Here is a 56,837-nt window from a genome sequence, read left to right as displayed (position 1 = left end):
ATGCGGTGCGATTTGAATTTCCATGCCCTGGTCGACAAGAAGTGTATCTCGTTCTAACGAGTAAACACGTACTTCTTCGTCGATGAGAAGTTGCACTTTCAACTCGTGCGTCGAATCAAACTTATCGACGGTTCCGACGACTTGGACATCAGTAGCCGTATCCGGTTGGAAATAGACGCGGTCCACTGTTCCTGTTTCGGTTAGACGGAGTCCGACATGCTGACCCGCACGGACTTCAATCGGTTCGAAATCTTCCCCGGCCATTTTGACATATCCGCCAATCGGCAAAAGTCGAATGGTATAGAGCGTTTCATTTTTACGGAATGAAACAATTTTTGGTCCAAAGCCAATCGCAAACTCGTGACAGAGAATGCCTGCCCGTTTCGCCATGACGAGGTGTCCCCACTCATGTACTGAAATGAGAACGCCAAACATCAAAACGATGGCGATAAAAGTCGTCATGATTTATTCCCCACCTTCAATTCCTTGCTGAATCTGTTGACGTACTACTCGGTCCACTTCTAAAATTTGTTCGAGCGTCGGATGCGCAATCACTTCATGTCGAGTCATTGCCTCTTCAACGATTCGTTCAATTTCTAAAAACGTAATATGACCGTTTAAGAATAGGTCCACTGCCACTTCATTGGCTGCGTTCAGGACAGTCGGCATCGTACCACCGGCCCTACCTGCTTCGAACGCTAATCGAAGTGCTGGATAGCGCTCAAAATCAGCTTCTTCAAAATGTAGCTTTCCGATTTCCTTCAAGTTTAACCGCTTATTCCCCTCAATTTCAAGCCGCTTAGGTCCTGATAATGCATATAGGATGGGGCCGCGCATATCCGGGTTTCCAAGCTGGGCCATCACGGCGGCATCTTTGAATTCTACCATGCTATGAATGATCGATTCACGATGCAAGATGACTTCAATATCATTATAATCGATATCGAATAGCCAGTGTGCCTCGATGACCTCAAGTCCTTTATTAAACATCGTTGCCGAATCAATGGTGATTTTCGCCCCCATCGACCAGTTTGGATGGTTCAATGCATCTTCGACTGTTACATCAGACAACTCTTCCCTAGAGCGATCGCGGAAACTACCACCCGAAGCCGTTAATATGATTTTTGAAACGTCTTCTCTCCGCTCGCCGTTCAAGCATTGGAAAATAGCAGAATGTTCGCTGTCGACTGGCAACAATTTGACTCCATGTTCTTTCACCGCCGCCTTGACGAGATGCCCGGCGGTGACGAGTGTTTCTTTATTAGCGAGCGCAATATCTTTACCTGCTTGAATCGCTGCGAGCGTTGGTTCGAGCCCAACTGCTCCAACGACTGCAGTGACGACGATATCAGCCCGTTCAGCCGTCGCACATTCTTTCAAGCCCTCCGAACCAATGAAATACAACGGTTCGTATGTAAGGCGAGGCTTTAATTGTTCAAGTACCTCGATGCTTGTCGCTGATACATATTTTGGTCTAAGTCGATTGATCCATTCTGTAGCGACATCGACGTTCGTTCCAAACGCATACGCCTCAAGTTCAAACAGGTCGGGATGCTGTTCGATGACGTCACATGTTTGTACGCCAATCGAACCAGTTCCCCCAATTAAGCTAATTCGCTTCATCTCGACACTCCTTTTTATAGCAGATTAAACACCCAAATGACGGTAAAGACCGCAATCATACTATCAAATCGATCTAAAATTCCTCCATGCCCTGGTAAGAGATGACCTGAGTCCTTCACACCAAATTGACGTTTATATGCAGATTGTACTAAATCGCCGAGTTGACCGACGACAGCCACAACAATTGCCAAGATGAGCACTTCTACAACGGGCAAGATCGGATCGACCAAAACGAAGATGACACCGAGTACAATCGCAGAAACAATGCCTCCAATTGCCCCTTCAATCGTTTTGTTCGGACTGATAGACGGCCACAATTTAGCTTTTCCGAACGCCTTGCCGGTAAAGTATGCACCTGAATCCGTCGCCCAAATCATGAACAAGATGAGCAACACTTTGGATAGACCATCGTCAGACAGTCGGACGAGTGCAAAGCTGATGAAACCGACAACTAAATAGACAGCTGAAACGAAATAGAGGCTGGCATCTTCATACGTGAATCGATTTTTTGTGACGACCGTCCAAAACAACAGTAGAACGAGGCCCAATACGAGCCACTGTTCGACCGAGAACGGGAGGTCGTCCGTGACGATATGTTTTTCTAATAACAATAAGATGAATGGAAACGCCACAAGTAGTGCCGTCACTAAAAACGGGAATGCCAATAATTTATGCTTTCGCATTAACGTGAACTCGCTCAGTCCAATCAGCGCAAGAATTCCCATCAGTGAGACAAAGGCGTTTCCCCCGAGCGCGATGACCGTGATAAAAATGGCACCTGCCCATAGTCCTGTTATAATTCGTGTCTTCATGTTACACCCCACCAAAACGCCGCGTGCGCGCGTTATATGATTCAATCGCTTCTACAAAATGCTCACGCTTAAATTCCGGCCACAGCACCTCTGTGAAATGGAGTTCTGCATATGCGCTTTGCCATAATAAAAAGTTCGAGAGTCGTTGTTCACCACTCGTCCGAATGATGAGGTCCACATCTTGAACGTGGGTCATCAATCGTTCACCAATCATGTGATCGTCGATGGCATCAGGTTGAATCAATCCAGACTGTACGTCTTCAGCGATACGACGCATAGCCTGTACAAGTTCATCGCGTCCGCCATAATTCAGAGCAAAAACGAGTTGTAACCCCGTGTTGGCAATGGTACGTTCTCTTGCCTCATCAACAGCCTCTCGCGTCTCTCGAGGAAGTTTCGACGTATCTCCTGCAACGAGCACCCGTACATTCTGTTCATGGAGTTCTCTTAAATCGGTCTCCAAAAACTGTTTCGGTAATTTCATCAAGAATGAGACTTCTTCTTCCGGACGAGTCCAGTTCTCTGTAGAGAACGCATACAACGTGAGAGATTGAATTCCAAGTTCTTGAGCAGTTCGAACTGCTTCCCGGATGGATTTCATCCCTTCCCGGTGACCCATGATGCGAGGAAGACCACGTTTTTTGGCCCAGCGTCCATTTCCATCCATGATGATGGCTACGTGCTCAGGAACACTCAACTCCGCCTCGATTTTGGTTTTAGGATTCACCCATTTAAACATTCTATTATCCTCCTGATTGTATGAAAGAAGGACCCTCTCAGAAAAAGGGTCCCCACACAGCTTTTTGGTATACCACTTCCGTGATTACACTTCCATGATTTCTTTTTCTTTAACTGCTGCAGATTCATCAATCTTCTTAATATACGAATCCGTCAACGTTTGAACGTCATCTGCATATCCGCGGAGGTCGTCTTCAGTTAACTCGCCATCTTTCTCGAGTTTCTTCAAGTTTTCGTTTGCGTCACGACGAACGTTACGGACAGCGACTTTCGCTTCTTCCGCATATTTTTTCGTGACTTTAACTAACTCTTTACGACGTTCTTCCGTCAATGCAGGAATAGCCAAACGGATGACTGTACCGTCAGATGATGGAGACAAGCCGAGGTCTGCCTTTTGAATCGCTTTTTCCACTTCAGAAACCAACGATTTATCCCATGGTTGAATCAAAAGAAGACGCGCTTCCGGTGTATTGATGTTGGCCACTTGATTGAGAGGTGTTGGGACACCGTAGTAATCAACTTGGACAGGATCCAAAATCGATGCGCTGGCACGGCCAGTGCGAAGCGTTCCAAAATCACGTTTAAGTGAAGAATGCGCTTTTTCCATTTTTTCTTCAGCTGTTTTCAATACTTCTTTGACACTCATGAATTGACTCCTCCTACTACCGTTCCGATATGCTCCCCGAGAACGACACGTTTAATATTACCTTCTTCAAGCAATGAGAATACAATCAATGGAATGTGGTTGTCCATACAAAGTGACGTTGCCGTCGAGTCCATAACTTGGAGGCCGTCTTTTAAGACGTCAAGATAAGACAACGTATCGTACTTCACTGCCGTTGCATCCAATTTCGGATCGGCAGAATAGACGCCGTCTACATTGTTTTTACCCATTAAGATGACATCAGCTTCGATTTCAGCTGCACGAAGGGCAGCTGTCGTGTCCGTTGAGAAATATGGGTTTCCTGTACCGGCCGCAAAAATGACGACGCGCCCTTTTTCAAGATGACGCATTGCGCGACGACGAATGTATGGTTCAGCAACTTGTCGCATTTCAATTGATGTTTGGACACGCGTTTGGACACCGTACGTTTCAAGGCTATCTTGAAGAGCAAGTGAATTCAATACAGTCGCGAGCATACCCATGTAATCTGCATTGGCCCGGTCCATGCCGAGTTCACTGCCCGTCTTTCCACGCCAAATGTTTCCGGCACCTACAACAACGGCGACTTCTACACCCATCTCAATCAATTCTTTAATTTGATTTGAGATGGAGTTTACAATGTTAGGGTCAATCCCATAACCTTGATCTCCAGCGAGCGCTTCTCCACTCAATTTTAACACAATTCGTTTATATTTCGGTTCCATAACTTTGCCTCCTCTTGCTTGAAAAAAGGGAACACGCTCCCTTAACGAACTAACTCAAGGTGATACAGACGTGTTCCCAATTTTAGTTGCATCACAAATGATGATGCAGATTATTTTTTAAGTTGGTTCATAACTTCTTCAGCAAAGTTCTCTTCACGTTTCTCCATACCTTCTCCTACTTCGAAGCGTACGAACGAGTTGATTTTTCCGCCTTTTGATTCTACGTACTTACCAACTTTGAAGTCGCTGTCTTTTACGAACGTTTGGTCAACGAGGCAGATTTCCTCGAAGTACTTGTTCATACGACCAGCAATCATTTTCTCAACGATGTTAGCAGGTTTGCCTTCGTTAAGTGCTTGCTCAGTCAAGACTTTCTTCTCGCGGTCGATTTCTTCAGCTGATACTTCATCGCGTGTCGCGTAAAGTGGACGTGCTGCAGCAACGTGCATAGCAACATCTTTTGCAACTGTTTCGTCAGATGTGCCGTCGATGACAACGACTGAACCGATGCGACCACCCATGTGGAGGTACGTACCGAATACAGCATCGTCAGCTTTTTCAAGAACAGCTACACGACGGAGTGAGATTTTCTCTCCGATTGTAGAAGCTTCTTCTTGGATGTACGTTTCAAGTGTTTTACCTGCTTCGTACTCAGCTGCAAGTGCAGCTTCAGCAGTTGTTGCGCCTGATGCGAGTACTGCTTTTGCTACGTTGTTTACGAGCGTTTGGAACTTCTCGTTTTTCGCAACGAAGTCTGTTTCTGAGTTGATTTCGACGAGCACAGCTTTGTTGCCTTCAACTGCTACTGCTGTCAAACCTTCAGCGGCGATACGATCACCTTTTGCTGCTGCTTTAGCGATTCCTTTTTCACGAAGGAAATCGATTGCTGCTTGCATGTCACCGTCTGTTTCAACGAGTGCTTTTTTGCAATCGAGCATTCCTGCTCCTGTTTTTTCACGAAGTTCTTTTACCATTGCTGCTGTAACTGCCATCGGAAATTCCTCCTTGTAAAACTAACAATTTTTTAAGAAAAGCACAGGGCTTTTTGATTACATGTCCTAAAAAAAGGTGATAAAAGGCTTTCCCTTTATCACCTATTGTCTCACTGATTACTCAGCTTCTGTAGCTTCAGCTTCTGTCGCTACAGCTTCTTCAGCAACTTCTTCTTCACCTTGCTTCGCTTCGATGATTGCATCAGCCATCTTCGAAGTGAGCAATTTAACTGCACGAATTGCATCGTCGTTCGCTGGAATGACGTAGTCGATTTCGTCTGGGTCACAGTTTGTGTCGACAATCGCAACGATTGGGATGTTCAATTTGTGAGCTTCCGCGATTGCGATACGCTCTTTACGTGGGTCAACGATGAAGAGGGCGTCAGGCACACCAGGCATGTCCTTGATTCCGCCGAGGAACTTCTCAAGACGAGTCATTTCTTTTTTCAAGATGATGACTTCTTTCTTAGGAAGTACTTCGAACGTGCCGTCTTCTTCCATTTTTTCGAGTTGCTTCAAGCGGTTAATACGCTTTTTGATTGTTGAGAAGTTAGTGAGTGTTCCACCCAACCAACGCTCGTTAATGAAGAACATTCCAGAACGGATTGCTTCTTCTTTGATTGTATCTTGAGCTTGTTTTTTCGTACCAACGAAGAGGACGTTTCCGCCTTCTGCCGCGAGTTCACGAACAAAGTTATAAGCTTCGTCTACTTTTTTGACCGTTTTTTGAAGGTCGATGATGTAGATCCCGTTACGCTCTGTGAAGATGTATTTCGCCATTTTTGGGTTCCAACGGCGTGTTTGGTGACCGAAGTGTACACCAGCTTCAAGCAATTGCTTCATTGAAATTACTGCCATGATAAATTTCCTCCTTGTGGTTTAAAAAAGTCCTCCGCCTCGTTCATCTTTGTATTCCGACCTTTCGGCACCGAGGAATACCATCCCGAGACGTGTGTGATGTGTTTAACACCGAGAACTACTATAGCATATGTCACGAAATCCGGCAACTCTCACTTTTTACGAAGTTTCGCATAGAGCGCGAGTTCGCCCTCTCCTTTTCCGAGGATTCGGGCAGCGTCCCGAACGGAGTGTCGCAACAAGACATCGTCCACGTCGATTGACGCGGACGGTTTTATTTCTTCTGTCTCTTCTTCGATCGTTTGAACGGACTCGTTGAGAGGTGTTGGCTCCTCTTGTTGAATCACGTTCGAACGTTCAGTGGGTTCCTGAACGACGAGGTCGTTCATCGACTCCATGAATGAGAGAAGCAACGTTTCGGTCTCTTGCTTCTCCCGTTCAAGCCGTTCGACTCGTTCCTGAAGCGCTTGGACTTGACGGTAGCCGAACAAAAAACCGTAAGCAACCAAACAAGCCATGCTCACATATATAATATACACTTGTTCATCTCCTTACGATGTCTTTTCTTCTAAATACGACCGCCCGAGCGCGAGCTTCAATGTTTTCAACGCCTTAGAATGAATCTGTGAAATCCGGGATGTTGATAGTTCAAGCACTTCTCCGATTTCTGTCAGTGTCAATTCGTCAAAATAAAATAAGGAAACGACGAGCCGCTCTTTTTCAGATAAATGATCGATTTCTGCAGCTAGAACGTCAATCAATTCACGTTGCAATAACGTATCTTCCGGTTTTTCCGAATCAGGGTCGAAATACGTGACAGACATGACTTTTCCTTCTTCTTGCAACGTCACAGCCTCATCAATCGACAACATATTGGCAAAATACCCTTCCGCCATCGTTCTTTCGATTTCAGAAATCGGCAAGTCGCATGCTGATGCTAACTCGCTCTTTGTCGGTGCACGATGCAACGACTGCTCTAGCTGTTCTGCCACGTGATCGATTTTTTTCACTTTTTCTCGGACCGACCGAGGCAACCAGTCCACTTTTCGTAACCCATCGATAATGGCTCCTCGAATCCGAAACGCAGCATACGTATCGAATTTGTTGTTGTGCTCTGGATCATATTTCATAAGGGCATCGTACAATCCCATGTAACCCAAACTTTTCAATTCGTCGCGTTCGACGCTCTTTGGAAGCGTCACGATCATCCGTTGTACGTGGTAGTGGATGAGAAACTCGTAATGTGCTAGTAGTTCGTTTGCTGTATCCATATCACGGTCCGTATTCCAGCGATCCCACAACTGTGTAAGATGAGTCGTCATGTCGATCCCCCCTTATAGTTCTTTCGTACCCACGCTCACCGTCCGAATTGATAAGACGGATGTCGCGACGTCAAACTCGATCGTCCGCCCGTTATGTCCGCCGCAATCTTCTGCAACGAGCGGGATCCGATGTACTTTTAATGCCTGACGAATGGCCTCGGCGTTTCGCTCACCGATTCGCATGGCCTCATTCTCATATTTAAATTGAAACATTTGAGCGCCGCCAGCCATCTTCGCTTGTAGCCGCGTCGCTCCATCACGTTTCAATGAATGGACGAGCGTATCGATGGCAGTATCCGCATATTTTCCTACTTCAATCGCTTGATTCTTCCGAGCAATCGTCGAATCCGGTAACATGACATGCGCCATAGCCGCCAATTGGAGGCGGGTGTCATATAAAATGACACCCACACACGATCCGAGTCCGGCTGTACGTAACCGATTCGGTGCAGTTGTCTGCTTCCATTCAGCAATGCCGATTTTTAATACTTCAGCCATGGCCAAGCAACCGTTCTTGAATCCGTTTTAGCGATCCATGTGTCGGTAGGAACAACACATGTCCTGCACTTACTTTTTGATCAATCATAAATGTCGTATCAATATATAGGGCCGAATCTTCCTCTGGTTGAACCGAAGTGACGACAAATTCGACAATCGAACCTGCCATATCGATGGCCGTTGCCGGCACTTGAATCATAATCGGTGTCTGTAACCAGTCGCCGAGTGCTCGGGCATAAGCACCGCTCATGATATTCCCGACCTCTTCCCAAGCCGACTGACCAAGTTCATCGACTGAATCGAATGAGTATGGCATCCCGATTAACGTCGAGACCATTTGCTCGGCATCTTCGACGGCGAACAAAATGAGAATCATTCCACGAATGTCACCATCTAATTCCAACAAGACCGAGGCAACATGTCGTTCTGGACCCCCGACTCGATCGGGCAAATACGTGATCGGCTCCATCTCAGCAGAAGACACGGTAATGTTCACGGGTTTTGAGAGCATGGCGGACAAGGCAGTCGCCGCATGACCAGACCCTATATTTCCCAGTTCCTTTAACAGGTCTTGTTCAAACTCACTCAGCATACTGTTCCTCGAACAACGCGTTCGCATCGAGTAATGAGAAGAGTTTGTCTTCTCCTTTGGCGATGGCCGTCAAATGAGCCGAAAGCATATCGCGGCTCGATTCCGGAATCGGTTCGATGCGAACTTCATCACTTTCTACGACTTCGTTCGCACGATCAACGATAAATCCAGCATCTCCTTGATTCAACGAGGCGATCAGGATGCGTGTCTCATCCGTTGGCTCGATTTCTTCATAGCCGAGACGTAAGCGAAGGTCAATGACCGGCGTGACGACACCGCGAAGGTTGATGACCCCTTTCACATGTGACGGGGCGTTCGGCACCCGCGTGATCGGCTGAAGTCGCTCGATTGAACGGACCGACTGTACGTCGATTCCGTACGTATTTTCTTCAAGTGAAAAAACTACCCATTTCTGTTCCATCTATATTCCTCCTTAAAAGAGATCATTACTATCTACAATAAGAGCGACGCGACCGTCACCAAGAATAGTCGCACCAGAGATAGCCGGAATCCCTTCAAGATACGTACCGAGCGGTTTCATGACAATTTCTTGTTGCCCAATCAAATCGTTGACGACAACACCGACAAGTTTATTTCCTTTCCGGACCACAACGACTGGGAATTGCGATTTCGTTTCCGAGTCGATGCCAAACATTTCTTTTAAATAGACGAGTGGGACCAATTGACCACGGAAGTCAAACACCCGCTCACGGTGTGCCGTCAAAATGTCCGCTTCATCGAGCAATGTCGTCTCAAGAATTGATGTTAATGGAATCGCATACGATTCCTCTCCCACTTGAACGAGCATCGCCGAGATGATGGAGAGAGTGAGCGGTAAGCTGACTTGGAATTTCGTGCCTTGCCCCGCAACTGTCTCTAGTGAAACGACACCACCGAGTGATTCGATTTTATTTTTAACGACATCGAGTCCGACACCGCGTCCTGACAAGTCAGTGACCACGTCTGCCGTCGAGAAGCCTGGAGCAAAAATCAACATCGCCAATTCGTTCTCAGACATCATCGTCGCTTCTTCATCCGAGATTACTCCACGTTCTAGTGCTTTTGAGCGAACCTTATCGACGTTGATGCCAGCACCGTCGTCCTCGATTTCGATGAAGACACGGTTTCCTCCATGATAGGCACGGAGTGCAAGCATCCCTTGTTCCGGTTTTCCGGCTTGAAGACGTACTTCCGGACGTTCGATACCGTGATCGATGGCGTTACGGATCAAGTGGACGAGCGGATCGCCGATTTCATCGATGACCGTACGATCGAGTTCTGTTTCCGCACCAGAGATGTCCAACTGGACCTTTTTATGAATTTCTTTTGCGACTGAACGCACCATTCGTGGGAAACGATTGAACACTTGCTCAATCGGCATCATCCGGAGCGTCAGGACGAGTGACTGTAACTCGTTCGTGCCTCGTTTAATTTTTTCGACCGTTTCATTCAATTCCGGCTGAGCGACTTCATCCGCCAAGCGCTCAAGACGTCCGCGATCGATAATGAACTCTTCGAACAAGTTCATGAGACGATCGATACGTTCTAAGTTGACACGAATCGTTTTCGCTTGAGCTTGCGCCGCCACTTGTTCTTTCGTATCTTTCACTTCTTCTTGAACGGGTGATGCTTGAACGACCGGTTCTGGTGCAATTGTTTCTGCCGTCACCGCGACTTCCGGTTCACTGTCAGCTGATTGTACAAACGCATGGACTTCGACACGTTCCACTTCGGATACTTGACCAATCGCATGTTCAATCACTTCTGCCGTCTCTTGTGACAAGAATAAGACGTCGAACGTCAAATCGAATTGTTCTTGCTCAATCTCTTCCGTTTCAGGGTTCGTCCGTACGACCTCACCAAGTTCTTGAAGACGATCGAACACCATGTACGCACGTGCCGCTTTCAAGACGACCGCGTCAGATAATTTGACCGTGATTTGAAACGCCTCAAAGCCTGTTTGTTTCGCTTGGTCGATAACCGAGTTTGTATACAAATCAACTTCAAACGTATTCGTCTCTGACGTTTTTTCAACCGTGACTTCTTTTCCACCGATGAAGGATTGGAAGGCGGCGACCGTTTCTGACACATCCACGTTCGCGCCTTTTCCGCCACTCTCGATGTCCGCGATCATATCTTCCATTTGTTCCATGGCGATGAACATTGTGTCTAATAGAAGTTGGTTGCTTTCTTTCTTGCCCCCACGGACGAGGTCGAGTGCGCTTTCCATCTCATGGGTCAAGTTGGCGACCCGTTCATACCCCATCGTTGAAGACATCCCTTTGAGTGTGTGTGCGGACCGGAAGATTTCCTGTACAACATCCGCTCCACCTGATTGTTCTAATTTAAGTAACTGCGTGTTGATCGATTGGATATGTTCTTGGGATTCATCTAAAAACAACCCTAAGTATTCATTCACGTCCATCTCAATTGCCTCCCTGTCATTATACTCGGTTCCACTGTTTCCGTAAGTTCCCCATCAAACGGTCCATCAAGTGACGTGGTTTTGGAGGCGTTCCCGTAAGCGTTGTCAAAATTCGTTCGAGGCGCCAGCTGATATCACTTTTTCGGTTGTATTGATAAAACGGGACTTGTGCGATGACTGCCTTTCTGACTGAGGCATCATCCGGTAAAAAGCCAAGGAATCGAATCTTCTTATTTAAAAACTGTTTGCATGCGACTTCCATCCGTTCGAAACATTGAAGGGCTTCCTCCCCGGACTGGGCTCGGTTGACGATGACGCCAAGCGGCAAGTCAGGGTATTGATGGTGCACCAGTTTCGTATATGCGTAACCGTCCATGAGCGAGGTAGGTTCTGGCGTCAAAATTAAGAACATCTCATCACACCCCGCGATGAATTGAAGTGAGGTGTCCGTCGCTCCAGCGCCCATATCGAACAGGACATAATCATATTCGGTCAATACTTCGAGCTCTCGCATGAGAAATTGCATGTCATCCTCTGAGAGATGGACGAGCTGGTCTTGCCCACTCCCTCCATGTAATATATCGACACCATATACATTTTTCTGAACAGCTGCGGCCAATGGAATACGAGCTTTTACGGTCTCGATCATCGTTCTGGACTTCATGGCATTCATTAAGATATGCACATTGGCCATACCGATATCAAAGTCGACGATCAACACCCGCTTCCCAAGTTCTGCTAGGGCGATGGCCGTGTTCACGCAGACGTTCGTCTTTCCGACCCCGCCTTTCCCACTTGCAAAGGCGATGGTGGTCGGGTGGGCATCATTGATTGCTCTTAAACGCCTTGCTTGGTCCATCTTGCCCACCCTTCTTTCTCAAACAGTCGTTTCGTCAATAGATCCGCCTGACCTGGAATCAAGTCGTCCGGCACTTCCTGGCCGTCTGTCATCCAAGCGACGGGAAGCCCGCTCCTTTTCACCATACGGTACATCGCATGGATGTCACTCGTCTCGTCCGCTTTCGTAAATATGAGCGAGCTGAGGGGCAATGATTCGAATTGCGAATAAATCATGTCCATGTCCTTCATTTTGGAGGTCAAACTCAACACGAGCGAAAGGCTTGTCTCCGTGAAGTCATGATGTTCATGAAACTGTTCGACGTAAGCCGGGTCACGAAAATTTCGACCAGCCGTATCGATCAACACGATGTCTTTTCGGGCAAACAATTGCTTGGCCCGTTTGAAGTCGTGAAAATCATATGCGACCTCTACCGGGATACTCATGATTTCGGCGTACGTCTTTAATTGTTCGATGGCAGCGATTCGATAGGTGTCGGTCGTGATCAGTCCGACCGTTTTGCCTTCCTTTAACTTGAAGTGCGCTGCAAGTTTAGCGAGCGTGGTCGTCTTCCCTACTCCTGTCGGTCCAACGACCATGACGTAACGCTTCGCTTCAGGCGGTTCAATGAACGACGATTTGACTTGTTCGTACACATATCGTTCCGCTTCTTCTACAGATTTTGTCGTATAGTACAGTTCGTTCAGCGTTTCTTCCCACGACTCATCCGCAAAAGACTCGGTCGAGAGCAATGATTCGACGTGCTGTAACGAGGCATGTAGCTTCGGCGCCGTTCCTACCACACGTGGTGGCGGTGTGACGACAGGTCGCTTCGGTTCTGTCTGAGCTTGAACAGGTTGCCTTGGCTTTGTGACAATCTGTTCCTTCTCAAGCGCTGCGATGACTTCCACTTGTTTAGATGCGAAGAGACCGAACCATCCTGACTTCACTTGTCGCGAATTAAGGATGACCGCTTCGTCTCCAAGTTCTTGTTTCACTTTCGCCATCGCGTCACTCATGGTCTTCGCCGTAAACTTTTTAATTTGCATATTAAATCACCCCAATACTTTTCACTTCGACGGAACTGAGCAGTTCGTTATAAGCCAGTACCGGCACATCCGGATAATACCGTTCGAGCAATTGACGAACGAATAGGCGAATCGTTGGTGAGCATAAAATCACAGCCGATGCCCCGTATCGTTCAAACATCGACAGTTGTTCGCCAGTGCGCTCGATTATGTCTCGAGCTTGCTCCGGGTCGAGGGCCAAATAGTTTCCAAATTCCGTTTTTTGGACCGCATCTTGAACGGTCTGTTCCGTCTGTCCACCGAGTGTCACGACATATAGTGGACCTTCCGGTGGTTTGACTTGATCGGTCAGTTGGCGAGATAACCCTTGACGACAATACTCTCCCAAAATTTCTGCATCTTTCGTCACTTTCCCATAGTCTGCCATCGTTTCAAACAATAGCGGCAAGTTTCGAATCGAAACATTCTCTTGTAAGAGATGTCGTAACACTTTTTGAATTTCCCCAATCGAGAGGACCGATGGCGTGACGTCTTCCACGAGCACGGGATGTGTTTCCTTCAAATGTTCAACGAGTTGCTTTGTTTCTTCCCGGCCGAGTAAATCCGCAGCATGTTTCTTCAACGTCTCCGTCAAGTGTGTCGCGACAACGGATGGCGGATCGACGACGGTATATCCGCTCATTTCGGCTCGGGTTCGTGTCTCTTCATCAATCCAGAGAGCCGGGAGACCGAATGCCGGTTCAGTCGTTTCAATTCCAAACACTTCAGGGTCTTCAATCCCTGGGCTCATGGCTAAGTAATGGTCAAGCAATAACTCGCCTTCGGCAACGACGTTTCCTTTTACCTTGATTCGGTACGCGTTCGGTGACAGTTGCAAATGGTCACGAATCCGGACCGTCGGTAAGATAAAACCAAGTTCAAGGGCGAGCTGTCGACGAATCATGACGACGCGGTCTAACAGGTCGCCACCTTGTGATTCATCCGCAAGCGGAATTAAACCGTATCCGAACTCGAATTCAATCGAGTCGATTTGTAAGAGTGAGACGACGGACTCAGTCGGTGCCATCGAGGACGGATCTTCGTCGATCACTGGTTCCTCTGTCACTTGTCGAATGTTCCGTCTCATCGTGTACGCACCAAAGAATGCCGTACCCGCGATGATCATTGTCACAGGAAGAAGGGGTGGTGATACAAAACCGAGCATGAAGACAATGGATCCTGCAATATAAAGGAGTGACGGATTTTGTCCGAGTTGGTCAATCACGTCTTCTCCTAAGTTTCCGTCTGAAACGGCACGTGTCACGATGATCCCGGTCGCAGTCGAAATCAAGAGGGCTGGAATTTGACTCACCAGTCCATCCCCGATGGTCATGAGTGAAAACGTTTGGAACGCTTGACCGACCGGTAATCCCATTTGAACGACCCCAATGATAATCCCGAAGATCAAGTTGATCGTCACGATGATGATGCCGGCGATGGCATCCCCTTTTACGAATTTCGACGCACCATCCATCGATCCGTAGAAATCCGCTTCACTTTGAATTTTACGGCGACGCATCTGAGCTTCTTTGTCGTCAATCAAACCTGAATTCAAATCGGCATCGATGGCCATCTGTTTCCCTGGCATCGCATCAAGCGTAAAACGTGCAGATACTTCAGATACACGTTCCGCCCCTTTCGTGATGACGACAAATTGAATGATGACGAGAATCAGGAAGACGACGAATCCGACGAGGACGTTCCCTCCGATGACGAAATCACCGAACGTCGCAATAACTTCCCCACCGTACCCATTTGAAAGAATCGAACGGGTCGTCGATACATTCAGTCCGAGACGAAACAACGTCACAATCAATAAGAGAGAGGGGAATACGGAGAAGTCGAGCGCTTCTCGTGCATTCATCGCCACAAGTAAAATCATGATGGCGATTAATATATTTACGATGATTAAAAAATCTAGTAAAAACCCTGGTAACGGGATGATGAGCATGATGACAATCATCAATACACCAATCAGGATTGCAAAGTCTTTCGCTTTTACTGCCAACACATACTCCTCCTCAAGACGGTTGTTTCATTTGATAGACGAATGCAAGGACTTCTGCGATTGCTTGATAAAACGATTCGTCTACCACTTCACCGATATCGATTTGCGCATAGAGCGCTCTCGCGAGTGGCTTGTTTTCAACTATAGCCACATCATGTTCTTTCGCGACGTCTCGAATATGAAAGGCGACCCGGTCGACCCCTTTGGCAACGACGAGTGGCGCAAAATCTTTCGTGTCATCATATCGAATGACGACCGCGTAATGGGTCGGGTTAGTGATAACGACATCGGCATTTGGAATCTCTTGCATCATACGCCGCATCGCCATTTCTCGCTGTTGTTGTTTAATTTTAGATTTGATGAGCGGGTCACCTTCTGTATTTTTATACTCATCTTTAATATCTTGCTTTGACATCCGAATCGACTTTTCGAAGTCAAATCGTTGATAGAAAAAGTCAAGCAGCGCGAGTGCGAGCAAGGCGACGCTTACCCACAATCCAAGTTGAATCGTAATACTGGCAAGCGCGACAATCGATTCGCGAATCTGTTCGACGGCCATGCGTGACAACTCTTTTTGATTTTGCCAAAGGACAGCGACTGCGGTTGTCAGGATAATTAACAATTTGAATAAGGACTTTAAAAATTCGACGACCGCTTTCATGCTGACGATACGCTTGACCCCTTTGATCGGGTCAATCCGCTCGAGCTTCGGCTGGATAGCTTCTAATGAAAATAACGTGCCGACTTGTAAATAATTGATAAGAATCCCAAATACAACGGCAACGATAAAGAATGGTGCTAAAATCAAGCCCACACGCAACATCAAATCAACGACCATATCCGACATGCCGCCCGTCACGTTAAACAACAAATACTCTGGACTGAGTAAATCACCGATTAATGACAACAATTGTTGCCCAATCACAGGACCGAAAAAAGATAACATGAGAAACATCGCAAAAAGTGCGAACGCTCCAGTCAAGTCAGCAGATTTGGCGACCTGTCCTTTTTTTCGTGAATCTTCTCGTTTACGTGGCGTGGCTTTTTCTGTTTTTTCACCTGCAAAAAACTGTAGATTGACCGATAAAGGATATAGAGGCTTCTTCATGAGGCGTCTCCTAGTATGAGCATAAAGTCATGCATCACTTCCTGTAACAACGGAATAAACTGACTGATTCCGGTCAATGTCAATCCCATCAACAAGACCATGACAGCGAATCCGGCAACGAGTTTAAATGAAAATCCGATGGCAAAAATATTGAACTGCGGTGCTGATTTCGCTAGAAAACCAAGTGCTAAATCGACAAGCAGTAAAGACGCCATCATTGGTAATGCCAATTGCAATGCGACCATCATCGTCATCGTGACGACTTTTACGGCCATCATGAGAGAGGCTTCCGTAAAATTAATCATCGGTTGACCGGGTGGATAGATTTGAAAGCTATAATAAATCCCGTCAATCAGCAAAAGATGTAAATTACTCGTCAATAAAATGAATAACGTAAAAATATAATAGAATCGACCAATTAAAGGGGACTGGCCCCCGAACATTGGATCATATGCGGATGCCATCGCTAATCCGAGCTGCAAATCGATAACCCCACCGGCAATTTGAGGAGCAAAGAATAAAATATTGATCAATAGACCGAGTAGCAATCCGATCATGACCTCATACACGACTTGAAGTACAAATCCATTCGTCATCTGAATCGGCTCTGTAATCGTGAACATGGCATAGTATGCTAAAAATGCACTGAATCCTACGCGATGCATCACTGGCAATTGTTTTGTCGAGAACAACGGAACGCTGACAAAAAAACCTGAGAGTCGCGCAAAGGTCAATCCGTACATACTAATAAAATCGACCGCATTCATTTCGAGGCAACCTCAACCATCAGCTCAAAAATCAAACGCGTGAATCCCTCGATTTGTTGAAGCATCCATGGTCCAAAGATGACAAGACCGATAAACACCGAAATGATTTTCGGAACAAAGGATAGTGTTTGTTCTTGAATTTGAGTCGTGGCCTGCAAAATCGAGATCACGAGACCGACAACCAGTGAGATGAGTAATAGTGGCATTGAAATTTTTAATAAGGTCCACACACTCTCTGTTGCCAAATAAATGACCATTTCTTGTGTCATGTCCGTTCCCCCTACATACTTCTAAGCAGTGATTCCACAATTAAATGCCAACCATCAACCAATACAAACAGCAACAACTTGAATGGGAGAGCAATCATGACTGGTGGTAGCATCATCATCCCCATTGACATGAGGACACTCGCGACGACCATATCAATGATCAAAAACGGTAAGAAAATCATGAAACCAATTTGAAAAGCGGTCTTCAACTCGCTGATTGCATATGCCGGGACTAAAGCGAGAAGTGGCACGTCATCAAGTGTTTCAGGTTGTTCGTAATTCCCATATTTTAAAAACAGCTGTAAATCTTCTTGTCTTGTATATTTCGACATGAATTCCTTCATCGTTCCACTCGCCTCATCGAACGCCTCATCTTGTGAGATTTTGTCATCAAGATACGGTTTCAGTGCATTCTGATTTAAATCAGAGAGAACAGGTGACATGACGAATAATGTGATAAATAGCGCCAATCCGACTATCAGCTGGTTCGGCGGCGTTTGCTGTGTACCGAGCGCCGGTCGAATAAAGGACAGGACGACCACGACCCGGGTAAAGCAAGTCATCAAGATTAAAAAGGACGGTGCGAGCGTCAGCAAAGTCAACAAAATCAAGAGTTTGATTGATGTCGACGTACTGTCTGGCGTCTCTAAATTAATTAATTGCTCAAACGTTGTCATGACTTCTTCCTCACTTCTTCTAGCTGAGCGAGTTGTTTCTTAAAGGTATCTAAAAATGCGTTCGAATTTGTTGTTCGGAGTGATAAAGATTCTGTTTGTTCTTCATCCACCGTTTCCGCATCGAGTCGGTCAATAAGTTGAATGGAATCCCCTACGCCTAGAACATAGACTTGGTCTCCTAGTTTCACGAGTTGAACGGATCGATCTTTACCGAGCGGAACGCCCCCGAGATGTTTCATATGTTGAGTCGCTTTCACGCCTTGTGTTTTGGAACCGAGCCACCGCATCAAGACAATAAAACCGCCGACCACGACGACGAGACTTAACACAACTTTCACGCCATTGCCAATCGTTGACGCTGTCGTTGGAACGTTACTTTCCTGTTCATCTGTCTGTTGTTGCTCGAATTGCTGGTCTACGGTGGCGGCCTCAACCGTGGTCGGAACATAAAGTCCGACCACGAGAAGAATAATCAACCACCATTTCTTCATTGTGCGACCGTTTTAGAAACTGCTTCAATGACGCGCTCTGCATTGAACGGCTTTACGATGAAATCTTTTGCGCCAGCTTGAATGGCATCGATGACCATCGCTTGTTGTCCCATCGCTGAACACATAATGATTTTCGCATTCGAGTCGAAGCTACGAATTTCTTTAAGTGCTGCGAGTCCATCCATTTCAGGCATCGTGATATCAAGTGTAACGAGATCCGGCGTGAGTTCACGGTACTTCGCGACTGCGTCTGCTCCGTTTTCTGCCTCTCCTACCACGTCATATCCGTTCTTTGTCAAAATGTCCTTGATCATCATGCGCATGAACGCTGCGTCATCTACTACTAATACTTTTGCACTCATTCTAAATTCCTCCTTAAACGATTCCGATCCGCTCATGCGGTTGAATAATTTCTGTTACACGTACCCCAAAGTTTTCTTCAATGACAACGACTTCTCCTCTAGCGATTCGCTGTTGATTGACATAAATGTCTACCGGTTCACCCGCTAGTTTGTCGAGTTCGATGATGGAGCCTTGTGATAACTCAAGTACTTCGCGAACGGATTTTTTCGTTCTGCCTAACTCTACTGTCACGTTCAACGGGACATCATACAACAAACCGAGATTCGCTGGGGCTACCTCTTGTGATGCAGGTGACTGGAGCGGCATGAATTCTACCTGGCTCACTGCTACTTCCGGCATCGACTTTTGCTTGTCCGGTTGCGGGACCGGTTGGGCTTGTTGTTGTGCCTGTTGTTGGGCTTGTGGTTGCGGCTTTGGCGCTTCTGCTTTTTGCTGCGGTTTCACCGGTTCCGATGCCGCTTGGACCTCCCCAGTCGCCTTCATCAACTCATCGACTAACTGCTTCCCAAATTGAATCGGGGCAATCTGTACGATTGTTGAATCAATCAACGTGCCTACCTTGAGATTGAATTCGATAAGTACCATCGTCTCCCATAGTTCAAGGCGATCGATGATGGTTTGATTCTTCGTTGCATCGAACACTTCGACAAGCGGCGGAGAGATGTCAATCTTTTTGGAAAATACCGTCGATAGAGACGTTGCGGCTGCCCCCATCATCTGGTTCATCGCCTCTTGGACGGCTGATAAACGGATCTCATCAAGGCTCTCCGGATCGACATTCTCTCCGGTCCCACCTAACATCAGGTCAGAGATGATGGCCGCATCTCCACGAGTCAAGACGAGAACGTTCTCTCCTTTGATTCCTTCTGTATAGCCAACTCGTAGCGCCACGTGAGGCGTCGGATAACGTTCGCGTAATGATTCGATTCTTACTTCACTGACAACTGGGGTCGTGATTTCAACTTTCTGTTGTAGTAATGTCGACAACGCCGTTGCCGAGTTCCCGAATGAAATATTTCCAATTTCCCCGAGTGCATCGCTCTCCATCGAATCTAAATGTTCTTCTTTGTTTTCGACTTCTGGCGTCGGCGTATTGTCGTTTGTCCCACGTAATAACGCATCAATTTCATCTTGTGACAGCATCTCACTCATTGCTCTTCCTCCTTCACACGGTGAAGCACTTGAACCGCCATTCGCTTCCCGCTCACACCGACTTGCCCTTTAAATACTTTATTTTCCCCTACCATGACGGACAGAGGTTCTTTTGCCAATTGATCGAGTGCCAAACAATCTCCGACTTCGAGATGCAACAAATCTCCAAACGTGATGGTCGTTTCCCCTAACAAGGACACGACTTCGACCGTCGAATTCATCAACTGCGCTTTAAGCGGTTCCTTACTCGACTGACTCGCATTCCGGCGATTCGCTTCCTGCATCCAGTAGTGACTCGATAGTTTGGATAATACCGGTTCGATTGTTACGAATGGAAGACAGACATTGATTGTCCCGCTCACTTCGCCAATCGTCACACCGATTGAAATCAGAACGACCGTCTCGTTTGGTGAGACGAGTTGCAGGAACTGCGGGTTCACTTCAACAGCCGACATCTCTGCTTTAATCTCCGCAATCGATTCCCAAGCATCTCCATAAGAGGAGAAGGCTCGCTTATACAATTGCGTCAAAATCCGCATTTCGATTTCGGTAAACGATTCGATTTTATCCATCTCGACACCGGGACCACCAAGTAATCGGTCTAACATTGCATATGAGATGTTCGGATTGACCTCGATGATGAATCGCCCATTTAACGGTGGCGCCTCAATCAAGTTGATCATCGTCATACTCGGGATGGAATGAATGAATTCATCGTAAGGTAATTGTTCGACCGAGTTGACCGAAAACTGAACATACGTGCGAAGTTGAGCCGAGAAAAATGTCGTGAGCATGCGCGTAAAATGCTCGTGAATCCGAGTTAAACTACGAATTTGATCTTTTGAAAATCGAACGGCTCGTTTGAAGTCGTATTGCCGAACTTTCTTCTCTTCCTCTTGTGCGAGAAAGGAGTCCGCTTCGACATCCCCACTGCTTAAAGCAGATAGTAAGGCATCAATTTCTTGTTGAGACAGTACTTCTCCCATGATGCCACCTCACTGAATAATTTTCTTCGTCATATAGACGCGTTGGACTTCACCTTCTTCAAGCAGTCCGTTAAGTTGTTCTCGTAATGTTTGTTCGAATTTTTGCATATCTTCTTTTGTTGCCAACTGTGCTTTCGTCATGCCGGACAGGTCACCGAGAATGACGTTGTGCACTTGAAACTTACGAAGCTCTAAATTTTCTCTCGTGTCTGCAGAATCCGTGACAATCGTAAATTGCACGTTGATGAAACGCTCGTCTTGAATGTTCGTCGTCATGTCATCAGTCATAAAACTGCGTTCCGCCAACTCTTCGGCCGTGACCGGTTTCGTTTTAGCAGTGACGTTATCCCCAAAGACATATTTGTAAGTCATGAATCCGGCACCGCCCATGACGAGAAGGACGACAAGCAGGATGATCACGACCTTCAGGCCGCCACCTTTTTTCTTTTCTTCTTCACTCATCTTCTTCACCTCTTGTGAACATCGTTCCAACTAAACCGATTGAGCGATAAAAGGCTTCAGTTCGTTCAATGATTTGATCTTTTGATTCTTTTACAAGATACGTTTTGCCATTAAACAATTGGATGATCGTGTCGGGCTCTGCCTTCACCGTTTCGATGAGCAAAGCGTTGAGCACGAACTCCTCACCGCGAAATGCCGTGACGCGAATCATCAGCGTTTCAGGTTAACGAGTTCTTGAAGAATCTCGTCCGATGTTGTGATAATTCGTGTGTTCGCCTGGAATCCACGCTGTGCCACGATCATTTCTGTGAACTCTTCCGAAAGGTCAACGTTTGACATTTCAAGTGCACCTGAGACGAGTGACCCTCTACCATCAGCTCCTGGAATCCCAATCTGTGGAATACCTGAGTTCTGTGATTCAGAAAAATTGTTTGCACCAGTTTTTGAAAGACCTGCGTTGTTGGCAAAATTCGCTGTGACAATATAACCTGCCACTTGTAGCTTACCTGCGTCATCTACAAAGCTAACTTTCCCGTCTTTTGCGACAGAAATAGCCTTAGCAGTTGCTGGAATCTGAATACGACCATATGCAGGTGTAGGACCTGGAGTTACAGTTGGGTCGTACGGTGTGATCGGAGTTTCAACAGCATTGAGTGGTGGAGTCGTTGCTGGTGGTGTCAATGGAGGTGTCGTCGCAGTACGAGATGCAAGTAAGAACGTTCCGTCTCCTGTGACAAGGTTTCCATCATTATCTGTGTAGAAGTTACCAGCACGAGTATATTGGAAGCCGTTTTCTGTACGAGTAACATAAAAGCCCTCGCCTGAAATCCCGACATCAAGAGCACGGCCGGTGTTTTGCATAGCACCCTGGTTATAGACGTTATCGACAGTTGCCATCGTACCACCTAGTCCAATTTCTTTCGGGTTGATTCCACCTGCAGTCGTTCCGTTACCACCCGACGCACTACCAACTTGTTGACTGACGAGGTCTTTGAACGTGACGCGACCTTTTTTATAACCGAACGTGTTGACGTTGGCGATGTTGTTCCCGACGACGTCTAGCTTCGATTGGAAGTTCTTCAATCCACTGATTCCTGAGTACATTGCTCTTAACATAATGCATTCCTCCTATGATTATTTGATGGATGTGATATCGTACACGCTGACGGATGTGCCGTCTTCAAGATCGGCCATATACCCTGTTAAGTCGTTTCGTGAAATGGATACGACCCGACCTGAGCCTTTCGTCGTCTCTTCACTTGATTCAGATGTGAAGTCGATTGTTTTCCCAATCATGCTACTGTATTCAGAAATCGACGACATGTGACGGTCGACGAGAACAGAATCGAGTTGTTTCGAGATGGTTTGCATTTGTTCGAGAGAAGAGAACTGCGCCATCTGTGCAATGAACTCGCGGTCTTCCATCGGCGACATCGGATCCTGGTTCGCGATTTGAGCGAGCAGTAACTTCATGAACATGTCTTTATCGTATTGGTTCGTCGCTTTTGGGAGCGACTGGTCTGGCAATGTGTAATCATTCGTCTTCGGTTGGATGCTCGTCATCTTCAGACCCTCCTTTAGGCTGTTCTTGTGGTTGCTCTTGTTCCGGTTGCTCAGAACCGTCTGACATCGCTGACTTTGTCTCGAGCGCTTGCTGTGTCAAGTTGACCTCGACCCGAACGTTTTGCGAGTGCGGTGTCAACGTTTGTTGCAACTGTTGGACTTGTGACTGAATCAATTGCTTCGCCTCTTGATTGCTAGCAAACATCTTGACTACCAGTTCTCCATTTTTTCGCTCTAGCTTGACGACGAGTTCCCCAAGTTGTTCCGGATAGAGTCTGACGGTGAATACTTTAGAACCGTCTGCCCCACTTTTGAACGGTGCTTTTTGAAGCGCCGCCTCAATCCGAGCCTGCAAGTTTTCAGGAAGAGAACCTTTAGAGGCATACATGACGGTATCGACATCGATTTGAGGTTTCGACCAGCTCATTCCTTTCGGCATCCATTCCACATTGTTCGGTTGCCGTGCAGGTTTTGCGACTTCCACCGTTTCAACATTCGGCAAGACGGGAACATCTTTCAATGTGCCTTCGACCGGTCCTTTATACTGTGTAATAATCCGTTGCATCGTTTGAACATGTTTGGCAAGTTCTTGGTTTGGAACGGGCTGAGTGAGTGACATGTTGGTCGTCTGAGCATTCCCCTCTGTTTGCTTCGTAATATGGACTTTCGGCGTAGTCGCAGTCTGAGTGATCATCGGTAAAACCGAAGACGAGATTTCTGTTTCAGGCGACGGATTAGACAGTTGTCCGAGTAACCCTACATATGCGTCCATAAATGTCCGATACGCATCTTGCGGAAGTGATTTGAGCCACTTCAACGTATCAGGTTTTTGAAACCACGTTTCGAGTTCTTGTGCAACTTTTTCTAAGTCGACTGGTTCTTCAGGAAGCACACCTTCTTCAAGCTGAGGAAGCCCTACCTGCTCCCCTGAACTTTGCATCGGCGCGAGCATCGCAGATAAGAGGCTTAAAAAACCGCCCGCCCCCTGTGATTCGCCTTCCGCCATTCCGGTGCGAGCCATCGACCCTTGAATGGCTTGTGTCAATAAAGCGATATTCAATGTTGGCCCTCCTTTTTCCTATTCATTGGAGAAGCTGCGTCACAACCGCAGCCTGTTGTGCATTCATTCGACCTAATATGTCCGCTTGTTGTTTAGGCGATAGCTCCTTCAACAGTTCCGCCACTTGTGGACTTTCGAGTTCTCCCATGATGGCTGCCGCCTGCTTGGCCGACATTTCTTCGTATACACTCGCCACATCAGATGACGTCGCTTCCTCTTTAGTCGCGGCTTCAAGTTCAGCGACGAGTCGGTCTCGTTCACGAATCAAATCCGTGATCTCGCTCTGTCTCGCTTTTACTTCATTCGTCAGTTCAACATTTTCATTACGAAGCTTTTCAATCTCGCTATTCGCGGCCTTCAATCGGTTCGCTGTGTCCGAATCGATTCCCGTTACGTTGACTTTCGTTTCAGTCGTTTTTGTCACTTCCGATTGGTCATCGCTCGTTTCTAAAAATGGAACAGACAAGAGGGGGCGATCCATCGCATAGTTCATGACGACGATTCCACCGACTAAGATGAAGATTGCCGGAATGAGGACTAACGCCACAATCATTTGCTTGCCTCGTTTATTGTTCTCTTTTGCCATGCTACTTCCCTTTCCCATGATGAATCACTGCAAGTTCATCCATCATCTGTTGCTCCGTAAGTTTTGCTACTGTCGTCTCATGCAGACTGACTTTTTCGTGTAGCGTGACGTATTTCTTTTCTTTTACTACTTTGCCAAGCAATCGTTCCTGCGATGCATGATAGCGATTGCGTGCTTGCTGAACGACGAGCTGTTGTGTTTCGATTTGACGTTTCACTTGCTCTCGCGTCTTTTCTCGATACTGCGACATGAGAAGGTCGATGTTTCCGGACTGTTCGTCCTGATGTTTGATCAACGCCTCATACATGAGGAGCAGTTCATATAGTTTTTCCATTTCCGTTTCGAGTTTTGCCTTAAAACCTCTCACTTCAATGGCAGCATCCTCTTTCTCATGTTCTGCAATCGGCATGATTCGTTCTAATATAAGTCTGTTCATGATTCACCTCGCGCGATGTGTGACAAGTGGGTCATCGTCTGTTCGAATGCGGCGTCTTCTTCAATCGATTGCTTTAAAAACGTCAGCAAGTACGGATATTTCTCAACGGCGGTATCAATTGAAGGGTTGGTGCCCTTTTTATACGCTCCGATATTAATCAAATCTTCTGCATCGATATACGTCGCGAGCCAACTACGAAACGTTTGAGCCGCTTCCCTATGTGACGGCGATGCAATCTGGTTCATGACTCGACTGATCGATTTCAGCACATGGATGGCGGGAAACTGCCCGCGGTTTGCGAGCGCCCGGTCCATGACGAAGTGTCCGTCTAAAATCCCACGCACGGCATCGGCAATCGGTTCGTTCATATCATCTCCATCGACGAGTACCGTATAAAATGCAGTAATTGAACCTGTAGCTGCCGTTCCGCTTCGCTCTAATAGTTGAGGTAACATGGCGAATACGGATGGCGTGTATCCTTTTGATGTCGGCGGTTCGCCAGTCGCGAGGCCAATTTCACGCTGTGCCATCGCAAATCGTGTGACCGAATCCATCATCAGGATCACTTCTTTCCCTTGATCTCGGAAATATTCGGCAATCGCGGTTGCCGTATAGGCTCCCTTCAAGCGAACGAGTGGAGGTTGGTCGCTCGTCGCTACAATCACGACTGAACGAGCCATGCCTTCTGGTCCGAGCTCTTTTTCGATGAACTCTTTTACTTCGCGACCACGTTCTCCAATCAATGCGATGACGTTTATATCAGCCGAAGAACGTTTGGCAATCATTCCAAGTAAGGTCGACTTCCCGACCCCGGACCCGGCGAACAATCCGACCCGTTGACCTTTCCCTACAGTCAGTAGACCATCAATCATCCGGACGCCTGTCGAGAGCGCATCCAAAATCCTCGGTCGATTCAATGGGTTTGGTGGTTTGCGTTGTACATCGTAACGTTTTCCGGTCACAAGCCGTTCGCCAGACAACGGTCGCCCTAACCCATCGAGCACTTGACCGATCAGTTCTTCGCCTACAGGAACTTGAAGCATCTTGCCAGTTCCTTTCACGAGACATCCCGGCGCAATCTGTGTGGTTTCACCGTATGGCATCAGCAGTACGCGTTCTTCATTGAAGCCCACTACTTCTGCTTCAACCGTTTCATTCGAAGGTAGGACAATCAAACATCGCTCTCCGACGAACGCGCTCGGTCCATTGGATTCAATCATTAAGCCGACGACTCGGCAGACTCGACCGATTTTACGAGTAAATTCGCCATCTGAAGACTGATTGATCGATTCAATGACCTTCTCAATAAGCGCCATCCGCTAAAACCTCCTCGATTTTGGCTTGGATTCGTTCGTAGCTGTACGATAAATCGACTTCATTGCCACGATGTGGTGATTCAATTCGCACTGCTGTTTCATCTAAGGATCCATCTCCACGATATTTCAGAGGTAGGGTTTCATCCGTCTTCCACATTGATTCAAATCGTTGGATCGATGCAAGACGAGTTGGATGAACAAAGATTGTGAGTGCTCCGGCATCAATCATCTGAGTCATTTGCTCTCGAATCATTGTCGCAAATAATTCTTCGTCTTTTCGAACAAGCTCCGTCGTCACATGGGCGCTGACTGAGACTGCCAACTCAATGAGTTGTTGCTCCGCTCGTCTCCACTTCTCTTCAAACAAAAGTTCTAATTCGGTGGACACTGAGTTCAAACGGGTCAAGATGTCATCAAACTCGTTCAATCCGTCCTGTCTCCCTTGAAGAAGACCTTCTTGATATCCTTCAGCGTGAGCTGCTTCGAATGCTTCTTGTTTGAAACGCTCTAATTGTTCAAGTTCTGTCAACTGGAATTGCTGAAACGCTTCTTCTTCTTGTTTCAGCTTTTCGTATTGCGATTGAATGACAGCATGATGATCAATTCCTTCAGACGTTTCAAGAACAGGGGCTTCTAGCCGCATAGATTCAATTCGTTGGGGTACATTTGACGTTGCACGTTGACGTTTAATCACATTAGACAACGATGTCATCTCCTCCACCTCGACTGATTACAATCTCACCGACATCTTCTAGGCGACGAATGATTCCGACGATTCGACTCTGTGCTTCTTCGACGTCACGCAATCGCACAGGTCCCATGAATTCCATATCCTCTTTGAATGTTTCGACCATCCGTTGGGACATGTTTTTGAAGATGATTTGTTTGACTTCTTCTGATGACACTTTGAGTGCAAGCAATAAGTCGTCGTTCGCGACTTCGCGAATGATTCGTTGAATCGCACGAGAATCGAGTGTGACGATATCCTCGAAGACGAACATCCGTTTTTTGATTTCTTCTGCAAGTTCTGGATCTTCGATCTCGAGTGCATCGAGGATGGTGCGTTCCGTCGTCCGGTCGACACCGTTCAACACTTCGACCACCGCCTCGATTCCACCAGACTGCGCATAATCCTGCATATCTGTCTGCGACAGGTTCTTTTCAAGGATTTGTTCCACTTCGTGAATCACATCCGGATTGAGTCGATCCATCGTGGCAATCCGTTTCGCGACTTCCGATTGAATTTCAGGTGGAAGTTCCGATAGGATTTGCCCCGACTTGACCGGTTCCAAATGCGCTAAGATTAATGCAATCGTTTGAGGGTGTTCATTTTGGATAAAGTTCAATAATTGTTTCGGATCTGCTTTACGAGCAAACTCGAACGGTCTTACTTGAAGCGTAGAGGTGAGGCGATGAATCAATGCCATCGCCTTATCTTCTCCAACCGCTTTTTCAAGAACGGTCTTCGCAAAACCGATTCCACCTTGAGTGATATAACTTTGCGCCATAGCGAGTTCATGAAATTCACCGAGAATGCTATCTTTTTCTTCCGGGGACACTTTTTTCAACGCTGAAATTTGAAGCGTCAGTTGTTCCATCTCTTCTTCTGAAAGATGTTTATAGACGTTCGCTGCCACTTCCGGTCCCAGGGAAATCATGAGCATCGCTGCTTTTTCGCGATTCGATTGTTTTGCATAGTTCACGTTACTCACTCCTCAGACATCCAAGTACGAAGCAGTTTAGCAAACTCTTCTGGATTACTTTCAGCTAATTTTTCGAGCTGTTTCTTCTTCACTGCCCCTTCACCTCGTTCTTCGAGGTCTAGGTCAGGTACTTCATCTTCATACGGAACTTCCCATTCGTTCGTTTCTTCCACCACTTCCTGTTTGCGACGACGCATCGCGAAGAAGACAAGGGCGAGAAGAACAACCGCTCCGGCTGCTGCCGCATACATCCACCACGGTGTCGATTGCTCTGTTGCCGCAACCTCTTCCACTTCAGCGAACGGTCTTGATACAACGACGACTTTCTGTTCAAGTTCAGCATCCGTTATAGCTTCATCCGTTTTCGCTAGCGATGTTCGGATGATTGAGTACATCATCGTCTCCAAGTCACCTTCTAGCTGTGGATCGATTGTTGTCGCGCCATCTGGTGGTTCAACGATGAGTTGAACGCCAAGGTCACGAATCGTATACGGTGCGTTTTGAATTTGTTTGGTAATACGGTTGACTTCATAATTAATGATTTCATGATTCTTTTCACTTTCTTCCGTACTATCGCCGGTCGCTGCAGGGAAGTTGATTGTGTCATTCTCGCCAGTTCCCGTCGCTTCTGTCGCTGTTCCGGTTCCACCCGTATATGCTTCAGCGATTCGCTCGGCCGATGTCACGATCCCTTCCATATTCTCTTCATCAACTGGCGTGACAAGATTTTGCTCTTCCGCCGTCTGTGTCGTATCAATATCAGCCGTGACGGAGACGAGTACGTTCCGTTCACCAAGCAACACTGCGAGCATCTGCTGGATTTGTTGACGGACGTCTTTTTCGACTTGTTTCTTGAGCGCCAATGGATCTGATGAAGAACCTCCAGCAACAACGGTTTGATCAAGGTCATAATACGTAAAGTATTGGTCCATGATTGAAATGTTTTCCGGTTTCAAGTTCGGGACACTTTTACTAATCAAATGATAGAGACCTTTTACCGTATTCGGATCTAAATTTGTTCCCGCTCCTATGTTCAAGACGATAGATGCGGTCGGCTCACCTTGATCTTCTGCCAAGAAGACAGATTTCTCAGGAAGTGAGATGATGACTTTCGCTTGATTGATTCCTTCGATTTGTGTGATAAGACGCTCGAGCTCCGTCTGCATCGCACTTCGTTCGATAACAGCCATCTCACGGTCTGTTGTACCGAAACCAGCATTTTCACTGAAGAAACTGTAGTCAATCGACCCAGATTTAGGAATTCCAGCTGCGGCCAGACTCACTTTCAACTGATCGACCATTTCATTCGGGACATACACGCTTACTCCGTTCGAAGTCGCCTTAATTTCCGACTGCACTCCGTCCGCTGTTAGCTTCTCCGTCACTTCACCTGCTTCTTGAGCAGACAAGTTTGTGTAGAGAGGTGCCATATTCGGTCTTGAAAGCAAGAACGTGAGCACAATGGCCGCGATTAGTATGACCGCAATCGAGATGCCCCATACGAGTTTTCGCTTTGCAGGCATCGCCTTTATGGAGTCAGTCATGGTTTTGAATCGTTCTTTTAATTGTTCATTCATCGCAACTTGTCATCCTCTACAATTAAACTTGCATTCGCATCATTTCTTGATAGGCCTCAACAGCCTTGTTCCTCACCTCGATGGCAAGTTGCATCGCAATCGACGACTCTTCGCTTTGAATCATCACTTGATGAAGGTCAGCCTTCCCGATGGCCAAATCTTTACGGGCCTGACTTGTCGCTTGTTGTGTTTCATTCAGAGCGTTCATCGCTTCATTCAAATATGACCCGAATTGAGATGGGGTTGATTTGTTGATTGATGGCGTGACTTCTGGGCTCATCAATTGAATCGGGTTAATTTGCATCCTTCATCACTCCTTATCCTTTACCAATTTCCATCGCTTTGACGAGCATCGCCTTTGACGCGTTCATCGCTGCGATGTTTGCTTCGTAAGAGCGTGTCGCACCCATCAGGTCGACCATTTCTTTTAAGAGGTCGACGTTTGGCATCTGAACATAACCCCGCTCGTCCGCATCAGGATGACTCGGGTTATAGGCCAACTTATAAGGGGCATCATCTTCAATGATTTGTGATACTTGTACCCCGCCATTGATGGCGTTCATTTGCTTTCGGAAAGGTGCTTCCTGTAACACGGTCATCTTTCTCGTATACGGTTGCCACTCCCCATCCACGAGCTTCCCTCGTGTCGTCTGAGCGTTCGCAATGTTTGCGGATACGGTATCCATCCGTAAACGTTGAGAGGTTAATGCCGATGCTGAGATATGAAAACTATCAAACATACCCATCGATTAACGACCTCCTCGAATCACTGATTTTAATCCTCCGAGCCTGCGATTCAATTGTTCCATCATCGCTTCATACTGGAGTTGGTTTCGCGCCAGTTCACTCATCTCATAATCCAAGTCGACATTGTTGCCGTCACTTCTCATCGCCCCACCTGCACGATCAACGACTTTAGATTCTGTCGAATCGCTCGGACGTCCACCTTGAAGCTTCAGGCGCATCTCACTTTGGAGCGTTTGTTCAAACACTGCCTGTTTCGCTTTAAAGTTAGGCGTATCAATGTTCGAAAGATTATGACTAATGACTTTCTGATTGAGGACTGCATGATTGACGGCTTGCTTGAGTAATTGATAGTCACTACCAATCCAATTCATGGCGTTCACTCGCTTTCATATAATGACTACTGAATATACCTGATTTGGAAATTCTACTATTTCATTGAAACAAATCTGTAACAGTCTTGAAAGATATTTTTTAAAACATAGGTAAATGGGTTAACATCTTTTTGTCGAATTAACGTTAAAAACAGAAAATAATTACTTTTGTACTAAAAAAAACCGCCTCCCTGATTAGGAAAGCGGTTTTTTAGGGATAAAGTCCCTATTTAAAGTGTTTTCAATGGAAATCACACATCGAAAGTTGTATTTCAGTTTGATTTCAGTTTTTGTAATTCAAACAAGAAGTTGTCATTTAATATCTTGATATACGTTCCTTTCATTCCTAAAGAACGTGACTCAATAACGCCCGCACTTTCTAATTTACGAAGTGCGTTGACGATTACTGACCGAGTGATTCCCACTCTATCGGCAATTTTGGAAGCAACTAGAAGACCTTCGTTTCCTCCGAGTTCCTCGAAGATATGCTCAATCGCTTCAAGTTCAGAGTACGATAGCGAGTTGATTGCCATCTGGACGACAGCCTTCTTACGTGCTGACGTCTCTGCCTCTGCGGCCTTCTCACGAAGAATTTCCATACCAACGACAGTCGCGCTATATTCAGCAAGCACGAGGTCGTCTTCCGTGAATTCATTTGCCAAACGACCGAGGACGAGTGTTCCTAGACGCTCTCCTCCACCGATGATTGGAACGATCGTCGTCTTCGAATTAAGGAATAGGTCATGGTTCTCGACAGGGAATGCCGTATATTCACTATCGATGTCGATGTTCGCTGTCGTTTCTTTCACATTGAACAAGTTCGATGCATATGGCTCTGGGAACTGTCGGTCTACTAAGAATGCCTTCATTCGGTCATTCTCAATCTGTTGTTTAATCGCAAAGCCGAGAAGTCTCCCGCGACGACTCACGATAAACGTATTGGACTCCAGCACTTCGCGCATTTTGTCCGCCATTTCTTTAAAGTCAACATGCGCACTCGCCTCTTGTTGAAGCATCGTGTTCAATTGACGTGTTTTGTCTAGTAAATTCATAATGTCTTGTTCCTCCCTGTATGTGCATACAGATTCTTATAAAATGTATTGACTCAAGTCGCGATCATCTGCAATCGATCCGACTTTTTCCTGAACATAAGCTGGTGTGATTTCCACAGTGGTTTGTGGCATATCCGCCGCTTCAAACGACAAATCTTCTAATACCCGCTCCATAATCGTATAGAGACGACGGGCACCGATGTCATCGGTTTCCCGATTCACATGTGTCGCAATCTTCGCGATTTCTTCAATGGCCTCATGCGTAAAGCGTACCGTGATCTCTTCAGACTCCAAGAGTGCTGTATACTGCTTGATAAGTGCCTGAGACGGTTCCGTCAAAATCTTGACGAAGTCTTCTTCGGTCAAACTGTTCAATTCGACACGAATCGGGAAGCGCCCTTGTAACTCCGGAATCAAATCAGACGGCTTGGCCATATGAAACGCACCCGCTGCGATAAAGAGCACGTGATCCGTTTTAACGGGCCCGTACTTCGTCACGACCGTTGACCCTTCTACAATTGGTAAAATGTCGCGTTGCACCCCTTCACGGGAAACACCGGCGTGATCTTGGGACTTTGTCGCAATTTTGTCGATTTCATCGACGAAGATGATGCCCATCTGCTCACTCCGCTTCACCGCTTCATCATGGACTTCATTCAAGTCCAACAGATTTTCTGCTTCTTCCGCAATCAGAAGTGGTCTCGCTTCACGTACAGTTAGTTTACGCTGTTTGCGTTTCTTCGGGACGATTTGGCCGAGCATGTCTTGAAGATTTGATAGCCCTTCCATGCCTTGACCCTGGAATAAATCCATCGTTTGCTTCTCTTCCAACTCTACTTCAATGATTCGGTCTTCTAATTCGCCGAGTTCGAGCAAACGACGTAGCTGCGCTCGGTCATTTTTTGACGTATCTGTTGTAGATTCCTGTTGTTGCGTCTGTCCACCGAACAGCGCCTCAAACGGATTCGATGCACTCGGTGTCGCTTTCGCCTTCCCTTGGAGGGCGTCTAACAATCGCTCTGTCGCCGCGCGCTCGGCAGGTTCTTTCACATCTTCTTTTTTCTCTTCTTTGACGAGACGTACCGAGGCTTCAACGAGGTCGCGTACCATCGATTCAACATCACGACCGACATAACCGACTTCCGTGAACTTTGTGGCCTCCACTTTAACGAACGGTGCCCCGACAAGTTTGGCCAAACGACGAGCGATTTCTGTTTTCCCGACTCCCGTTGGACCAATCATTAAAATATTTTTAGGTGTCACTTCATCACGAAGATCCGCATCCAATTTTTGACGACGATATCGATTTCGTAATGCAATCGACACAGCCCGTTTGGCATCTTTTTGACCGATTACGAACCGATCTAATTCCGATACAATTTGTCTAGGTGTCAATTCTCGATTCATTCAGCAGCGCCTCCGATCGTTTCGACAATGACTTGATCATTTGTATACACACAAAGTTCTCCTGCAATCTCAAGAGCGGCTCGCGCGATTTCTTCAGCAGATTTTTCAGCTGAATGACGAACGAGCGCACGACCTGCTGCAAGGGCGTAGTTCCCGCCTGACCCGATTGCAAGGATGCCATCATCCGGTTCAATGACTTCTCCGTTCCCAGAAACGAGTAAAAGGTGTTCTGCATCCATGACAATTAACAAGGCTTCGAGTTGTCGCAACATTTTATCGCCACGCCACTCTTTGGCGAGCTCGACCGCTGCACGCGGTAAGTTACCGTTATACATTTCAAGTTTCGATTCGAACTTCTCAAACAATGTGAACGCATCGGCTACGCTTCCCGCAAAGCCGGCAACGACTTTTCCGCCATATAGACGTCTTACTTTTTTCGCTTTATTTTTCATGATGACGGCATTCCCGAATGTGACTTGGCCATCTCCACTCATCGCACTTTGACCATTGTGTTGAACTGCAAAAATCGTTGTTGCATGAAACATATCGTAACCTCCTACTTTCTTGGATGTGTCGCTTGGTAGATTGAACGGAGTCGTTCCGTTGATACGTGAGTGTACCGACCGGTCGTAGACAAGGACTCATGCCCGAGCAACTCTTGGACAGCACGTAAATCCGCCCCTCGCTCCAACAGGTCCGTCGCAAAGCTATGTCTCAATGAGTGCGGGGTAAGTGGCTTATGTACCCCACTGTCTTTTCTTAACCGTTTCATGACATATCGAATTTGGTCTGTTGTCATTCGATTCCCTTTTTGACTCAAAAATAATGCGTTTTCTGTTGGGAGACCGATGTCTTTACGAATGTCAATGTATTGTCGTAAGGCATTCACGGCATATTGTCCGATCGGTACGTACCGTTCTTTCTTTCCTTTTCCCATTACGTGAACAAAAGACAGGACCTCATCATACGAGGAGAGGTTCATTCCACATAGTTCTGCGACTCGAATGCCCGTCCCATATAACACTTCAATAATTGCGACATCTCTCGCCCTTAAGAAGGCGTCGTCTTGTCTCGATGCGACCTCTAACAGTTGCTCAACTTCTGACGGGACAGCAAAGGTCGGTAAAGACTGTCTTTTCTTCGGTGAGGTCAAATCATGAAACAGTGGTTCTCCCCCGTGTTCTCTTGCCATATACTTCCCGAATTGCTTGAAGCAAGATACTTTTTGGGACACGGTCGAGGTCGCCAACTGTTTCTCATAAAGGACATATAAATAACGCCGCGCCGTCTGTGCATCGTAGGGATCTTGATGCGTCGATTGGCAATATGCGGCGTACTGGTCGAGCGTTTGCTCGTAGGAGCGTTTCGTATGAGGAGACAGTCGACGTTCAATTTGGCAGTAGCGTAAAAATGATTGTCGATCCTCTAAGAATCCCATTTTATCGCCTCCTCGATGACACGTAAAAACGCATGTTCTCGTCAAATCGAAATTAGCATAGCATACAGAATGTATGGTGACAATAGATAGTCGTTCAATAATCTGAAAATTTTCAAAGTATGAAACAAATTACACAATTGAAATTTTACTTCAAAACAAAAGAGCCAAAAATTGGCTCTCCTGTTCAAAGATCTTTATATTGTTGAATCGTCTCTAGCGCACGGTTTGCGTAACGCTCATACCGTTCTTGCTTTTTCATCTTTTTCGGAGCATCCTCAAGCGATGGAACTAATCCGAAGTTCGCATTCATTGGCTGGAAGTGCTTCCCGTCTGCCGTTGTAATGTAATGCGCCATCGAACCGAGCATCGTCTCACGCGGTAAGACGACAAGTTCTTCACCTGCAATCATCTTCGCCGCATTGATTCCGGCCAATAAGCCAGATGCCGCAGACTCTACATACCCTTCGACACCTGTCATTTGACCCGCAAAAAAGAGTGTGTCGCGTGTACGTGCCTGATAGGTCGGTTTGAGTAAGCTCGGTGAGTTGATGAACGTGTTACGGTGCATGACACCGTAACGGACGATATCCGCATTCTCAAGTCCAGGAATGAGACGGATGATTCGCTTTTGTTCTCCCCACTTCAAATGTGTTTGGAATCCGACGAGGTTATAAAGCGTCCCTGCTGAGTTGTCCTGACGGAGTTGTACGACAGCGTATGGACGTTTTCCTGTCTTCGGATCTTCTAAACCGACCGGCTTCATCGGTCCGAATAGAAGCGTCTTCTTCCCACGTTCGGCCATGACTTCAAACGGCATGCACCCTTCGAAGTAAATCTCTTTTTCAAACTCTTTAAGCGGAACGACCTCTGCTTTGATCAACTCTTCATAAAAGACGTCGAATTCCTCCTCTGTCATCGGACAGTTCAAGTAAGCGGCTTCACCTTTGTCGTAACGCGATTTTAAATACACTTTGTCACGATCAATCGTATCGCCATCTAAGATCGGTGCCGCAGCGTCATAGAAGTAGAGATAATCTTCTCCAGTGAACGCTTTGAGTGAGGCTGATAGGTCAGGAGATGTCAGTGGTCCAGTCGCCACGATGACGATCCCTTCAGGAATTTCTTTTAATTCTTCAGTATGGACCGTAACGTTCTCATGGTTTTTTAGTTTCTCAGTGATGAAACCTGCAAACTCATGACGGTCAACTGCAAGAGCGCCACCAGCAGGGACACTTGCCGTATCCGCCGCTTTCAAGATGAGTGAGTCAAGCGTACGCATTTCTTCTTTCAAGACACCTACAGCATTTTGAAGACCGTTCGCACGGAGCGAGTTTGAACAAACAAGCTCGGCGAATTGGTCCGTGTGGTGCGCAGGTGTTTGACGGACTGGTCTCATTTCATACAAATCGACTTGAATGCCGCGCTTAGCGAGTTGCCAAGCCGCTTCGGAGCCGGCCAATCCGGCCCCGATTACAGTTACACGTTGTTGCAACATTAATCCTCCTCTTGCTGATGTACCTCGGTATGGGTACAGTTCGTACATTGATATTTCACGCCGTCTTTAATTTTCTTCTCGACCATTAAACTGTCGCACACTGGACACGGTTTCGCAACCGGCTTGTCCCATGACACGAACTCACATTCAGGATAGTTTGAGCATCCATAGAAGAGACGACCTTTTTTACTACGGCGTTCAACGATTTGTCCGTCTTTACAGTTCGGACACGGGACACCGATCTCCACTTGGACCGGTTTCGTATTCGTACAGTTCGGGAAGTTCGAACATGCCATGAACTTGCCGTATCGTCCCATTTTGATGACCATCGGTGAACCACAAACTTCACAGTCGATTCCGGCAGGTTCATCTTTCACTTCGATTTTCTCGATTTCTTCTTCGGCTCGCTTCAAGCGTTTCTCGAAAGAACGATAAATCGGGGCAACGACTTCTGTCCACTCCACTTCTTTATGCTCAATCGAGTCAAGTAGAGTCTCCATGTCGGCTGTAAACTGGACTGTGATAAAGTCGTTGAAATATTCATCAATCATCTCAATGACAAGTTCCCCGAGTTCAGTCGGTAAGAACTTCTTCTCCTCCAAGACGACGTAACCACGACGCTGAATCGTGTCGAGGGTCGGTGCGTACGTCGATGGACGACCAATCCCGAGTTCTTCCATTGCTCGAACGAGTCGCGCTTCCGTATAACGTGGTGGCGGTTGAGTGAAATGTTGTTTCGGTTCGATTGCTTCAAAGCTCACTGTGTCATCTACTTCTAGAGGTGGCAAGAGCCCCTCCTTCTCTTGATTCGTATCTTCGATGTCATCATCTTTCGACTCGATATATACTTTCATGAAACCAGGGAATTTGACTGTCGAACCGTTCGCACGGAAAATCATCCCGTTCGATTCAACATCGATTTTGACGGTGTCGAGCACGGCTGGCGCCATTTGGCTCGCAATCAACCGCTCCCAAATCAATTTATAAAGTCGCAACTGGTCGCGAGACAGGTAAGGTTTTAAAGAAGCCGGGTCACGGAGTGCAGATGTCGGACGAATCGCTTCGTGCGCATCTTGTGCATTGGCCGCTTTCTTTTCCTTTTGTTTTTGCAAAGCGACATACTCTTCACCGAACGTTGATTCGATGTAGTCTTTCGCCTCTGCCTTCGCCAAATCTGAAATCCGTGTCGAGTCCGTACGCATATACGTGATCAGACCGACCGTTCCTTCTTTCTTACCAAGGTCGATTCCTTCATATAATTGTTGGGCGAGCATCATCGTCTTCTTCGCACGGAAATTTAATTTACGTGCCGCATCCTGTTGTAACGAACTAGTTGTGAACGGTAACGAAGCGTTCCGCTTTCGTTCTTTCTTCGTCACATCAATGACTTTAAACGTATCATCGATGGTATCGAGGACGGATTGCGCGTCTTCTTCAGACTTCAATTCCATCTTCTTCCCATCTTTTCCGTAAAATGAGGTCTCGAATGATTCCCCATCATGATTCAAATCAAGCTTGATTGTCCAATACTCTTCCGGGTCGAACGCATTGATTTCACGTTCACGGTCGATGATCATTTTCACAGCAACCGATTGAACTCGCCCTGCGGACAATCCTTTTTTGACTTTCTTCCATAATAAAGGGCTCATCCCGTACCCGACGAGACGGTCTAGGATTCGACGAGCCTGTTGTGCATCGACGAGGTCGTGATTGATTTTACGCGGGTGTTTAAACGATTCTTTAATCGCATCTTTCGTGATTTCGTTAAAGACGACGCGACATTCTGTCGTTTCGTCGACACCGAGTGCGCGTGCCAAATGCCAGGCAATCGCTTCCCCTTCTCTGTCGGGGTCGGCCGCGAGAAAGATTTTTGTGGCTTTTTTCGCCGCTGTTTTCAATTCTTTTAATACCGGTCCCTTACCACGGATGGTAATATACTTTGGTTCAAAGTCATGTTCGACGTCGACACCAAGTTGACTTTTCGGCAAGTCAATCACGTGTCCCATCGATGCTTTAACCATATAATTTGGACCTAAATAACGTTTTATTGTTTTTGCTTTCGCAGGTGACTCGACGATCACCAAATATTTTGCCATACATCTGCTCCCCTTTTAGAGGTCATTTAAATCCCTACCATAATATTCATGTTCTCACCGGTTTGTCAACGTACAATCTTGAGATCTCGAATAATTTGATCGGAATTCGTCAGTGGAATCGCACCTTCTTCAATCAATCGGTTCGGTCCTTCAGCAAGTGGATCGAGTGGCGAACCTGGTACGGCAAACACTGTCTTTCCTTGCTCTAGAGCGTGTCCGACCGTATTCATCGTTCCGCTTTTTCGCCTCGCCTGGATGACGACGAGCGTATCACCAAGACCACTCACTAATCGATTCCTTTCCAAAAATTGAAATTTTTGAATGGGTGTGTTTGGCGCATACTCACTCAAAAGAATTCCTTGCTCAGGAATCCGTAAAAGCATCTGTTGATTCGCTTTCGGATAAAGGTTGTTCAGTCCTGCACCAAGTACGGCCACTGTCGGACGTTTTTTGCTTAGTGCACAATCATGAACGAGCCCATCAATCCCAAGGGCCCCACCTGAAACAGATACAGTTTCTTCTATTAAAGAGTGATAGTGACTCACCAACAATTGACTAATTCGATTCAACTCACGACTTCCGACCATCGCAGTCGTTCTTTCTTGTAGTACCTCTAAATCTCCCTCGTAAAACAAGCAGTACGGTGGATTCGGAATTTCTAACAGTCGTTTCGGGAATAACTCATCCTCCCATGTGACGAACTGTCTGTACGTTTCTGATGCATAAAGAGCCGTTTCAGCCCGTTTCCAAACGTGTGGAGTAAATTGTGTGCGATGCGTTTCAAGTGTCCCGTTTAAATAATGATGCACAAATTCAACTGGAATTCTTTCAGCGGCAAACCGAGCTATTGTTTGATTCATCACAAACTCTCCTTTAAAAAAATGAGGGATGCAAGCATCCCTCAAGATTCTTATGTCGTCGGTTGACCCGTGACACACGCTTCGTATAACCCTTCATTTTTCAAGACACGAATCAATGTTTCTCCGATGACCGCTGGTGTTTCAGCGACTTCGATTCCATTCGCGTTCAATGTCTTGATTTTCTCAGCAGCCGTACCTTTACCACCTGAGATGATGGCGCCAGCATGTCCCATACGTTTGCCTTCAGGAGCCGTCTGACCACCGATGAAGCCGATGACCGGTTTCGTCATGTTCGCTTTCACCCATTCAGCTGCTTCTTCTTCAGCCGTTCCACCGATTTCACCGATCATGATGACCGCTTTCGTGTCCTCATCCTCGTTGAATGCTTTAAGCGTATCGATGAAGTTCGTTCCGTTGACCGGGTCTCCCCCGATTCCTACAGCTGTCGACTGACCGATTCCCGCAGTCGTTAACTGATGAACTGCCTCATACGTGAGCGTCCCTGAACGTGATACGATTCCGACATGCCCTTTCGTATGAATGTAACCTGGCATGATTCCAAGTTTTGCTTCTCCTGGCGTAATGATACCAGGGCAGTTTGGTCCGATCAAACGAGCCGGTTTGTCTTCGAGATACCGTTTGACTTGAATCATGTCCACAACCGGAATTCCTTCTGTGATACAGATGATGAGTTCGATTCCGCTATCCGCCGCTTCCATGATTGAGTCCGCTGCGAATGCTGGTGGTACGTAAATGATCGATGCGTTGGCACCTGTCGCTTCAACCGCTTCAGAAACAGTGTTGAAAACTGGCACGTTGTCGAGGACTGTCGTTCCACCTTTACCAGGTGTGACACCTCCGACTAATTTCGTGTTATATGCGAGCATTTGTTCACCGTGGAACAAACCTTGCTTCCCTGTAATCCCTTGAATGATGACTTTCGTATCTTTATTCGCCCAAATACTCATGTCGTTTCCCCCTTATCGAACAAGTGCTGCGATTTTTTCTGCACCGTCAGCCATCGAGCTAGCAGTTGTAATCGCAAGTCCAGATTCATCGAGAATGCGCTTCCCAGCATCAACGTTCGTTCCTTCTAAGCGAACGACGAGTGGCAAGTCGAGTCCGATTTCTTTCGTCGCTGCGACAATCCCCTCTGCGATGATGTCACACTTCATGATTCCACCGAAGATGTTAACGAAGATTCCTTTGACCTGGTCGTCTGACAAGATCAATTTGAATGCTTCTGTTACTTTTTCTTTTGTCGCACCGCCACCTACGTCGAGGAAGTTAGCGGGTTCTGCGCCATAATGTTTAATGATATCCATCGTTGCCATCGCAAGACCAGCACCGTTGACGAGACAACCGATGTTTCCGTCAAGCGCGATGTAGCTAAGGTCATGTTTCGACGCTTCCACTTCACGTGGGTCCTCTTCCGTCGTGTCACGAAGCGCAAGGATATCAGAGTGACGATAAAGCGCATTGCTATCAAAGTTTAACTTCGCATCAAGTGCAATCACGTTTCCGTCCTTCGTCGTAACGAGCGGGTTGATTTCCGCAATTGTGCAGTCTGTTTCAACGTACACTTTGTACAACTTCATGACCATGTCACTGAACTTGTTGACGAGTTTCGTCGGAACTTCCATCTTGAATGCGAGACGACGAGCCTGGAATGGACGTAAGCCCACAACCGGGTCGACGATTTCTTTATGAATTTTCTCTGGTGAATGTTCAGCGACTTCCTCGATGTCCATACCACCCTCAGATGAACCCATGATGACAATTCGGCCGATCGAACGGTCAAGCACAAGTCCTAAGTAAAATTCTTGGTCAATCGCAGAACCTTCTTCGATATAGAGACGCTGGACAACTTTTCCTTCCGGACCTGTTTGGTGTGTCACGAGCGTTTTCCCGAGAATTTCAGAAGCGTATTGCTTCACTTCTTCGTCTGTCTTCGCAAGTTTAACGCCACCGGCTTTACCGCGGCCACCTGCGTGGATTTGAGCTTTAACAACTTTCACTTCACCGTCAAGCTTCGCAGCAGCTGCCACAGCTTCTTCAACAGTAAAGGCCGGATAACCCGTCGGAACGGCTACCCCAAACTCTCTTAACAATTCTTTCGCCTGATACTCATGGATATTCATATGTTTTCCCCCTTAGTCCCCTTTAATATCGGCACGTCTATTGTAACGAAAAACTGAAAGCGCTGTCTATCGTTCTTGCTTTAAGTTTTCATCTTTTTTTCACATATATCCCTAGACAAATCAAATTTTACCCTGTTCCATCTGATAAAGAAACACAAAAAGTTCAGCAATCACTTGATATACGTCCTCTGGAATCTGCTCTTCAATGTTCAACGCCGACAGTAATGAGAGGAGCGCTGGGTCTTCATGAACCGGCACTCCATTCGCGAGCGCCACTTCAAGCATACGCTCAGCGACAATCCCAGACCCTTTCGCCACGACATGTGGCGCATCCATCGACTGCTCATACGAGAGGGCGATCGCTTTCTTTTGATCTTTCATATTTGAAGATCCACCTTTCCTAGCGGCGCAAATGTCTCAGGAATGTGCTCACGTTTGACTTCATATGAGAAAGAAGATAATTCGAACGCCACCTGTTTCAACCCCTCTTTCAACATCGGTTCATATGTACGGACATATGGACTCAAGTCGTGCTGTTCATTAAACACCCTTACAGACACATATCGTTTTTGAATCAACACGTCGATTCCAGTCTCCCCAAATCGTGGGGTTTCGAGAAATAGCACGAGTCGTGCGTGATCGGAGTCCATCATTTCTCGCTTTGGCGCTTCTAATCGAAGTTGAACTTGTTCAAACGGACCTAATTGCGGTATGTGAAATGATTGAACCGCAAAAGGTGGACTCTGCGCCGCATTGAACGCTTCTTGCGCGCGCACAAACTGTTCAAACTTCGGTTCTCCTTTTGCCTTGAACAACTCTCCGACGAGCGTCTTCATGTCTTGCCCTGCTCCGCTCTCTAACATCGTCTTTCCTGCCGTTTTCACGGATTCCGGTGTAGGGATCGGATCACGCATAAATCGCGTGAGTTGCTCTCCGAGTGCTTGTAGTGGCGATTTTGCCGTCATGAGTGATTCCGTCGCTTGTGTGACCACTTTTAGCACGAGTTTCGGCTCGACGTCTGTGACGACTAACTTGTACGTGACGTTCTCTTTCACGTTCGCGTTGACACCGACCCGGAAGATTCCCTGTGGCAATTGCATGACCGCTTCGTTACCCGGTAAGAGCTGCAACACTTTGCCGACGACCGTGTTCCCTAATAATAACGGGCGTGATGTTTGTTCTGTCACTTTGAATGGCATGACGCCCTGATGATCGATACGCAACGCAATCACTCCTTTCACATATGCTTGATGGGGGCAAATGAACGTCGATGGATCGGGGTTACCCCGAGGCGTCTCAACCCATCCAAATGAGCCTCTGTCCCATATCCTGCATTTTTCGCAAATCCGTATCCAGGATACGTCAGGTCATACGCCTCCATCATCCGGTCACGGACGACTTTCGCGACGACACTCGCAGCGGCAATCGACACACTGAGCGTGTCCCCTTTAATTAGCGACTGCTGAGGGGTGTCGAGCTCGAGGTTCATGGCGTCAATCAATAAAGCGTCCACTTCCCCAACTTGACGGATGGCCTCCATCATCGCAAGCTTCGTCGACTCATATATATTGATGTCATCAATCGTTGCCGGTTCGACGATGCCGACACCGACCACGGCGACTTCGATAATCTGATCGTATGCCTCGTCCCTCGCTGACTTTGTCATCTTTTTTGAATCATTCAATCCCGCGATATAAAAATCTTCCGGTAACAGGACCGCCGCCGCAACGACGGGACCAGCGAGCGGACCTCGTCCGACCTCGTCCACGCCGACGACCCGAGTATACCCTTTATGCTTCCACTCACGCTCATAGATCATCCGTCGTTCGAAATCCTCACGTAACGCTTGTTCCCGTTCGAATTGACGCTCTTTTTGTCGAATCAATGTCTGAACGCCCGCACGTGGGTCTTGTGACAACGTCGACTTCAATTGGTTCCACTCTTCATATCGGATTTGTTGAAGTTGTTGTTTAATCTGTTGAATCGTCACGATTTTCCTCCTATTCAAAAAAGCCCTGTTTTCACAGAGCTTCACGCCATTTCATGGTCAGCCGGTGTCTCAAGGGAGATCCGTCCAATCTTTTCATGACGTAGTTCATTCAAAAGTAGTTCGCTCGCCTTTTCAAAATCGACGTATCCGCCACTGATCAACCCACGTTTTTTACCAATCATCTCAAGGAGTTCTACCGCATCTTCCGGTAACGTTTCGAGTTTGAACCGTTCCTTCAGTTGCTCAGGATATCTCGCCTGGAGCTCACGAACCGTAAACAAGGCGATGTCATCCAAGTTAAGAATTTCATCTTTGATGGCGCCGGTTGCAGCTAAACGATATCCGACTTGCTGGTCTTCGAACTTCGGCCAAAGAATCCCTGGGGTATCCAAGAGTTCCATTTCGCCGCCTTTCATCTTGATCCACTGCTGACGTTTCGTCACACCAGGACGATCGCCTGTGATGGCGATGTTCCGTCCCGCAAGACGGTTGATGAGCGTCGATTTCCCAACGTTCGGGATTCCGATGATGAGCGCACGGATCGGTCCTGGATTGCGACCTTTCTCACGCATGCGATCATGTTTTTCTTTCATCAACTTTTGTGCACCTGTGATGAGCTGTTTCAAGCCTTTGCTATGCTTCGCATCGACTGCGACGACCTCGACCTCTTCTTGCTTCAACGCGCGTAACCACGCGTCCGTCACAACGGGGTCGGCCATATCCGCTTTGTTCAGGACGATGAGGCGGGGTTTTCCTGCCGTAATCTCATCGACCATCGGGTTACGGCTCGATTGTGGCACGCGTGCATCCACGAGCTCGATGACGACGTCAATCAATTTTAATTTTTCAGTAACTTGTCTTCTTGCTTTGGCCATGTGGCCAGGAAACCATTGAATTGCCAAAAAAGCACCACCTTAATCTTCTACCGTGCCTACATCATCGAGCGGCCAGAAGATGAAGTTTGTCTTACCGACAATCTCCTCTTTCGACACAAATCCGATTTCACGGCTGTCTTTCGAGTTTTGACGATTGTCACCCATGACGAAATACGAATCTTCTGGAACGACCGACTCACCCGTCACTTGTTCGAGTGTAAAGTTCTCCGTCAATGGGAACCCGTTCATCTGGGCACGGAATTCATCCAAATACGGTTCTTCCACCGCTTCGCCGTTAATATAAAGCATATCATCTCGATATTCGAGCGTGTCTCCAGGAATAGCGATGACACGTTTAATATAGTCTTTTGATTCTGTCGCATGGAACACGACGATATCGCCTCGGTCTAGCTCTCCAACATAGTTCGAAATTTTACTGACGATCATTCGATCCGCATTGTGGAGTGTCGGCATCATCGACTCTCCTTCTACGATGACGGGAACGAAGATGAACGTCCGGATGACGAACGCGATGACAAGCGCGACAACGATGGCTTTGAGCCAACTAAACACTTCTTTCAACTTCACTCACTCCTCTATCCATTTGAACTTATTGTACTAGAAAAAAAGAAGCTTGTCGCAAGCGACAAGCTTAATTCCCATCTTAACGACGGATTTCTTTAATACGTGCTGCTTTACCGCGAAGGTTACGGAGGTAGTAAAGTTTCGCACGGCGAACTTTACCGTAGCGTACGACTTCGATTTGCGCAACGCGTGGTGAGTGAAGCGGGAATGCACGCTCAACACCTACGCCGTAAGAAATCTTACGGACTGTGAATGTTTCGCTGATGCCGCCACCTTTACGCTTGATTACTACGCCTTCGAAGATCTGGATACGCTCACGCGTTCCCTCTACAACTTTAACGTGGACACGTACTGTGTCACCAGGACGGAAAGCAGGTACGTCCGATTTGAATTGTTCTTCTGTGATTTCACGGAACAGTTTTTGTGTGTTCATGAATCATATCTCCTTTTTCTTCAATGTTCATATCTTCATATGCCCAAGCATCCAACAGCGGAACATCGGTAATCGATGGGTTTAACCCACATGCTCAAACATAGCATATATTTCTCAATCGCGCAATGATTGTAGAAACTTTTTGTCAGCATCCGTCAACTCGGTATGTTCAAGTAAATCGGGACGTCGTCGATACGTGCGCTCGAGCGATTGTTCGCGTCGCCACGCCTCGATGCGGGCATGATTTCCCGACAACAGGACGTCCGGTACGGTCAGACCACGAAAATCTGCCGGTCGCGTATAGTGCGGGTATTCTAAAAGTCCGGTCGAGAACGAGTCATCCTCATGGCTCGCCTGATCGCCGAGGACGTCGGGAATAAGTCTAACGGTCGCATCGATCATGACCATCGTCGCTAGTTCTCCACCAGTCAAGACGAAGTCCCCGATCGACACCTCATCCGTCGCCAGTTCATCATGGATGCGCTGGTCGAACCCTTCATAATGTCCACAAAGAAAGACTAGATGGTCCTCTTTCGCCCATTCTTCGGCCATTCGTTGATTGAACGGTTTTCCGGTCGGGGTCGTCAGGATGACGCGCGGGCTCTTCGCCTCAAGGGAATCGAACGCATCGAAAATCGGCTGAGGGGTGAGTAGCATGCCCGCGCCCCCGCCGTACGGATAATCGTCGACCTTATGATGCTTGTTCGTTGAAAAGTCCCGGAAGTTGAGGAACGACATCTCCACTTGCCCGAGCGTCTTCGCTCGACCGACGATGGAGTGATCGAGCGCATGAAACATCTCGGGGAACAACGTCAATACATCAATCTTCATCGTCAATCATTCCAGGGATTGGCGTGATGACGACACGTTTCGCATCGACATCGATCTCTTGGACGACCGATTCGATATAAGGGATGAGCGCATCCGACTTGCCTGGTCGTTTGATGACCCAGACGTCGTTCGCTCCGTTCGTTTCAAAGATGTCGTCGACGACACCGATGACTTCCCCGTCCACGACAGCCTCACAGCCGATGATTTCATGATAATAAAATTCGTGTTCGTCCAAATCGTGGACGTGTTCGGCGTGAACGTATAGTTTATGCCCTTTATATTTTTCAATGAGATTGATATTGTCAAATCCCTTGAACGTGACGAGGTGAAACTGCTTATGCGGACGATACGTCGTGATCGTCATTTCCTGTTTCGTTCCGTCGACATCAAGGAATAACGTGTTTCCTTTTTTAAATCGTTCTTCTGGAAAGTCTGTCGCCGCCAAGATCTTCACTTCCCCTTTAAGACCGTGCGTATTGGCGATTTTCCCAACGTATAACCAATCCATCTTTTTTCCCTCCTCAACAAAATAGGCCGACCTCAGAAAAGGTCGGCCACATCATTACTTCGCGTTTTTCGCGTTGTGGAATTTCTCCATGATCCCTGCTTTAGAGAACAAGTTACGTACTGTGTCAGATGGCTTCGCGCCGTCTGCCAACCATTTAAGAGCGAGTTCTTCGTTGATGCGAACTTCTGCTTCTGGTTTTGCAACCGGGTTGTAGTGACCAACTTGCTCGATGAAGCGACCATCACGTGGTGAACGTGAGTCTGCTACAACGATACGGTAGAAAGGTGATTTTTTTGCGCCCATGCGCTTAAGACGAATTTTAACTGCCATGGTAATATACCTCCATCATGTGTTTAAGAATTGACAACTTTTATAGTATACAGCTTTTTCGTTCGACTGACAAAAGTTTTTGTTAGAAGAATGGAAGACCGAGGCCCTTTTTCTTCCCTTTCATTTGTCCTGACATTTGTTTCATCATCTTCTTCATGTCATCGAACTGTTTGATGAGACGGTTCACTTCTTGAATCGAGCGACCGCTCCCCTTTGCGATCCGCTTCCGACGACTCGCATTGAGCACTTCCGGATTGGCGCGCTCATGTTTCGTCATCGAGCGAATGATCGCCTCGACGTGATCGAGTTGCTTCTCGTCGATTTGGACGTTCTTCAACCCTTTCATCTTACCTGCACCAGGTAACATCGAAAGTAATTCATCAATTGGTCCCATGTTTTTCACTTGGGCCAACTGTTCAATGAAATCATCGAACGTGAATGACGCGTCACGAATTTTGCTTTCAAGCTCCTTCGCTGCGTCTTGGTCCATCTGTGTCTCGGCTTTTTCAATGAGCGAGAGCACGTCCCCCATCCCAAGGATCCGTGACGCCATGCGTTCCGGGTGGAATGGTTCGAGGGCATCCAACTTTTCTCCGAGACCGACGAATTTAATCGGCGCTCCCGTGACTGCCTTAATCGAAAGGGCTGCCCCGCCTCGTGTATCTCCGTCGAGCTTTGTCAGCACGACCCCGGTGATTCCGAGTTTCTCATTGAAACTGTCGGCCACATTGACCGCATCTTGACCTGTCATCGAATCGACGACGAGGAAGATTTCATTTGGTTTGGCAATCGTCTTCACATTTTCGAGCTCGCCCATAAGCGTCTCATCGATATGAAGGCGACCGGCCGTATCGATCAACACGAAATCGTGATGATTTGTTTTTGCGTACTCGAGTGCTTTCGTCACAATCTCTTCCGGTTTCACTTGATCGCCAAGCGAGAAGACCGGTAAATCGAGTTGTTTCCCGAGTGTCTCGAGCTGCTTGATTGCCGCCGGACGGTAAATATCCGCTGCGACGAGAAGTGGACTGCGGTTATGCTTTTTACGAATCAAGTTCGCTAGCTTCCCGGTCGTCGTCGTTTTCCCTGCCCCCTGCAGACCGACCATCATGACGACTGTCGGTGGTTTCTGACTGAATGAGATCGGGACGACATCGCTTCCCATCAAGTTTGACAACTCTTCGTGAACGATTTTGACGACTTGTTGACCTGGCGTCAATGATTTCATGACATCCTGACCAACGGCGCGTTCCTTCACGTCATTGACGAATTGCTTGACGACTTTAAAGTTGACGTCGGCTTCGAGGAGGGCGAGGCGAACCTCACGCATCATCTCTTTGACATCTGCCTCCGAGATTTTCCCTTTACCGCGCATTTTTGAAAGTGTCGATTGCAATCGTTCTGATAATCCTTCAAATGCCATGCTTCAGCCCCCTACTCTAAATTCTCAAGCGCAGAAATCGTGGCACTCACGTCATCCGTGAGCTCGACTTGACGTTTGAGGGTCTGAAGAAGTTGCTGGCGCTGTTCGAACTTTTCGAATAGGGCAAGCTTTTCCTCGTACTGTTCAAGCATCGTTTCTGTACGCTTTATGTTATCGTAGACCGCTTGACGGCTGACTTCAAACTCTTCCGCAATCTCTCCGAGCGAGTAGTCATCTAGGTAATAAAGAGACATATAGTTGCGCTGTTTCGGTGTGAGGAGCGCTTGATAGAAATCGATGAGATAGTTCATGCGATTCGTTTTTTCGAGCGTCAAACCTTTCACCTCCACATGTTAAGTGAAATCCCTTTACAACTACCTATAGTACAGCCGTGCCTATTACTTGTCAAGTTTTTTTCTTAACAGTAAAACTTAGGCGAGGTCCTCGTTTGTGTCCTCTTTTTCTGTCAAAGCTCCCTCGTTCTTGTCCTCGAAAACATCCCCGAACAATCCAAGAACGAACTGTTCTGGATCAAACTCCTGCAAATCGTCAATCTTCTCTCCAAGACCGACATATTTGACAGGGATATCGAGCTCGTTTCGAATCGCTAAGACGATTCCGCCTTTGGCCGTCCCATCGAGTTTCGTCAAGACGATCCCGCTCACGTTCGTTGCTTCTTTGAACGCCTTCGCTTGAACCATGGCGTTTTGACCGGTCGTCGCGTCTAATGCGAGCAAGACTTCGTGCGGTCCGTTCGGCACTTCGCGCTCAATGACTCGTTTTACTTTTTCAAGTTCTTTCATTAAATTAACCTTATTTTGAAGACGTCCCGCCGTATCACAAATCAAGACGTCCATATTGCGTGACTTCGCTGCTTGAACGGCGTCAAAGACAACGGCAGCCGGGTCAGACCCTTCCGTTTGACGAATGACGGGCACACCGACACGTTCTCCCCATACTTGGAGTTGCTCGATGGCGCCAGCACGGAACGTATCGCCTGCCGCAAGCATGACGGAACGTCCTTCTGACTTCAATTGATGCGCCAGTTTGCCGATCGTCGTCGTCTTCCCGACACCGTTGACACCGACAAACAAGATGACGGTGAGTCCGTCCTGCATATTGAGTTCACGGTCTGATTCATCCTCTTGAAGGCGTTTTGCTACGACTTCAACGAGGGCGTCACGAACCGCGACCGGGTCTTTGAGATTGCGGCGCTTCACTTCTTCCTTCAAATCTTCGACGAGGTCCATCGTTGTCGTGACCCCGACGTCCGCTTGAATGAGTAAATCTTCGAGTTCATCGAAGAAGTCTTCATCCACCTCGCGGAAACGATAGACGAGGTCGTTGACGGCACTTGCAAAGCCGTCACGCGTCTTCGTCAACCCCTCGGTAAACTTCTGTGACACCTCTTGGGTAGATGTCGTCAACTTCTCTTTTAATTTCTTGAAAAAACTCAACGTGATTCCTCCATCTCTTCATCCATTTCAACGACACGTTTTGCTTCAGACAGTTCGACCGATAATACTTCGGATACCCCGTTCTGTTGCATCGTGACGCCATATAATGTGTCCGCCGCTTCCATCGTCCCTTTCCGGTGCGTGATGATGACGAACTGCGTATCGATCGACAACGTTCGAATGTATTCTCCGAAACGATGCACGTTCGCCTCATCAAGGGCCGCCTCGACCTCATCGAGGACACAGAACGGTACCGGACGTGTCTTCAAAATCGCAAACAATAATGCGATGGCCGTCAGCGCACGCTCCCCACCAGACAAGAGGCTGAGCGTCTGTAACTTTTTACCCGGTGGTTTGGCGACGATTTCGATTCCTGTATTCAATAAATCGGATTCATCAACTAATTTCAAATCCGCCTCTCCGCCACCGAAGAGTTCGGTGAACGTCTGCTTGAAGTGCGCCCGTACACTCGTATACGTCTCTTTGAAGAGACGCGTCACTTCACGGTCCATCTCCGAGATGATCTCATATAAATCTTCTTTTGCGCTGACGAGGTCATCCCGTTGCTCGGACAGGAACGTAAAGCGTTCGTGGACACTATCAAACTCTTCAATCGCATTCATGTTGACCGGTCCGATCTCTTCAATTTGGCGAACGAGCAACTTGAACTCTTCTTTTGCCTCTTCTAGTGGAATTTCAAGTGCCGGAAGTAGCTCTGCGACGAGTCCGTTCTCTTCTAACGCATCGAGCTTCCATTGCCGTTTCAGTTCGAACTCTTGTTTCGCCGTCTCCAGTTTTCTGACGACGGTTTCCGCCTGACGCCGTGCTTCCGTCGCTTGGTCGACTCGCTGACGCATGATTCGGTACGCTTCTTCATTCGCCTTGAGCGTTGCCGTCACTTTTTGAAGCCGTTCTTGAATTTCTGTGAATTCTAGTTTGGCAGTAGCGAGCGTCGCTTCGAGCTCGGCAGATGACACGACTTCTCCACTATCGAGGCGCGTGAGTTCACGCTCCATCTGATCGGTACGTTCCTGCAGACGATTTTGTTCCGTCGTCATGCGCTCCAATTCGTTTCGGACCCGCTCTTCTTCGAGCGTGTGACGCTGAAGATCGAGCTCGTTTTGACGAAGGCGTGCTTCCAATTGTCCCGTACTCTCAGCGCTTTTCGCCTGCTCTGCCCGAAGTGATTCGAGGCGAGAGCGAATGTCTGCTTGTGCACCGTCCGTTTCAGCCAATTCAACCGTCAATCGCTCCAATTCGGCAGTCGATGTCTCAATTGTCCGCTCGTAGCGCATCATTTCATGGTCGAACAGCTCTAGTTGTGACTTGGCATCAAGTGAGGCACGTTCGGCCGTACGATAAGTAGCCTCGACCTCTCGAAGCGATTCTTCCACGGTACGTTTCTCATCACGAAGCGCTGATAATTCTTGAGTGATTGCATTCAACGCTTCCGTATATTCTTGAAGACGCTGTTTTTGCTCATGTAGCATCGCGAGACCTTGGGTAAGACCTTCTTTCAAGTCATCCAATTCACGTGATTGCGTGAACAAGGCCACGCCTTGCTTGCGGCTACCACCCGTCATCGAACCACCGACGTTGACGATATCCCCTTCTAGCGTGACGACACGGAAACGATATCCCGTCGATTGGGCGATGCGGTTCGCGACTTCAAGAGTCTCAGCAACGAGCACTGAACCGAGCAACGATTTTTTCAACGTCTCGTACGATTCATCCGTTTCGACAAGTCCCGATGCCACTCCGACAAACCCGTTCATCGCTTCAAGTCGATCCAACACATCACTCGGCACGAATCTCGGTTTGATCGTCGTCATCGGCAAGAACGTCGCCCGACCTGCGTTGGCTTTTCGTAATTTGTCAATCTCACGACGCCCCACTGACTCATCTTGTACGACCACATGTTGCTGTGTCTGACCAAGTGCCGTTTCAATCGCCGCCTCATAAGAAGGGCGGACACGGATCAATTCAGCGACGGCACCAAGGACACCTGGCGAACGGTCTTTTAGGACGAATTTGACCGCATGGAAATAGCCCTCATACGATTGCTTCATTCGTTCGAGCATCTCGATTCGGTCTTCCGTCTTTTGGCGACGCCGTTCAAGGTCATAATAAGATGATTCGGCTCGAGACCGTTTCTCACGGATTGCCGTCTCTTGGTCGCGAAGTTCCGATTCTTTTTTACTCAGTCGTTCGAAACGACTCCGCACTGTTTCATACTGTTCTTGGGCCGCCAAGAGAGTCGCTTCTTGAGAGGAACGATCATCGAGGCGATGTTTGTTCTCACGAAGAAGACGTTCTTTCGACTCGACGGCAATATCGATATCCCGTTGTTCTCGTTTTTGTTGGTTACCGATTGTCGCTTTCGTTGTCGCAAGTTCGAACGCCTCGCTTTGTAACGCTTCGATTTCAGCGTTGAAATCACGAGAGGCGGATGTCAACTGTTGCTGTAGCGCTTCTCTTGCCTCGGTCGTTTGTCGCAACGTGCTTACTTTTTGGTCAAGCTCTTCACGAACGACCTTCAAGCGCGCTTCAAGTTCGGTCATTTCCACACGTACTTCTTCACGTTGACGGACGAGGCGGTCTTTCATCTCGGCACCATGTTCTTCTTGTGCTTTTGCGAGCTTGATATCACCCGTCAAGCGCTCGACGTACGTCGAGTGCTCCCTTTCGTTTTGGTTGAGCTCTGTCAATTCTTCACGCAACTGAGCAAGCGTCGCTTCGAGGTCGCTACGTTCATCGGTGAGGTCACGTACCGAACGGTCACAGTCAGATAACTGTTGAACAGATTCCACGTGACGTGCCGACACTAGTTCAATCTCTTGTTGAAGCAATCGAATCTCAGCACCCATGATTCCCGTTTCGAGTTCATCGTGTCGTGCTTTCGCCACTTTATACTCCCGAGCGAGCGCTGCCTGTTCACGGAGCGGTTCAACGCGATCCGCTAACTCAAATAAAATGTCATCGACGCGAGACAAGTTCAATTCGGTGTCTTGCAATTTCCGTTCAGCCTGTTTTTTTCGTTGACGATACTTTAATACGCCGGCTGCCTCTTCAATGACTGCACGACGTTCTTCCGGTTTACCGGATATGACCTGTTCGACCCGCCCTTGCCCGATAATGGCGAACGCATCGCGGGAAAGACCCGTGTCTAAAAACAAGTCAATGACGTCTTTTAAACGACATGGTTTTTTATTCATAAAATAGTCGCTGTCCCCACTTCGGGTCACGCGACGGGTCACACTCACTTCTTCATAAGGGAGACGCAACTGTTCGTCGCGATTATCGAGGACGAGCGTGACCTCGGCGACATTTCGGTGATTCTCTCCTTCACTTCCGGCGAAGATGACATCTTCCATCTTGGCACCGCGAAGTGATTTGGCCGACTGTTCTCCAAGTACCCAGCGAACAGCGTCCGATATATTGGATTTCCCGCTCCCGTTCGGCCCTACAACAGCCGTGACGCCGGGACGGAAATCTAATTCAATTCGCTTGGCAAATGATTTAAAGCCAGCGAGTTCGATTCGTTTTAAGTGCATCGTGACCATCCTATCCGCAGTAAGCATTCATCTGTATATTTTACCACAGTTAACAGTTCGTCAAAATGCCAGAATCATGCTATTCTAAAAAGAACTGTAGAAAGGGGAATACAGATGACGAATGAACAGATGATCGAAGCCATTTTGGATAAGATGAACATTATTAACCGCGGAGCGATCAAAGCGGAAGAATATAATGCAGCTGACCCATCAGCGGTAAAAGAAATTTATGAATACGTGATGACACGCTCTTCCCTCTCCATTTCAGAAGTTGACGGAATCGTCGAAGAGCTCGGTCAATTGACATGAAAAAGGAGTGGAACCATCGTGAATGGTCCACTCCTTTTGATTATAAGTCTGCGTATCGACGATTGAAGGCGATGAGTGCTTCTTTCGCCGCCAATTGCTCAGCTTCTTTTTTCGAACGCCCGACCCCTTCGCCGACGATATCATCACTGAGACGAGCGTGCGCGACGAATTCACGACTATGCGCAGGACCTCGTTCTTCGATAATCTCATATGATACCGGTCCGAGCCCTTCTCGCTGAACACTTTCCTGCAACTGGCTCTTAAAATCAGTTTGTTCTTCAAATACGCCCGCTAAGACTTTCGGAAAAACCGCTTCGGCGAGGAACCGTTCGACTGATTCGATTCCCTGGTCTAAATAAAGAGCCCCGATATAAGATTCGAATACATCGGCAAGTAAAGCCGGACGTTTTCTCCCACCGGTCAACTCTTCACCTTTCCCAAGCAAGATGAAATCAGAGAAAGCATAGGCTTCCGCAAAATTTACGAGTGACGGTTCACAAACGATTGCCGCCCGTAATTTTGTTAATTCCCCCTCGGAACGCTCCGGATAAGTCTCATACAAAAAGCGAGATACAGTCAATTCAAGGACAGCATCCCCTAAAAATTCTAAACGTTCATTATCTTTTCGCAATCCACGCTGTTCATTCACATATGAAGAGTGCGTGAACGCCTGCATCAGCAAGTCGTGGTTTGAAAACTGAACGTCCATGCGTTCTTGTAACGATTTAAATAATTCTAAGATGCGTGCCCGTTCCATTTCCTGACGTCGACGACGCTGCGCCGACCCTTGACGGTCAAACCGTCGTTTGTCTTTTGTCATAGTTCCCTCCATGAATAAGCACAAGCCCACCGCCCGGAACCGAGCGGTGGGATAGCTTGATTACACTTTTGTTTCGATGTAAGCTACTACGTCTCCAACAGTCGCGAGCTTTTCAGCATCTTCGTCTTCGATCGTGATGTCGAACTTGTCTTCGAGGTCCATCACCATTTCCATCACTTCAAGTGAATCCGCGCCAAGGTCGTCCTTGAACGATTTGTCTGCAGTGATCTCAGATACATCTTTCCCGAGCTTCTCTGCTACTGCTTCTTTTACGTCTACTAAGATTTGTTCTTTTGTCATGATAAAATCCCTCCAAAGGTAAGTATATTAAATGTCTGTCTGTTGGTAAAGTTCTCTTTTACGCCATTGTCATGCCGCCATCGACGGCAATCGTCTGTCCAGTCACATAAGCGGCCTGTTCCGATGCCAGGAAAGAGACGAGGTTTGCCACATCTTCCACCTGACCGAAACGATTGAACGGAATCTGTCCGAGTGTAGCCTCTCGCTGTGCATCTGTCAAGGCATCCGTCATGTCGGTTTGAATGAACCCTGGACAGACGGCATTGACCGTCACATGACGTCCGGCGAGCTCACGAGCCACCGACTTCGTCAACCCAATCAATCCTGCTTTCGCAGCCGCATAGTTTGCCTGCCCGGCATTACCGGTAATCCCGACAACAGAGGCGATATTGATGATTCGACCTGAGTTTGATTTGAGTAACGGTCTCGTGACGGCTTGAGATGTCAAGAAGGCCCCTTTTAAATTCGTCGATAACACGTCTTCAAAATCCGCCTCTTTCATCCGCATGAGTAACCCGTCACGTGTAATTCCTGCATTGTTGACGAGGCAATCGACCCGACCGTACGTATCGACCGTTGTCTTGACGAGCGCTTTGACGTCGTCAGCATTTGAAACGTCGGCCTTGACGGCAAGGGCTTCACCACCTGCCTCCACGATGGTCGCGACGACCTCATTTGCCTTTTGTTCACTACCCGAGTAGTTCACGACGACTTTGAAGCCGTCTTCCCCTAAACGTTTCGCGATGGCCGCACCGATTCCTCGGGACGCACCTGTCACGATCGCTACTTGATCACGCACGAACTTCTCCTCCTAACGAGGCGACTTCTTCTAACGTGGTCGCCTTTTGAATCGTAACGTTTGAATCGATTCGTTTGATCAATCCAGAGAGTGGTGATGATGGACCAAATTCGATAAACGTATCGACACCGTCTGCAATCGCTTTACGAACACATTCTTCAAAGCGAACAGACGAATAGAGTTGTTTCGTCAATAACGCTTTTAAGTGTTCAGGGTCACGATGCACAGCCGCGTCTACGTTTGAAATCACGTCGACTGAAGCTTCTGTAAACGGCGATGAGGCGAGGACATCCTGGAAACGAGTCGCTGCCGGCATCATGTATGAACTATGGAACGCTCCAGAGACTTGTAACGGTAACACCCGTTTCGCCCCAGCTGCCTTCAATTCTACACTCGCTTGTTCGACTGCGTCGACATGTCCTGAAATCACGAATTGACCTGGACAATTTAAATTGGCGATTTGAACTAAATCTCCACTCGCACTAATTTTTTCCGTAATGTGGTGTGCCTCTTGAAGATCGGTCATTCCAACGACCGCGGCCATCGTTCCGTCCTTTACTTCAGACATCAACTGACCGCGTTCGCGGACGAGTACGGTCGCCTCTTCTAGATCGATGACACCCGCACTGACGAGCGCGGCATATTCACCCACGCTATGCCCAATGACGACGTCTGGTGTCGCACCGTTCTTCGCATAAGCTTGCGCGAGCAACGAGGCGTGCGCCACGATCGCCGGTTGCGCGACTTCTGTTTCTTGTAAATCTTCCTTCGACCCGGATGACATGACTTCAAGAAGGTCAAATCCGAGTCGACGTCCGATTGCTTGAAGCATTTCAGGATGATTTAAGAAGGTTTGTCCCATTCCGACGGCTTGGGAACCTTGTCCTGGAAACACCCATGCTACTTTCCCCATGTCCTCACCTGCTTTCGCTTAATCTATCGCTTTAGCACGCTTGATTTTCTCCACGACATCGTGGTCTACCATGATTTTTGCCTGCTTCAACGCACTCGCGATGGCAAGTGCGTCGCTTGACCCATGCGCTTTAATGACTGGCGCATTGATCCCAAATAATCCGGCTCCCCCATGTTCACGATAATCAAGCGTTTCTTTCAGTCGTCTTAACTTCGGTTTTAAGATGAGAGCGGCGAGTTTTGATACAAGATTACTCGTGAACTGTTCTTTCATCATCTTCATGAGCATCGCCGAGGAGCCCTCTACACCTTTTAACAGGATATTTCCGGCAAACCCTTCGGTCACGATGACGTCTACGTCTCCTGACATCGCTTCACGCGCTTCGACATTCCCGACAAAGTGGACAGGAGCCGCTTCAAGGAGGGGGAATGCCTCTTTCGTGAGTG

General features: G+C 47.5%; 67 protein-coding genes (2 of these 67 running past the window's edge). 1 reads left to right on the top strand and 66 read right to left on the bottom strand.

The window, feature by feature from the left end; all coding sequences use genetic code 11:
• The 61 genes from rseP to smc all read right to left on the bottom strand — a co-directional run.
• Nucleotides 1-462, bottom strand: partial view of an RIP metalloprotease RseP gene (gene rseP / locus KNO66_RS02670; protein ID WP_214740163.1) — the beginning only. The gene continues 789 nt to the left of window position 1, outside the view; the window shows 462 of its 1,251 coding nt (coding positions 1-462); its start codon is at nucleotides 460-462; its stop codon lies off the left edge, out of view.
• Nucleotides 463-465: 3 nt separating this feature from the next.
• Nucleotides 466-1,623 carry a 1-deoxy-D-xylulose-5-phosphate reductoisomerase gene (gene dxr, locus KNO66_RS02665; protein ID WP_214740161.1) on the bottom strand — a complete coding sequence of 386 codons (1,158 nt, stop codon included), beginning with the start codon at nucleotides 1,621-1,623 and terminating at the stop codon, nucleotides 466-468.
• A 14-nt stretch (nucleotides 1,624-1,637) separates the two neighbouring features.
• Nucleotides 1,638-2,435, bottom strand: a complete 798-nt coding sequence (locus KNO66_RS02660; protein ID WP_214740159.1) for a phosphatidate cytidylyltransferase — start codon at nucleotides 2,433-2,435, stop codon at nucleotides 1,638-1,640.
• A 1-nt stretch (nucleotide 2,436) separates the two neighbouring features.
• Complete coding sequence (locus KNO66_RS02655; protein WP_214740157.1) at nucleotides 2,437-3,174, bottom strand: undecaprenyl pyrophosphate synthase; 738 nt, start codon at nucleotides 3,172-3,174, stop codon at nucleotides 2,437-2,439.
• Between the two features lie 84 nt (nucleotides 3,175-3,258).
• Entirely contained in the window at nucleotides 3,259-3,819 is a 561-nt protein-coding gene (gene frr, locus KNO66_RS02650; protein ID WP_214740155.1) for a ribosome recycling factor, read from the bottom strand.
• A complete protein-coding gene (gene pyrH, locus KNO66_RS02645; RefSeq protein WP_214740153.1) occupies nucleotides 3,816-4,541 on the bottom strand; it encodes a UMP kinase in 726 nt (241 codons plus the stop codon). The genes frr and pyrH overlap by 4 nt, the downstream gene beginning before the upstream one ends.
• Before the next feature lie 110 nt (nucleotides 4,542-4,651).
• Nucleotides 4,652-5,533 (bottom strand): translation elongation factor Ts, encoded by an 882-nt coding sequence (gene tsf / locus KNO66_RS02640; RefSeq protein WP_078146717.1) that lies wholly within the window; start codon nucleotides 5,531-5,533, stop codon nucleotides 4,652-4,654.
• A 117-nt stretch (nucleotides 5,534-5,650) separates the two neighbouring features.
• Complete coding sequence (gene rpsB / locus KNO66_RS02635; protein ID WP_015881415.1) at nucleotides 5,651-6,391, bottom strand: 30S ribosomal protein S2; 741 nt, start codon at nucleotides 6,389-6,391, stop codon at nucleotides 5,651-5,653.
• Nucleotides 6,392-6,543: 152 nt separating this feature from the next.
• A complete protein-coding gene (locus KNO66_RS02630; RefSeq protein ID WP_251127438.1) occupies nucleotides 6,544-6,909 on the bottom strand; it encodes a hypothetical protein in 366 nt (121 codons plus the stop codon).
• A 33-nt stretch (nucleotides 6,910-6,942) separates the two neighbouring features.
• Nucleotides 6,943-7,713 (bottom strand): FliA/WhiG family RNA polymerase sigma factor, encoded by a 771-nt coding sequence (locus KNO66_RS02625; RefSeq protein ID WP_214740143.1) that lies wholly within the window; start codon nucleotides 7,711-7,713, stop codon nucleotides 6,943-6,945.
• A gap of 12 nt (nucleotides 7,714-7,725) precedes the next feature.
• Complete coding sequence (locus KNO66_RS02620; protein ID WP_214740141.1) at nucleotides 7,726-8,211, bottom strand: chemotaxis protein CheD; 486 nt, start codon at nucleotides 8,209-8,211, stop codon at nucleotides 7,726-7,728.
• Nucleotides 8,204-8,803 carry a chemotaxis protein CheC gene (locus KNO66_RS02615; protein WP_214740139.1) on the bottom strand — a complete coding sequence of 200 codons (600 nt, stop codon included), beginning with the start codon at nucleotides 8,801-8,803 and terminating at the stop codon, nucleotides 8,204-8,206. Before KNO66_RS02615 ends, KNO66_RS02620 begins: the two co-directional genes overlap by 8 nt.
• Nucleotides 8,793-9,224: a chemotaxis protein CheW gene (locus tag KNO66_RS02610; RefSeq protein ID WP_015881410.1), complete on the bottom strand. Its 432-nt coding sequence runs from the start codon at nucleotides 9,222-9,224 to the stop codon at nucleotides 8,793-8,795. Before KNO66_RS02610 ends, KNO66_RS02615 begins: the two co-directional genes overlap by 11 nt.
• 12 nt (nucleotides 9,225-9,236) lie before the next feature.
• Entirely contained in the window at nucleotides 9,237-11,228 is a 1,992-nt protein-coding gene (locus tag KNO66_RS02605; RefSeq protein WP_214740137.1) for a chemotaxis protein CheA, read from the bottom strand.
• A gap of 19 nt (nucleotides 11,229-11,247) precedes the next feature.
• On the bottom strand, nucleotides 11,248-12,087 hold the full coding sequence (locus KNO66_RS02600; RefSeq protein WP_214740135.1) for a MinD/ParA family protein: 840 nt from the start codon (nucleotides 12,085-12,087) through the stop codon (nucleotides 11,248-11,250).
• Nucleotides 12,066-13,115, bottom strand: coding sequence for a flagellar biosynthesis protein FlhF (locus tag KNO66_RS02595; protein WP_214740133.1), 1,050 nt, complete (start codon nucleotides 13,113-13,115; stop codon nucleotides 12,066-12,068). The genes KNO66_RS02600 and KNO66_RS02595 overlap by 22 nt, the downstream gene beginning before the upstream one ends.
• A gap of 1 nt (nucleotide 13,116) precedes the next feature.
• On the bottom strand, nucleotides 13,117-15,141 hold the full coding sequence (flhA, locus tag KNO66_RS02590; RefSeq protein ID WP_285800731.1) for a flagellar biosynthesis protein FlhA: 2,025 nt from the start codon (nucleotides 15,139-15,141) through the stop codon (nucleotides 13,117-13,119).
• A gap of 13 nt (nucleotides 15,142-15,154) precedes the next feature.
• Complete coding sequence (gene flhB, locus KNO66_RS02585) at nucleotides 15,155-16,249, bottom strand: flagellar biosynthesis protein FlhB (protein ID WP_214740129.1); 1,095 nt, start codon at nucleotides 16,247-16,249, stop codon at nucleotides 15,155-15,157.
• On the bottom strand, nucleotides 16,246-17,016 hold the full coding sequence (gene fliR, locus KNO66_RS02580) for a flagellar biosynthetic protein FliR (RefSeq protein WP_214740128.1): 771 nt from the start codon (nucleotides 17,014-17,016) through the stop codon (nucleotides 16,246-16,248). Before fliR ends, flhB begins: the two co-directional genes overlap by 4 nt.
• Nucleotides 17,013-17,285, bottom strand: coding sequence for a flagellar biosynthesis protein FliQ (fliQ, locus tag KNO66_RS02575; protein ID WP_214740127.1), 273 nt, complete (start codon nucleotides 17,283-17,285; stop codon nucleotides 17,013-17,015). The genes fliR and fliQ overlap by 4 nt, the downstream gene beginning before the upstream one ends.
• Before the next feature lie 11 nt (nucleotides 17,286-17,296).
• Nucleotides 17,297-17,962 carry a flagellar type III secretion system pore protein FliP gene (gene fliP, locus KNO66_RS02570; protein ID WP_214740126.1) on the bottom strand — a complete coding sequence of 222 codons (666 nt, stop codon included), beginning with the start codon at nucleotides 17,960-17,962 and terminating at the stop codon, nucleotides 17,297-17,299.
• Entirely contained in the window at nucleotides 17,959-18,453 is a 495-nt protein-coding gene (locus tag KNO66_RS02565) for a flagellar biosynthetic protein FliO (RefSeq protein WP_214740120.1), read from the bottom strand. Before KNO66_RS02565 ends, fliP begins: the two co-directional genes overlap by 4 nt.
• Nucleotides 18,450-18,815: a response regulator gene (locus tag KNO66_RS02560; RefSeq protein WP_015881400.1), complete on the bottom strand. Its 366-nt coding sequence runs from the start codon at nucleotides 18,813-18,815 to the stop codon at nucleotides 18,450-18,452. The genes KNO66_RS02565 and KNO66_RS02560 overlap by 4 nt, the downstream gene beginning before the upstream one ends.
• Before the next feature lie 13 nt (nucleotides 18,816-18,828).
• The gene (gene fliY / locus KNO66_RS02555; RefSeq protein WP_214740118.1) at nucleotides 18,829-19,968 is read right to left on the bottom strand and encodes a flagellar motor switch phosphatase FliY; all 1,140 of its coding nucleotides are present in this window, start codon (nucleotides 19,966-19,968) and stop codon (nucleotides 18,829-18,831) included.
• Entirely contained in the window at nucleotides 19,965-20,954 is a 990-nt protein-coding gene (gene fliM, locus KNO66_RS02550; protein WP_214740116.1) for a flagellar motor switch protein FliM, read from the bottom strand. The genes fliY and fliM overlap by 4 nt, the downstream gene beginning before the upstream one ends.
• Nucleotides 20,955-20,963: 9 nt before the next feature.
• On the bottom strand, nucleotides 20,964-21,416 hold the full coding sequence (locus KNO66_RS02545) for a flagellar basal body-associated FliL family protein (RefSeq protein ID WP_214740114.1): 453 nt from the start codon (nucleotides 21,414-21,416) through the stop codon (nucleotides 20,964-20,966).
• The gene (locus KNO66_RS02540) at nucleotides 21,409-21,627 is read right to left on the bottom strand and encodes a flagellar FlbD family protein (RefSeq protein ID WP_214740112.1); all 219 of its coding nucleotides are present in this window, start codon (nucleotides 21,625-21,627) and stop codon (nucleotides 21,409-21,411) included. The genes KNO66_RS02545 and KNO66_RS02540 overlap by 8 nt, the downstream gene beginning before the upstream one ends.
• Nucleotides 21,627-22,532: a flagellar basal body rod protein FlgG gene (gene flgG / locus KNO66_RS02535; protein ID WP_214740110.1), complete on the bottom strand. Its 906-nt coding sequence runs from the start codon at nucleotides 22,530-22,532 to the stop codon at nucleotides 21,627-21,629. The genes KNO66_RS02540 and flgG overlap by 1 nt, the downstream gene beginning before the upstream one ends.
• A gap of 18 nt (nucleotides 22,533-22,550) precedes the next feature.
• Nucleotides 22,551-22,979 (bottom strand): flagellar hook capping FlgD N-terminal domain-containing protein, encoded by a 429-nt coding sequence (locus KNO66_RS02530; protein WP_214740108.1) that lies wholly within the window; start codon nucleotides 22,977-22,979, stop codon nucleotides 22,551-22,553.
• Nucleotides 22,951-24,039, bottom strand: a complete 1,089-nt coding sequence (locus KNO66_RS02525; RefSeq protein WP_214740106.1) for a flagellar hook-length control protein FliK — start codon at nucleotides 24,037-24,039, stop codon at nucleotides 22,951-22,953. The genes KNO66_RS02530 and KNO66_RS02525 overlap by 29 nt, the downstream gene beginning before the upstream one ends.
• Nucleotides 24,040-24,061: 22 nt before the next feature.
• Complete coding sequence (locus tag KNO66_RS02520) at nucleotides 24,062-24,625, bottom strand: MotE family protein (RefSeq protein WP_214740104.1); 564 nt, start codon at nucleotides 24,623-24,625, stop codon at nucleotides 24,062-24,064.
• Between the two features lies 1 nt (nucleotide 24,626).
• Nucleotides 24,627-25,061 carry a flagellar FliJ family protein gene (locus KNO66_RS02515; protein WP_214740102.1) on the bottom strand — a complete coding sequence of 145 codons (435 nt, stop codon included), beginning with the start codon at nucleotides 25,059-25,061 and terminating at the stop codon, nucleotides 24,627-24,629.
• The gene (gene fliI / locus KNO66_RS02510; RefSeq protein WP_214740100.1) at nucleotides 25,058-26,377 is read right to left on the bottom strand and encodes a flagellar protein export ATPase FliI; all 1,320 of its coding nucleotides are present in this window, start codon (nucleotides 26,375-26,377) and stop codon (nucleotides 25,058-25,060) included. Before fliI ends, KNO66_RS02515 begins: the two co-directional genes overlap by 4 nt.
• Entirely contained in the window at nucleotides 26,364-27,071 is a 708-nt protein-coding gene (locus KNO66_RS02505) for a FliH/SctL family protein (RefSeq protein ID WP_353048529.1), read from the bottom strand. Before KNO66_RS02505 ends, fliI begins: the two co-directional genes overlap by 14 nt.
• A gap of 1 nt (nucleotide 27,072) precedes the next feature.
• A complete protein-coding gene (gene fliG / locus KNO66_RS02500; RefSeq protein ID WP_026826250.1) occupies nucleotides 27,073-28,080 on the bottom strand; it encodes a flagellar motor switch protein FliG in 1,008 nt (335 codons plus the stop codon).
• A 5-nt stretch (nucleotides 28,081-28,085) separates the two neighbouring features.
• The gene (fliF, locus tag KNO66_RS02495) at nucleotides 28,086-29,657 is read right to left on the bottom strand and encodes a flagellar basal-body MS-ring/collar protein FliF (RefSeq protein WP_214740097.1); all 1,572 of its coding nucleotides are present in this window, start codon (nucleotides 29,655-29,657) and stop codon (nucleotides 28,086-28,088) included.
• A gap of 22 nt (nucleotides 29,658-29,679) precedes the next feature.
• Nucleotides 29,680-29,961: a flagellar hook-basal body complex protein FliE gene (gene fliE / locus KNO66_RS02490; protein ID WP_214740095.1), complete on the bottom strand. Its 282-nt coding sequence runs from the start codon at nucleotides 29,959-29,961 to the stop codon at nucleotides 29,680-29,682.
• Between the two features lie 13 nt (nucleotides 29,962-29,974).
• Nucleotides 29,975-30,403, bottom strand: a complete 429-nt coding sequence (gene flgC / locus KNO66_RS02485) for a flagellar basal body rod protein FlgC (RefSeq protein ID WP_214740093.1) — start codon at nucleotides 30,401-30,403, stop codon at nucleotides 29,975-29,977.
• A gap of 3 nt (nucleotides 30,404-30,406) precedes the next feature.
• Complete coding sequence (gene flgB / locus KNO66_RS02480; protein ID WP_214740091.1) at nucleotides 30,407-30,775, bottom strand: flagellar basal body rod protein FlgB; 369 nt, start codon at nucleotides 30,773-30,775, stop codon at nucleotides 30,407-30,409.
• A 272-nt stretch (nucleotides 30,776-31,047) separates the two neighbouring features.
• Nucleotides 31,048-31,827, bottom strand: a complete 780-nt coding sequence (codY, locus tag KNO66_RS02475; RefSeq protein WP_214691812.1) for a GTP-sensing pleiotropic transcriptional regulator CodY — start codon at nucleotides 31,825-31,827, stop codon at nucleotides 31,048-31,050.
• 36 nt (nucleotides 31,828-31,863) lie between these two features.
• Nucleotides 31,864-33,234, bottom strand: coding sequence for an ATP-dependent protease ATPase subunit HslU (gene hslU / locus KNO66_RS02470; protein WP_214740083.1), 1,371 nt, complete (start codon nucleotides 33,232-33,234; stop codon nucleotides 31,864-31,866).
• Complete coding sequence (gene hslV / locus KNO66_RS02465) at nucleotides 33,231-33,779, bottom strand: ATP-dependent protease subunit HslV (protein WP_214740081.1); 549 nt, start codon at nucleotides 33,777-33,779, stop codon at nucleotides 33,231-33,233. Before hslV ends, hslU begins: the two co-directional genes overlap by 4 nt.
• Nucleotides 33,780-33,790: 11 nt before the next feature.
• Nucleotides 33,791-34,672 carry a tyrosine-type recombinase/integrase gene (locus KNO66_RS02460; protein ID WP_214740079.1) on the bottom strand — a complete coding sequence of 294 codons (882 nt, stop codon included), beginning with the start codon at nucleotides 34,670-34,672 and terminating at the stop codon, nucleotides 33,791-33,793.
• A gap of 184 nt (nucleotides 34,673-34,856) precedes the next feature.
• Nucleotides 34,857-36,167: an FADH(2)-oxidizing methylenetetrahydrofolate--tRNA-(uracil(54)-C(5))-methyltransferase TrmFO gene (gene trmFO, locus KNO66_RS02455; protein WP_214740077.1), complete on the bottom strand. Its 1,311-nt coding sequence runs from the start codon at nucleotides 36,165-36,167 to the stop codon at nucleotides 34,857-34,859.
• Nucleotides 36,167-38,263: a type I DNA topoisomerase gene (topA, locus tag KNO66_RS02450; protein WP_214740075.1), complete on the bottom strand. Its 2,097-nt coding sequence runs from the start codon at nucleotides 38,261-38,263 to the stop codon at nucleotides 36,167-36,169. The genes trmFO and topA overlap by 1 nt, the downstream gene beginning before the upstream one ends.
• A gap of 65 nt (nucleotides 38,264-38,328) precedes the next feature.
• Entirely contained in the window at nucleotides 38,329-39,123 is a 795-nt protein-coding gene (dprA, locus tag KNO66_RS02445) for a DNA-processing protein DprA (RefSeq protein ID WP_214740073.1), read from the bottom strand.
• A 50-nt stretch (nucleotides 39,124-39,173) separates the two neighbouring features.
• Complete coding sequence (sucD, locus tag KNO66_RS02440) at nucleotides 39,174-40,091, bottom strand: succinate--CoA ligase subunit alpha (protein WP_026826262.1); 918 nt, start codon at nucleotides 40,089-40,091, stop codon at nucleotides 39,174-39,176.
• 12 nt (nucleotides 40,092-40,103) lie between these two features.
• Nucleotides 40,104-41,264: an ADP-forming succinate--CoA ligase subunit beta gene (gene sucC, locus KNO66_RS02435; RefSeq protein WP_214740071.1), complete on the bottom strand. Its 1,161-nt coding sequence runs from the start codon at nucleotides 41,262-41,264 to the stop codon at nucleotides 40,104-40,106.
• A 120-nt stretch (nucleotides 41,265-41,384) separates the two neighbouring features.
• Nucleotides 41,385-41,645 carry an EscU/YscU/HrcU family type III secretion system export apparatus switch protein gene (locus KNO66_RS02430; protein ID WP_214740069.1) on the bottom strand — a complete coding sequence of 87 codons (261 nt, stop codon included), beginning with the start codon at nucleotides 41,643-41,645 and terminating at the stop codon, nucleotides 41,385-41,387.
• Nucleotides 41,642-42,496, bottom strand: coding sequence for a hypothetical protein (locus tag KNO66_RS02425; RefSeq protein WP_353048489.1), 855 nt, complete (start codon nucleotides 42,494-42,496; stop codon nucleotides 41,642-41,644). The genes KNO66_RS02430 and KNO66_RS02425 overlap by 4 nt, the downstream gene beginning before the upstream one ends.
• 5 nt (nucleotides 42,497-42,501) lie before the next feature.
• Nucleotides 42,502-43,254, bottom strand: a complete 753-nt coding sequence (locus KNO66_RS02420; protein WP_214740066.1) for a ribonuclease HII — start codon at nucleotides 43,252-43,254, stop codon at nucleotides 42,502-42,504.
• A gap of 41 nt (nucleotides 43,255-43,295) precedes the next feature.
• A complete protein-coding gene (ylqF, locus tag KNO66_RS02415; RefSeq protein WP_214740065.1) occupies nucleotides 43,296-44,156 on the bottom strand; it encodes a ribosome biogenesis GTPase YlqF in 861 nt (286 codons plus the stop codon).
• Between the two features lie 12 nt (nucleotides 44,157-44,168).
• A complete protein-coding gene (gene lepB, locus KNO66_RS02410) occupies nucleotides 44,169-44,711 on the bottom strand; it encodes a signal peptidase I (protein ID WP_214740064.1) in 543 nt (180 codons plus the stop codon).
• A gap of 82 nt (nucleotides 44,712-44,793) precedes the next feature.
• Nucleotides 44,794-45,147, bottom strand: a complete 354-nt coding sequence (gene rplS, locus KNO66_RS02405) for a 50S ribosomal protein L19 (protein WP_015881369.1) — start codon at nucleotides 45,145-45,147, stop codon at nucleotides 44,794-44,796.
• Nucleotides 45,148-45,261: 114 nt separating this feature from the next.
• On the bottom strand, nucleotides 45,262-45,978 hold the full coding sequence (gene trmD / locus KNO66_RS02400) for a tRNA (guanosine(37)-N1)-methyltransferase TrmD (RefSeq protein WP_214740063.1): 717 nt from the start codon (nucleotides 45,976-45,978) through the stop codon (nucleotides 45,262-45,264).
• Nucleotides 45,968-46,486: a ribosome maturation factor RimM gene (gene rimM / locus KNO66_RS02395; protein ID WP_214740062.1), complete on the bottom strand. Its 519-nt coding sequence runs from the start codon at nucleotides 46,484-46,486 to the stop codon at nucleotides 45,968-45,970. Before rimM ends, trmD begins: the two co-directional genes overlap by 11 nt.
• A gap of 54 nt (nucleotides 46,487-46,540) precedes the next feature.
• The gene (gene rpsP / locus KNO66_RS02390) at nucleotides 46,541-46,816 is read right to left on the bottom strand and encodes a 30S ribosomal protein S16 (RefSeq protein ID WP_015881366.1); all 276 of its coding nucleotides are present in this window, start codon (nucleotides 46,814-46,816) and stop codon (nucleotides 46,541-46,543) included.
• Nucleotides 46,817-46,898: 82 nt separating this feature from the next.
• Entirely contained in the window at nucleotides 46,899-48,239 is a 1,341-nt protein-coding gene (gene ffh / locus KNO66_RS02385) for a signal recognition particle protein (protein ID WP_159562079.1), read from the bottom strand.
• Nucleotides 48,240-48,250: 11 nt separating this feature from the next.
• Nucleotides 48,251-48,574, bottom strand: coding sequence for a putative DNA-binding protein (locus KNO66_RS02380; protein ID WP_015881364.1), 324 nt, complete (start codon nucleotides 48,572-48,574; stop codon nucleotides 48,251-48,253).
• A 96-nt stretch (nucleotides 48,575-48,670) separates the two neighbouring features.
• Entirely contained in the window at nucleotides 48,671-49,696 is a 1,026-nt protein-coding gene (ftsY, locus tag KNO66_RS02375; RefSeq protein WP_214740061.1) for a signal recognition particle-docking protein FtsY, read from the bottom strand.
• On the bottom strand, nucleotides 49,693-53,250 hold the full coding sequence (gene smc / locus KNO66_RS02370; protein WP_214740060.1) for a chromosome segregation protein SMC: 3,558 nt from the start codon (nucleotides 53,248-53,250) through the stop codon (nucleotides 49,693-49,695). The genes ftsY and smc overlap by 4 nt, the downstream gene beginning before the upstream one ends.
• A 114-nt stretch (nucleotides 53,251-53,364) precedes the next feature.
• Here smc and KNO66_RS02365 point away from each other — a divergent pair, with 114 nt between their 5' ends.
• A complete protein-coding gene (locus KNO66_RS02365) occupies nucleotides 53,365-53,559 on the top strand; it encodes a DUF1128 family protein (RefSeq protein ID WP_034771119.1) in 195 nt (64 codons plus the stop codon).
• Nucleotides 53,560-53,599: 40 nt separating this feature from the next.
• Here KNO66_RS02365 and rnc read toward each other — a convergent pair whose 3' ends face one another.
• The 5 genes from rnc to plsX all read right to left on the bottom strand — a co-directional run.
• A complete protein-coding gene (rnc, locus tag KNO66_RS02360) occupies nucleotides 53,600-54,316 on the bottom strand; it encodes a ribonuclease III (RefSeq protein ID WP_214742361.1) in 717 nt (238 codons plus the stop codon).
• A gap of 123 nt (nucleotides 54,317-54,439) precedes the next feature.
• Nucleotides 54,440-54,679, bottom strand: a complete 240-nt coding sequence (gene acpP, locus KNO66_RS02355) for an acyl carrier protein (RefSeq protein WP_214740059.1) — start codon at nucleotides 54,677-54,679, stop codon at nucleotides 54,440-54,442.
• A gap of 58 nt (nucleotides 54,680-54,737) precedes the next feature.
• A complete protein-coding gene (fabG, locus tag KNO66_RS02350; RefSeq protein WP_214740058.1) occupies nucleotides 54,738-55,478 on the bottom strand; it encodes a 3-oxoacyl-[acyl-carrier-protein] reductase in 741 nt (246 codons plus the stop codon).
• Nucleotides 55,471-56,391, bottom strand: coding sequence for an ACP S-malonyltransferase (gene fabD, locus KNO66_RS02345; RefSeq protein WP_214740057.1), 921 nt, complete (start codon nucleotides 56,389-56,391; stop codon nucleotides 55,471-55,473). Before fabD ends, fabG begins: the two co-directional genes overlap by 8 nt.
• Nucleotides 56,392-56,409: 18 nt before the next feature.
• On the bottom strand, nucleotides 56,410-56,837 hold the end of the coding sequence (plsX, locus tag KNO66_RS02340; RefSeq protein ID WP_214740056.1) for a phosphate acyltransferase PlsX. Its footprint extends 562 nt past the window's final position; the window shows 428 of its 990 coding nt (coding positions 563-990); its start codon lies beyond the right edge, outside the window; the stop codon is at nucleotides 56,410-56,412.

Source organism: Exiguobacterium sp. s48 (assembly GCF_018617395.1).
GTDB lineage: Bacteria > Bacillota > Bacilli > Exiguobacteriales > Exiguobacteriaceae > Exiguobacterium.
The sequence above is the reverse complement of the archived record's forward strand: the minus strand, read 5'-3'. Positions and strand labels throughout refer to the sequence as shown.

Coding starts and splice junctions, on each gene's coding strand:
- fliI (WP_214740100.1), bottom strand. CDS start 26,377: ATGGCGCTTATTGAGAAGGTCATTGAATCGATCAATCAGTCTTCAGAT.
- trmD (WP_214740063.1), bottom strand. CDS start 45,978: ATGAAGATTGATGTATTGACGTTGTTCCCCGAGATGTTTCATGCGCTC.
- KNO66_RS02615 (WP_214740139.1), bottom strand. CDS start 8,803: ATGCTGAGTGAGTTTGAACAAGACCTGTTAAAGGAACTGGGAAATATA.
- KNO66_RS02630 (WP_251127438.1), bottom strand. CDS start 6,909: ATGGCTTGTTTGGTTGCTTACGGTTTTTTGTTCGGCTACCGTCAAGTC.
- fabD (WP_214740057.1), bottom strand. CDS start 56,391: ATGGGGAAAGTAGCATGGGTGTTTCCAGGACAAGGTTCCCAAGCCGTC.
- KNO66_RS02605 (WP_214740137.1), bottom strand. CDS start 11,228: ATGGACGTGAATGAATACTTAGGGTTGTTTTTAGATGAATCCCAAGAA.
- fliE (WP_214740095.1), bottom strand. CDS start 29,961: ATGCAAATTAACCCGATTCAATTGATGAGCCCAGAAGTCACGCCATCA.
- flhB (WP_214740129.1), bottom strand. CDS start 16,249: ATGAAGAAGCCTCTATATCCTTTATCGGTCAATCTACAGTTTTTTGCA.
- KNO66_RS02660 (WP_214740159.1), bottom strand. CDS start 2,435: ATGAAGACACGAATTATAACAGGACTATGGGCAGGTGCCATTTTTATC.
- KNO66_RS02365 (WP_034771119.1), top strand. CDS start 53,365: ATGACGAATGAACAGATGATCGAAGCCATTTTGGATAAGATGAACATT.
- smc (WP_214740060.1), bottom strand. CDS start 53,250: ATGCACTTAAAACGAATCGAACTCGCTGGCTTTAAATCATTTGCCAAG.
- tsf (WP_078146717.1), bottom strand. CDS start 5,533: ATGGCAGTTACAGCAGCAATGGTAAAAGAACTTCGTGAAAAAACAGGA.
- KNO66_RS02530 (WP_214740108.1), bottom strand. CDS start 22,979: ATGACGAGCATCCAACCGAAGACGAATGATTACACATTGCCAGACCAG.
- fliR (WP_214740128.1), bottom strand. CDS start 17,016: ATGAATGCGGTCGATTTTATTAGTATGTACGGATTGACCTTTGCGCGA.
- pyrH (WP_214740153.1), bottom strand. CDS start 4,541: ATGGAACCGAAATATAAACGAATTGTGTTAAAATTGAGTGGAGAAGCG.
- KNO66_RS02595 (WP_214740133.1), bottom strand. CDS start 13,115: ATGCAAATTAAAAAGTTTACGGCGAAGACCATGAGTGACGCGATGGCG.
- dprA (WP_214740073.1), bottom strand. CDS start 39,123: ATGAATCAAACAATAGCTCGGTTTGCCGCTGAAAGAATTCCAGTTGAA.
- flgC (WP_214740093.1), bottom strand. CDS start 30,403: ATGGGTATGTTTGATAGTTTTCATATCTCAGCATCGGCATTAACCTCT.
- hslV (WP_214740081.1), bottom strand. CDS start 33,779: ATGTTTCATGCAACAACGATTTTTGCAGTTCAACACAATGGTCAAAGT.
- fliF (WP_214740097.1), bottom strand. CDS start 29,657: ATGAATGAACAATTAAAAGAACGATTCAAAACCATGACTGACTCCATA.
- KNO66_RS02565 (WP_214740120.1), bottom strand. CDS start 18,453: ATGAAGAAATGGTGGTTGATTATTCTTCTCGTGGTCGGACTTTATGTT.
- codY (WP_214691812.1), bottom strand. CDS start 31,827: ATGAATTTACTAGACAAAACACGTCAATTGAACACGATGCTTCAACAA.
- ffh (WP_159562079.1), bottom strand. CDS start 48,239: ATGGCATTTGAAGGATTATCAGAACGATTGCAATCGACACTTTCAAAA.
- rpsP (WP_015881366.1), bottom strand. CDS start 46,816: ATGGCAGTTAAAATTCGTCTTAAGCGCATGGGCGCAAAAAAATCACCT.
- flgG (WP_214740110.1), bottom strand. CDS start 22,532: ATGTTAAGAGCAATGTACTCAGGAATCAGTGGATTGAAGAACTTCCAA.
- KNO66_RS02515 (WP_214740102.1), bottom strand. CDS start 25,061: ATGAACAGACTTATATTAGAACGAATCATGCCGATTGCAGAACATGAG.
- sucC (WP_214740071.1), bottom strand. CDS start 41,264: ATGAATATCCATGAGTATCAGGCGAAAGAATTGTTAAGAGAGTTTGGG.
- rplS (WP_015881369.1), bottom strand. CDS start 45,147: ATGAACACACAAAAACTGTTCCGTGAAATCACAGAAGAACAATTCAAA.
- KNO66_RS02610 (WP_015881410.1), bottom strand. CDS start 9,224: ATGGAACAGAAATGGGTAGTTTTTTCACTTGAAGAAAATACGTACGGA.
- rpsB (WP_015881415.1), bottom strand. CDS start 6,391: ATGGCAGTAATTTCAATGAAGCAATTGCTTGAAGCTGGTGTACACTTC.
- fliM (WP_214740116.1), bottom strand. CDS start 20,954: ATGGGAGAAGTACTGTCTCAACAAGAAATTGATGCCTTACTATCTGCT.
- hslU (WP_214740083.1), bottom strand. CDS start 33,234: ATGAATCGAGAATTGACACCTAGACAAATTGTATCGGAATTAGATCGG.
- sucD (WP_026826262.1), bottom strand. CDS start 40,091: ATGAGTATTTGGGCGAATAAAGATACGAAAGTCATCATTCAAGGGATT.
- fliQ (WP_214740127.1), bottom strand. CDS start 17,285: ATGACACAAGAAATGGTCATTTATTTGGCAACAGAGAGTGTGTGGACC.
- trmFO (WP_214740077.1), bottom strand. CDS start 36,167: ATGTTGCAACAACGTGTAACTGTAATCGGGGCCGGATTGGCCGGCTCC.
- KNO66_RS02430 (WP_214740069.1), bottom strand. CDS start 41,645: ATGAAAGATCAAAAGAAAGCGATCGCCCTCTCGTATGAGCAGTCGATG.
- acpP (WP_214740059.1), bottom strand. CDS start 54,679: ATGACAAAAGAACAAATCTTAGTAGACGTAAAAGAAGCAGTAGCAGAG.
- rnc (WP_214742361.1), bottom strand. CDS start 54,316: ATGGAACGGGCACGCATCTTAGAATTATTTAAATCGTTACAAGAACGC.
- KNO66_RS02655 (WP_214740157.1), bottom strand. CDS start 3,174: ATGTTTAAATGGGTGAATCCTAAAACCAAAATCGAGGCGGAGTTGAGT.
- KNO66_RS02600 (WP_214740135.1), bottom strand. CDS start 12,087: ATGGACCAAGCAAGGCGTTTAAGAGCAATCAATGATGCCCACCCGACC.
- KNO66_RS02460 (WP_214740079.1), bottom strand. CDS start 34,672: ATGGGATTCTTAGAGGATCGACAATCATTTTTACGCTACTGCCAAATT.
- KNO66_RS02560 (WP_015881400.1), bottom strand. CDS start 18,815: ATGAGTGCAAAAGTATTAGTAGTAGATGACGCAGCGTTCATGCGCATG.
- fliY (WP_214740118.1), bottom strand. CDS start 19,968: ATGAGTGAGATGCTGTCACAAGATGAAATTGATGCGTTATTACGTGGG.
- rimM (WP_214740062.1), bottom strand. CDS start 46,486: ATGGATTGGTTATACGTTGGGAAAATCGCCAATACGCACGGTCTTAAA.
- topA (WP_214740075.1), bottom strand. CDS start 38,263: ATGGCAAAATATTTGGTGATCGTCGAGTCACCTGCGAAAGCAAAAACA.
- fliP (WP_214740126.1), bottom strand. CDS start 17,962: ATGACAACGTTTGAGCAATTAATTAATTTAGAGACGCCAGACAGTACG.
- KNO66_RS02620 (WP_214740141.1), bottom strand. CDS start 8,211: ATGGCTGAAGTATTAAAAATCGGCATTGCTGAATGGAAGCAGACAACT.
- flgB (WP_214740091.1), bottom strand. CDS start 30,775: ATGAATTGGATTGGTAGTGACTATCAATTACTCAAGCAAGCCGTCAAT.
- dxr (WP_214740161.1), bottom strand. CDS start 1,623: ATGAAGCGAATTAGCTTAATTGGGGGAACTGGTTCGATTGGCGTACAA.
- KNO66_RS02520 (WP_214740104.1), bottom strand. CDS start 24,625: ATGGCAAAAGAGAACAATAAACGAGGCAAGCAAATGATTGTGGCGTTA.
- KNO66_RS02545 (WP_214740114.1), bottom strand. CDS start 21,416: ATGAGTGAAGAAGAAAAGAAAAAAGGTGGCGGCCTGAAGGTCGTGATC.
- KNO66_RS02625 (WP_214740143.1), bottom strand. CDS start 7,713: ATGACGACTCATCTTACACAGTTGTGGGATCGCTGGAATACGGACCGT.
- frr (WP_214740155.1), bottom strand. CDS start 3,819: ATGAGTGTCAAAGAAGTATTGAAAACAGCTGAAGAAAAAATGGAAAAA.
- KNO66_RS02540 (WP_214740112.1), bottom strand. CDS start 21,627: ATGATTCGCGTCACGGCATTTCGCGGTGAGGAGTTCGTGCTCAACGCT.